Annotated in this window: 65 protein-coding genes, 1 pseudogene and 1 other annotated feature (1 of these 67 cut by a window edge); of the genes and pseudogenes, 45 read left to right on the forward strand and 21 right to left on the reverse strand. The window is 36.7% G+C overall.

All coding sequences use genetic code 11. The annotated features are described in order from the left end of the window. From acuC to acuA, 3 genes are all read right to left on the reverse strand, one after another. Positions 1-874 (reverse strand): acetoin utilization protein AcuC (gene acuC / locus BAQ46_RS12810; protein WP_071742010.1); only part of this gene is annotated, 874 nt, incomplete at its 3' end. Beyond that, positions 871-1,515: an acetoin utilization AcuB family protein gene (locus tag BAQ46_RS12815; RefSeq protein WP_000634568.1), complete on the reverse strand. Its 645-nt coding sequence runs from the start codon at positions 1,513-1,515 to the stop codon at positions 871-873. The genes BAQ46_RS12815 and acuC, both read right to left, overlap by 4 nt. Before the next feature lie 17 nt (positions 1,516-1,532). Continuing rightward, the gene (gene acuA, locus BAQ46_RS12820) at positions 1,533-2,165 is read right to left on the reverse strand and encodes an acetoin utilization protein acetyltransferase AcuA (protein WP_000581400.1); all 633 of its coding nucleotides are present in this window, start codon (positions 2,163-2,165) and stop codon (positions 1,533-1,535) included. Between the two features lie 176 nt (positions 2,166-2,341). Here acuA and acsA point away from each other — a divergent pair, with 176 nt between their 5' ends. The 5 genes from acsA (at position 2,342) to tyrS (ending at position 7,178) form a co-directional block, all read left to right on the forward strand. Next, positions 2,342-4,060 carry an acetate--CoA ligase gene (acsA, locus tag BAQ46_RS12825; protein ID WP_000862052.1) on the forward strand — a complete coding sequence of 573 codons (1,719 nt, stop codon included), beginning with the start codon at positions 2,342-2,344 and terminating at the stop codon, positions 4,058-4,060. A gap of 277 nt (positions 4,061-4,337) precedes the next feature. Further along, positions 4,338-4,793 carry a hypothetical protein gene (locus BAQ46_RS12835; protein WP_061132045.1) on the forward strand — a complete coding sequence of 152 codons (456 nt, stop codon included), beginning with the start codon at positions 4,338-4,340 and terminating at the stop codon, positions 4,791-4,793. Beyond that, on the forward strand, positions 4,774-5,319 hold the full coding sequence (locus tag BAQ46_RS12840; protein WP_048557724.1) for an RNA polymerase sigma factor: 546 nt from the start codon (positions 4,774-4,776) through the stop codon (positions 5,317-5,319). Before BAQ46_RS12835 ends, BAQ46_RS12840 begins: the two co-directional genes overlap by 20 nt. Next, positions 5,300-5,545 (forward strand): hypothetical protein, encoded by a 246-nt coding sequence (locus BAQ46_RS12845; protein WP_061132046.1) that lies wholly within the window; start codon positions 5,300-5,302, stop codon positions 5,543-5,545. The genes BAQ46_RS12840 and BAQ46_RS12845 overlap by 20 nt, the downstream gene beginning before the upstream one ends. A 77-nt stretch (positions 5,546-5,622) precedes the next feature. Next, positions 5,623-5,851, forward strand: a binding site (T-box leader). Between the two features lie 70 nt (positions 5,852-5,921). After that, positions 5,922-7,178: a tyrosine--tRNA ligase gene (gene tyrS / locus BAQ46_RS12850; RefSeq protein ID WP_000512096.1), complete on the forward strand. Its 1,257-nt coding sequence runs from the start codon at positions 5,922-5,924 to the stop codon at positions 7,176-7,178. Positions 7,179-7,255: 77 nt separating this feature from the next. Here the strand turns inward: tyrS and BAQ46_RS12855 are convergent, their stop codons facing one another. After that, entirely contained in the window at positions 7,256-7,558 is a 303-nt protein-coding gene (locus BAQ46_RS12855) for a YjdJ family protein (protein WP_000154634.1), read from the reverse strand. 150 nt (positions 7,559-7,708) lie between these two features. Here BAQ46_RS12855 and BAQ46_RS12860 point away from each other — a divergent pair, with 150 nt between their 5' ends. Beyond that, positions 7,709-7,837 carry a hypothetical protein gene (locus BAQ46_RS12860; protein WP_000050940.1) on the forward strand — a complete coding sequence of 43 codons (129 nt, stop codon included), beginning with the start codon at positions 7,709-7,711 and terminating at the stop codon, positions 7,835-7,837. 54 nt (positions 7,838-7,891) lie between these two features. Here BAQ46_RS12860 and rpsD read toward each other — a convergent pair whose 3' ends face one another. Next, complete coding sequence (gene rpsD / locus BAQ46_RS12865; RefSeq protein ID WP_000135319.1) at positions 7,892-8,494, reverse strand: 30S ribosomal protein S4; 603 nt, start codon at positions 8,492-8,494, stop codon at positions 7,892-7,894. A 397-nt stretch (positions 8,495-8,891) separates the two neighbouring features. Between rpsD and megL the strand changes: the two genes are divergently transcribed. Next, positions 8,892-10,070, forward strand: coding sequence for a methionine gamma-lyase (gene megL, locus BAQ46_RS12870; RefSeq protein WP_000726590.1), 1,179 nt, complete (start codon positions 8,892-8,894; stop codon positions 10,068-10,070). Positions 10,071-10,131: 61 nt separating this feature from the next. On the opposite strand, the gene BAQ46_RS12875 is transcribed toward megL, so the two are convergent. Beyond that, positions 10,132-10,611 (reverse strand): GAF domain-containing protein, encoded by a 480-nt coding sequence (locus BAQ46_RS12875; protein ID WP_000494346.1) that lies wholly within the window; start codon positions 10,609-10,611, stop codon positions 10,132-10,134. A gap of 147 nt (positions 10,612-10,758) precedes the next feature. Between BAQ46_RS12875 and refZ the strand changes: the two genes are divergently transcribed. Then, on the forward strand, positions 10,759-11,397 hold the full coding sequence (gene refZ / locus BAQ46_RS12880; RefSeq protein WP_000814932.1) for a forespore capture DNA-binding protein RefZ: 639 nt from the start codon (positions 10,759-10,761) through the stop codon (positions 11,395-11,397). An 11-nt stretch (positions 11,398-11,408) separates the two neighbouring features. On the opposite strand, the gene BAQ46_RS12885 is transcribed toward refZ, so the two are convergent. Further along, positions 11,409-12,353, reverse strand: coding sequence for a DMT family transporter (locus BAQ46_RS12885; protein ID WP_071742011.1), 945 nt, complete (start codon positions 12,351-12,353; stop codon positions 11,409-11,411). Positions 12,354-12,477: 124 nt separating this feature from the next. Between BAQ46_RS12885 and BAQ46_RS12890 the strand changes: the two genes are divergently transcribed. The 8 genes from BAQ46_RS12890 to BAQ46_RS12925 all read left to right on the forward strand — a co-directional run bounded on the left by BAQ46_RS12890 (position 12,478) and on the right by BAQ46_RS12925 (position 22,032). Further along, a complete protein-coding gene (locus BAQ46_RS12890) occupies positions 12,478-13,320 on the forward strand; it encodes a LysR family transcriptional regulator (RefSeq protein ID WP_071742012.1) in 843 nt (280 codons plus the stop codon). A gap of 206 nt (positions 13,321-13,526) precedes the next feature. After that, positions 13,527-15,239, forward strand: coding sequence for a septation ring formation regulator EzrA (gene ezrA / locus BAQ46_RS12895; protein WP_000377297.1), 1,713 nt, complete (start codon positions 13,527-13,529; stop codon positions 15,237-15,239). A 168-nt stretch (positions 15,240-15,407) separates the two neighbouring features. Beyond that, a complete protein-coding gene (locus BAQ46_RS12900; protein WP_000638965.1) occupies positions 15,408-16,550 on the forward strand; it encodes a cysteine desulfurase family protein in 1,143 nt (380 codons plus the stop codon). Between the two features lie 6 nt (positions 16,551-16,556). Further along, positions 16,557-17,771, forward strand: a complete 1,215-nt coding sequence (gene thiI / locus BAQ46_RS12905) for a tRNA uracil 4-sulfurtransferase ThiI (RefSeq protein ID WP_000989282.1) — start codon at positions 16,557-16,559, stop codon at positions 17,769-17,771. A gap of 80 nt (positions 17,772-17,851) precedes the next feature. Then, entirely contained in the window at positions 17,852-18,049 is a 198-nt protein-coding gene (locus BAQ46_RS12910; RefSeq protein WP_000091640.1) for an alpha/beta-type small acid-soluble spore protein, read from the forward strand. Positions 18,050-18,271: 222 nt separating this feature from the next. Then, the gene (mbcS, locus tag BAQ46_RS12915; protein ID WP_000817751.1) at positions 18,272-19,858 is read left to right on the forward strand and encodes an acyl-CoA synthetase MbcS; all 1,587 of its coding nucleotides are present in this window, start codon (positions 18,272-18,274) and stop codon (positions 19,856-19,858) included. Positions 19,859-19,960: 102 nt separating this feature from the next. Then, positions 19,961-20,392, forward strand: coding sequence for a VOC family protein (locus BAQ46_RS12920; protein ID WP_000600363.1), 432 nt, complete (start codon positions 19,961-19,963; stop codon positions 20,390-20,392). A gap of 71 nt (positions 20,393-20,463) precedes the next feature. Then, the gene (locus BAQ46_RS12925; protein ID WP_071742013.1) at positions 20,464-22,032 is read left to right on the forward strand and encodes an amidohydrolase; all 1,569 of its coding nucleotides are present in this window, start codon (positions 20,464-20,466) and stop codon (positions 22,030-22,032) included. 275 nt (positions 22,033-22,307) lie between these two features. On the opposite strand, the gene BAQ46_RS12930 is transcribed toward BAQ46_RS12925, so the two are convergent. After that, positions 22,308-23,111, reverse strand: a complete 804-nt coding sequence (locus tag BAQ46_RS12930) for an NAD kinase (RefSeq protein WP_000785168.1) — start codon at positions 23,109-23,111, stop codon at positions 22,308-22,310. Positions 23,112-23,316: 205 nt separating this feature from the next. Between BAQ46_RS12930 and BAQ46_RS12935 the strand changes: the two genes are divergently transcribed. From BAQ46_RS12935 to ackA, 5 genes are all read left to right on the forward strand, one after another. Then, on the forward strand, positions 23,317-23,955 hold the full coding sequence (locus tag BAQ46_RS12935) for a DUF2953 domain-containing protein (protein WP_000620650.1): 639 nt from the start codon (positions 23,317-23,319) through the stop codon (positions 23,953-23,955). A 12-nt stretch (positions 23,956-23,967) separates the two neighbouring features. Then, on the forward strand, positions 23,968-24,363 hold the full coding sequence (ytfJ, locus tag BAQ46_RS12940) for a GerW family sporulation protein (RefSeq protein WP_000350002.1): 396 nt from the start codon (positions 23,968-23,970) through the stop codon (positions 24,361-24,363). Positions 24,364-24,497: 134 nt separating this feature from the next. After that, a complete protein-coding gene (tpx, locus tag BAQ46_RS12945; RefSeq protein WP_000024528.1) occupies positions 24,498-24,998 on the forward strand; it encodes a thiol peroxidase in 501 nt (166 codons plus the stop codon). A 197-nt stretch (positions 24,999-25,195) separates the two neighbouring features. Beyond that, entirely contained in the window at positions 25,196-26,182 is a 987-nt protein-coding gene (locus BAQ46_RS12950; RefSeq protein WP_000084357.1) for a class I SAM-dependent methyltransferase, read from the forward strand. Between the two features lie 299 nt (positions 26,183-26,481). Next, a complete protein-coding gene (gene ackA / locus BAQ46_RS12955; RefSeq protein ID WP_000034576.1) occupies positions 26,482-27,675 on the forward strand; it encodes an acetate kinase in 1,194 nt (397 codons plus the stop codon). A gap of 23 nt (positions 27,676-27,698) precedes the next feature. Here ackA and BAQ46_RS12960 read toward each other — a convergent pair whose 3' ends face one another. Both BAQ46_RS12960 and BAQ46_RS12965 read right to left on the reverse strand, forming a co-directional pair. Further along, entirely contained in the window at positions 27,699-28,133 is a 435-nt protein-coding gene (locus tag BAQ46_RS12960) for an NUDIX hydrolase (protein WP_000283489.1), read from the reverse strand. Positions 28,134-28,355: 222 nt separating this feature from the next. After that, positions 28,356-28,991, reverse strand: coding sequence for a DUF1796 family putative cysteine peptidase (locus BAQ46_RS12965; RefSeq protein WP_001053723.1), 636 nt, complete (start codon positions 28,989-28,991; stop codon positions 28,356-28,358). A 136-nt stretch (positions 28,992-29,127) separates the two neighbouring features. Between BAQ46_RS12965 and BAQ46_RS12970 the strand changes: the two genes are divergently transcribed. Continuing rightward, on the forward strand, positions 29,128-29,961 hold the full coding sequence (locus BAQ46_RS12970; RefSeq protein ID WP_001256869.1) for an EcsC family protein: 834 nt from the start codon (positions 29,128-29,130) through the stop codon (positions 29,959-29,961). 31 nt (positions 29,962-29,992) lie between these two features. Here BAQ46_RS12970 and BAQ46_RS12975 read toward each other — a convergent pair whose 3' ends face one another. Next, a complete protein-coding gene (locus BAQ46_RS12975) occupies positions 29,993-30,655 on the reverse strand; it encodes a YitT family protein (protein ID WP_001244531.1) in 663 nt (220 codons plus the stop codon). A gap of 631 nt (positions 30,656-31,286) precedes the next feature. Then, positions 31,287-31,412 (reverse strand): hypothetical protein, encoded by a 126-nt coding sequence (locus tag BAQ46_RS31360; protein WP_002028614.1) that lies wholly within the window; start codon positions 31,410-31,412, stop codon positions 31,287-31,289. An 85-nt stretch (positions 31,413-31,497) separates the two neighbouring features. Between BAQ46_RS31360 and BAQ46_RS12980 the strand changes: the two genes are divergently transcribed. After that, entirely contained in the window at positions 31,498-31,692 is a 195-nt protein-coding gene (locus BAQ46_RS12980; RefSeq protein ID WP_000910278.1) for a hypothetical protein, read from the forward strand. 28 nt (positions 31,693-31,720) lie between these two features. Here BAQ46_RS12980 and BAQ46_RS12985 read toward each other — a convergent pair whose 3' ends face one another. After that, the gene (locus BAQ46_RS12985; RefSeq protein WP_000417212.1) at positions 31,721-32,038 is read right to left on the reverse strand and encodes a hypothetical protein; all 318 of its coding nucleotides are present in this window, start codon (positions 32,036-32,038) and stop codon (positions 31,721-31,723) included. Positions 32,039-32,204: 166 nt separating this feature from the next. Here BAQ46_RS12985 and BAQ46_RS12990 point away from each other — a divergent pair, with 166 nt between their 5' ends. Together BAQ46_RS12990 and argH are read left to right on the forward strand one after the other, a co-directional pair. Beyond that, complete coding sequence (locus BAQ46_RS12990; RefSeq protein ID WP_071742014.1) at positions 32,205-33,410, forward strand: argininosuccinate synthase; 1,206 nt, start codon at positions 32,205-32,207, stop codon at positions 33,408-33,410. After that, positions 33,407-34,795 (forward strand): argininosuccinate lyase, encoded by a 1,389-nt coding sequence (gene argH, locus BAQ46_RS12995; protein ID WP_000041273.1) that lies wholly within the window; start codon positions 33,407-33,409, stop codon positions 34,793-34,795. The genes BAQ46_RS12990 and argH overlap by 4 nt, the downstream gene beginning before the upstream one ends. A gap of 72 nt (positions 34,796-34,867) precedes the next feature. On the opposite strand, the gene BAQ46_RS13000 is transcribed toward argH, so the two are convergent. After that, positions 34,868-35,047: a ProA domain protein gene (locus BAQ46_RS13000; protein ID WP_071742015.1), complete on the reverse strand. Its 180-nt coding sequence runs from the start codon at positions 35,045-35,047 to the stop codon at positions 34,868-34,870. 95 nt (positions 35,048-35,142) lie between these two features. Between BAQ46_RS13000 and BAQ46_RS13005 the strand changes: the two genes are divergently transcribed. Both BAQ46_RS13005 and BAQ46_RS13010 read left to right on the forward strand, forming a co-directional pair. Then, complete coding sequence (locus tag BAQ46_RS13005) at positions 35,143-35,838, forward strand: hypothetical protein (protein WP_071742016.1); 696 nt, start codon at positions 35,143-35,145, stop codon at positions 35,836-35,838. 78 nt (positions 35,839-35,916) lie between these two features. Further along, positions 35,917-36,588, forward strand: coding sequence for a hypothetical protein (locus BAQ46_RS13010; RefSeq protein WP_000052602.1), 672 nt, complete (start codon positions 35,917-35,919; stop codon positions 36,586-36,588). Positions 36,589-36,643: 55 nt separating this feature from the next. On the opposite strand, the gene BAQ46_RS13015 is transcribed toward BAQ46_RS13010, so the two are convergent. Further along, a complete protein-coding gene (locus BAQ46_RS13015; protein ID WP_001066673.1) occupies positions 36,644-37,102 on the reverse strand; it encodes a universal stress protein in 459 nt (152 codons plus the stop codon). A gap of 147 nt (positions 37,103-37,249) precedes the next feature. Between BAQ46_RS13015 and BAQ46_RS13020 the strand changes: the two genes are divergently transcribed. The 8 genes and pseudogenes from BAQ46_RS13020 (at position 37,250) to BAQ46_RS13055 (ending at position 41,931) form a co-directional block, all read left to right on the forward strand. Beyond that, the gene (locus tag BAQ46_RS13020; protein WP_071742021.1) at positions 37,250-38,041 is read left to right on the forward strand and encodes an SDR family oxidoreductase; all 792 of its coding nucleotides are present in this window, start codon (positions 37,250-37,252) and stop codon (positions 38,039-38,041) included. A gap of 213 nt (positions 38,042-38,254) precedes the next feature. After that, positions 38,255-39,388, forward strand: a complete 1,134-nt coding sequence (gene ald, locus BAQ46_RS13025; protein ID WP_001219405.1) for an alanine dehydrogenase — start codon at positions 38,255-38,257, stop codon at positions 39,386-39,388. Between the two features lie 105 nt (positions 39,389-39,493). Further along, positions 39,494-39,703, forward strand: coding sequence for a hypothetical protein (locus BAQ46_RS13030; RefSeq protein ID WP_000540687.1), 210 nt, complete (start codon positions 39,494-39,496; stop codon positions 39,701-39,703). A 146-nt stretch (positions 39,704-39,849) separates the two neighbouring features. Next, on the forward strand, positions 39,850-40,182 hold the full coding sequence (locus BAQ46_RS13035) for a cupin domain-containing protein (RefSeq protein ID WP_061535705.1): 333 nt from the start codon (positions 39,850-39,852) through the stop codon (positions 40,180-40,182). Beyond that, positions 40,179-40,967 (forward strand): GNAT family N-acetyltransferase, encoded by a 789-nt coding sequence (locus BAQ46_RS13040; RefSeq protein WP_000736741.1) that lies wholly within the window; start codon positions 40,179-40,181, stop codon positions 40,965-40,967. The genes BAQ46_RS13035 and BAQ46_RS13040 overlap by 4 nt, the downstream gene beginning before the upstream one ends. Before the next feature lie 2 nt (positions 40,968-40,969). Further along, positions 40,970-41,314: a DUF6176 family protein gene (locus BAQ46_RS13045; protein WP_071742017.1), complete on the forward strand. Its 345-nt coding sequence runs from the start codon at positions 40,970-40,972 to the stop codon at positions 41,312-41,314. Positions 41,315-41,467: 153 nt separating this feature from the next. Then, positions 41,468-41,660 (forward strand): annotated as a pseudogene (locus BAQ46_RS13050) (anti sigma factor C-terminal domain-containing protein); the annotation flags it as partial. 64 nt (positions 41,661-41,724) lie between these two features. Further along, entirely contained in the window at positions 41,725-41,931 is a 207-nt protein-coding gene (locus tag BAQ46_RS13055; RefSeq protein ID WP_001248905.1) for a hypothetical protein, read from the forward strand. A 14-nt stretch (positions 41,932-41,945) separates the two neighbouring features. Here BAQ46_RS13055 and BAQ46_RS13060 read toward each other — a convergent pair whose 3' ends face one another. Then, a complete protein-coding gene (locus BAQ46_RS13060) occupies positions 41,946-42,773 on the reverse strand; it encodes a DUF2785 domain-containing protein (protein WP_000941484.1) in 828 nt (275 codons plus the stop codon). Between the two features lie 90 nt (positions 42,774-42,863). Here BAQ46_RS13060 and BAQ46_RS13065 point away from each other — a divergent pair, with 90 nt between their 5' ends. Further along, positions 42,864-43,241, forward strand: coding sequence for a hypothetical protein (locus BAQ46_RS13065; RefSeq protein ID WP_001998405.1), 378 nt, complete (start codon positions 42,864-42,866; stop codon positions 43,239-43,241). 30 nt (positions 43,242-43,271) lie between these two features. On the opposite strand, the gene pepQ is transcribed toward BAQ46_RS13065, so the two are convergent. Further along, the gene (gene pepQ, locus BAQ46_RS13070) at positions 43,272-44,369 is read right to left on the reverse strand and encodes a Xaa-Pro dipeptidase (protein ID WP_000994042.1); all 1,098 of its coding nucleotides are present in this window, start codon (positions 44,367-44,369) and stop codon (positions 43,272-43,274) included. A gap of 149 nt (positions 44,370-44,518) precedes the next feature. Here pepQ and BAQ46_RS13075 point away from each other — a divergent pair, with 149 nt between their 5' ends. Continuing rightward, complete coding sequence (locus tag BAQ46_RS13075) at positions 44,519-45,202, forward strand: metal-dependent hydrolase (protein WP_000868938.1); 684 nt, start codon at positions 44,519-44,521, stop codon at positions 45,200-45,202. A 40-nt stretch (positions 45,203-45,242) separates the two neighbouring features. Here BAQ46_RS13075 and BAQ46_RS30645 read toward each other — a convergent pair whose 3' ends face one another. Then, positions 45,243-45,401 carry a hypothetical protein gene (locus BAQ46_RS30645; protein WP_162200387.1) on the reverse strand — a complete coding sequence of 53 codons (159 nt, stop codon included), beginning with the start codon at positions 45,399-45,401 and terminating at the stop codon, positions 45,243-45,245. A 247-nt stretch (positions 45,402-45,648) separates the two neighbouring features. Here BAQ46_RS30645 and BAQ46_RS13085 point away from each other — a divergent pair, with 247 nt between their 5' ends. From BAQ46_RS13085 to BAQ46_RS13100, 4 genes are all read left to right on the forward strand, one after another. Then, positions 45,649-46,962: a CBS domain-containing protein gene (locus BAQ46_RS13085; RefSeq protein WP_000201583.1), complete on the forward strand. Its 1,314-nt coding sequence runs from the start codon at positions 45,649-45,651 to the stop codon at positions 46,960-46,962. A 197-nt stretch (positions 46,963-47,159) separates the two neighbouring features. Further along, positions 47,160-47,483 carry a hypothetical protein gene (locus tag BAQ46_RS13090; RefSeq protein ID WP_061185510.1) on the forward strand — a complete coding sequence of 108 codons (324 nt, stop codon included), beginning with the start codon at positions 47,160-47,162 and terminating at the stop codon, positions 47,481-47,483. 129 nt (positions 47,484-47,612) lie between these two features. Next, entirely contained in the window at positions 47,613-48,554 is a 942-nt protein-coding gene (locus BAQ46_RS13095; protein ID WP_071742018.1) for a phosphotransferase enzyme family protein, read from the forward strand. 89 nt (positions 48,555-48,643) lie between these two features. Then, positions 48,644-48,907 (forward strand): DUF3949 domain-containing protein, encoded by a 264-nt coding sequence (locus BAQ46_RS13100; RefSeq protein WP_000099739.1) that lies wholly within the window; start codon positions 48,644-48,646, stop codon positions 48,905-48,907. 7 nt (positions 48,908-48,914) lie between these two features. On the opposite strand, the gene BAQ46_RS13105 is transcribed toward BAQ46_RS13100, so the two are convergent. Continuing rightward, entirely contained in the window at positions 48,915-49,220 is a 306-nt protein-coding gene (locus BAQ46_RS13105; protein ID WP_001144765.1) for a YtpI family protein, read from the reverse strand. A 237-nt stretch (positions 49,221-49,457) separates the two neighbouring features. Between BAQ46_RS13105 and BAQ46_RS13110 the strand changes: the two genes are divergently transcribed. Further along, a complete protein-coding gene (locus BAQ46_RS13110; RefSeq protein WP_000545147.1) occupies positions 49,458-50,390 on the forward strand; it encodes a DHH family phosphoesterase in 933 nt (310 codons plus the stop codon). A 203-nt stretch (positions 50,391-50,593) separates the two neighbouring features. Here the strand turns inward: BAQ46_RS13110 and ytrI are convergent, their stop codons facing one another. Both ytrI and BAQ46_RS13120 read right to left on the reverse strand, forming a co-directional pair. Continuing rightward, complete coding sequence (gene ytrI, locus BAQ46_RS13115; RefSeq protein WP_001265735.1) at positions 50,594-51,097, reverse strand: sporulation membrane protein YtrI; 504 nt, start codon at positions 51,095-51,097, stop codon at positions 50,594-50,596. Further along, a complete protein-coding gene (locus BAQ46_RS13120) occupies positions 51,094-51,507 on the reverse strand; it encodes a YtrH family sporulation protein (RefSeq protein WP_001998397.1) in 414 nt (137 codons plus the stop codon). Before BAQ46_RS13120 ends, ytrI begins: the two co-directional genes overlap by 4 nt. A gap of 42 nt (positions 51,508-51,549) precedes the next feature. Between BAQ46_RS13120 and dnaE the strand changes: the two genes are divergently transcribed. From dnaE to BAQ46_RS13135, 3 genes are all read left to right on the forward strand, one after another. Next, complete coding sequence (dnaE, locus tag BAQ46_RS13125) at positions 51,550-54,876, forward strand: DNA polymerase III subunit alpha (RefSeq protein WP_000673751.1); 3,327 nt, start codon at positions 51,550-51,552, stop codon at positions 54,874-54,876. 133 nt (positions 54,877-55,009) lie between these two features. Then, positions 55,010-56,218: an NADP-dependent malic enzyme gene (gene ystJ / locus BAQ46_RS13130; RefSeq protein WP_169823863.1), complete on the forward strand. Its 1,209-nt coding sequence runs from the start codon at positions 55,010-55,012 to the stop codon at positions 56,216-56,218. A gap of 14 nt (positions 56,219-56,232) precedes the next feature. Next, a protein-coding gene (locus BAQ46_RS13135) for a FadR/GntR family transcriptional regulator (RefSeq protein WP_000204431.1) crosses the window boundary here: on the forward strand, positions 56,233-56,596 show its 5' portion. 281 nt of this gene lie beyond the right edge of the window; only the first 364 of its 645 coding nucleotides appear in the window; the start codon lies at positions 56,233-56,235; the stop codon falls past the right edge of the window.

Raw genomic sequence — 56,596 nt, forward strand, 5'->3', positions numbered from 1 at the left:
GACCTTCGCAATATTCGTTAGCGATTTCGCGAGCGAGCTTCGGTATCTCGCGGTAAATATTCATCGTTGCGCAAAGGTGTGTAAGTGGGTCGTAATAATGTGCGTCAGCACCATTTTGCGTTAAAATAATATCCGGTTTAAAGTATGCGGCCACTTCTCTTACGACAGTTCGATAGGAATCTAAAAACGATTCGTCTTCTGTAAAAGCATCGAGTGGAACGTTAAAAGAATAACTATAGCCATTACCTTGTCCTCGTTCGTTTACAGCGCCAGTTCCAGGGAATAAATATCGACCAGTTTCATGTAGTGAAATGGTGCATACGTTAGGATCGTCATAAAAGGACCACTGTACACCATCACCGTGATGAGCATCTGTATCAATATATAAAACGCGTAAACCGTATTTCTTCTGAATATATTTCATTGCGATGGAACTGTCGTTATAAATACAAAAGCCAGATGCCTTGCCGCGGAAGCCGTGATGTAAGCCGCCACCTAAATTAAGCGCGTGCTTTACTTTTCCAGAAAGAACAGCGTCAACAGCTGTTAATGTACCGCCAACGAGTAATGCGCTTGCTTCGTGCATATTTGGAAACATCGGTGTATCTTCTGTTCCGAGTCCATATGTCATTGCAATTGATTTTTCTAACTTTCCTTCTCCAGCACGTTTTACCGCATTTATGTACTCCTCTGTATGAATGTAGGCAATCTCTTCATCTGTAGCCATCCGTGGTGAGATGATTTGAGAAGGAGAGATGAAACCACCCTTTTGTAATAAATCGTACGTAAGTGTGACGCGCAGTTGGTTAAAAGGATGATCAGGGCTAAATGAATAGCCCCGAAAGTCCTCCGAATAAATAAACGCGCTACTCATGCTTGCATCCCCATGATGTTTGGCCATAATACGCGGTAGCCTTCTGCTTCAAGTGCATCAATCACTTTTAGCGGATTCATCGTTTGAATGCGGAAAACGAGTACTTTATCATTCTCATCTTTTGCTGGATAGACGAGAACGCTCACGATATTTATTTGTAACTCACTAAAAATAGCAACGACTTTTCCGAGAATGCCAGGTTCATTTTTTACTTGAATTTCAATTTGTGAACTCGGTTGATGTGCTCCTGTTAATTTCACTAACGTGTGCAGTACAGTAGATTCAGAAATAATTCCAACTAACTTTCCTGCCTTTGTAACAGGAAGACAGCCAATTTTATTTTCAAAAAATAAAGTAGCAATTTCCTCAACAAAGTCGAGAGGATGGCAAGTCATAACAGGATGTTTCATAATCAGTTCGAGCGGTTGCTTCAGCATATCGAGTGAAACTTGTTCATCTAAAATAGACGGACTTGCATCTCTTACATCCCGATCAGAAATAATGCCTACGACATGATTATTTTGATCGACAATTGGAATGTGCCGAATGCCTTTCGTGCGTATCGTTCGGATTGCTGTTTCGATTGTATCGTTTGGATGTAGTGTCACCACATCTTGATTCATAATTTCTTCTACAATCATTCCAGTTGCCCCCTTTATTAATACATAAAACGATTGTGAAAACGTAGACGATCAAATGCTTGAATAGAATCCGTATCAACGCGTTTACCGATGCGGACCATTAAACAGTTAGCAGGATGTGAACAAATTTCAGGATCATCTGTAGCCATCCATTGTAACCCGCCAGCATTCATCATCTTTTCCATTACTTTTCGGTACTCCCAAACATTTAAGCCTGTTTGTTTCAAATCCCAGTGCCAATAATATTCAGTCGTCAATATAATGTAATCTTCCATATAATCGTCCATCATAGAAACCTCTAGTAAGTTCTTTCCGACAGAACTCCCGCGGAAGGCTGGGACCACTTCAATTGCCCCAAGCTCAATTAAGTTTTCCATTTTTCCTTCTGACCATCGTTCAAGTGGATCAGGATACAAGTATGTAACATATCCAACAATCGTTTGGTCATGTCTAGCAATAATGAGACGAGCTTCTGGCAATTTAGAAATTTCGACAATTGCTTTATATTGCTGCTCGGCAGGACGAAACGCAACTAAATCTGGATGAAATTCATACATTTCTAAGTTATGTGTAGAGACAGGCCCTTCAATAATTAAAGTGCCTTTCGCTGTTTTTAAGTTTCTAGCATTATATATTTTTTTATGGATCAATGTATTGCTCACCACCTTGAGGGTTTGTGAATCTATTCATATCGTACTTTATAATATATGCGATGTGAATCGAAATTTGTCATTAAAAATTTGTCTAAAAATCAACAAATATACTGAAAATTTTAAATAATGTTATTATAATAGATAATAGAATACATAGGAGGGGGATGTAAAGTATGAAAGTAGAAACGCTTCCTGTCATTAAAGGAGAAAATAATTTGCCGAATTATGATGAGGCATACGCGAATTTTAACTGGGAAGAGGTTAATAAAAACTTTACTTGGAATGAAACAGGCCGAGTGAATATGGCGTATGAGGCAATCGATAAGCATGCGAAATCCGATCGGAAGAATAAAGTAGCCCTTTATTATCAAGATGGATCTCGAAAAGAGAAGTATACATTTAAGGAAATGAAGGATTTTTCTAATAAAGCAGGAAATGTCCTAAAAAATTATGGCGATGTAGAAAAAGGCGATCGCGTTTTTATTTTTATGCCGCGTTCCCCAGAGTTATATTTCGCACTTCTTGGTGCAGTGAAGTTGGGAGCAATTGTTGGTCCGCTATTTGAAGCATTTATGGAAGGCGCAGTTCGCGATCGTTTAGAAGATAGCGAAGCAAAAGTGTTAATTACAACACCTGAATTGTTAGAGCGTGTACCATTAAATGATTTACCTGCTTTAAAAACAGTCTTTCTTGTTGGAGATAATGTAGAAGAAGGCGGTAAAACGGTAGCATTCAATCCTTTATTCGAACAAGCTTCAAAAGAATTACATATTGAATGGTTAGGCCGTGAAGACGGTTTGATTCTACATTACACGTCTGGTTCTACTGGTAAGCCAAAAGGTGTGCTTCATGCACAAAACGCAATGGTTCAGCACTATCAAACGGCGAAGTGGGTATTAGATTTAAAAGAAGACGATGTATATTGGTGCACAGCTGACCCAGGCTGGGTAACGGGAACTGCTTACGGTATTTTTGCACCGTGGTTAGTCGGAGCATCAAATGTTATTTTAGGCGGACGCTTTAGTCCAGAAGCGTGGTATGAAGCACTGCAAGATTACGGTGTAACAGTTTGGTATAGTGCACCAACAGCATTTCGCATGTTAATGGGCGCTGGACAAGATGCAATTAAAAAATACGATTTATCACAAGTGCGCCACGTATTAAGCGTTGGTGAACCGTTAAATCCAGAAGTAATTCGCTGGGGTATGAACGCATTTGGACTTCGTATTCATGATACGTGGTGGATGACAGAAACAGGTGGACAAGTTATTTGTAACTACCCTTGTATGGAAATACGTCCAGGTTCAATGGGGAAACCAATTCCAGGTGTAAAAGCAGCGATTGTTGATAATGAAGGAAATGAAGTGCCTCCATACACAATGGGTAACTTAGCAATTGGTAAAGGTTGGCCAGCTATGATGCGTGGAATTTGGAATAACAAGCAAAAATATGAGTCTTACTTTATGCCGGGCGATTGGTACGTATCAGGTGATTCTGCCTATATGGACGAGGATGGATACTTCTGGTTCCAAGGACGTATTGACGATGTAATTATGACGTCAGGTGAGCGCGTTGGTCCGTTTGAAGTAGAAAGCAAATTAATCGAGCATGCTGCTGTTGCAGAAGCTGGTGTAATTGGTATTCCTGATCCGGTGCGCGGCGAAATCATTAAAGCATTTATCGCGCTTCGAGCGGGATACGAACCATCTGAAGAATTAAAAGAAGAAATTCGTCAATTTGTAAAGAAAGGTCTAGCAGCTCATGCAGCGCCAAGACAAATTGAATTTAGAGATAAATTACCGAAAACGAGAAGCGGTAAAATTATGCGCCGCGTATTAAAAGCGTGGGAGTTAAACTTACCAACAGGTGACTTATCAACGATGGAAGATTAAGAGAGAAAGGTCTGAACGAAATAGTGTTCAGGCCTTTCTTTTTTCTTCCCTCTTTAACCTACATATAAAGAGGGAAGAAAATGAAAACAGAAAAAGAAAAAATGATACTAGGAGAAATATATATACCGACTGATCCAGTTGTATGAAAAGATGTGCCAGATCATGTAGTAGTTGGCGGAAATCCTGCAAAGATTATAAAAAAATAAAATAATATTTGAACGAAGTGCCTTCCTCGTCTGTATACATTTATGAAAGAATAGATGAGGGAGGCTTTTTTATGTCTAATAAATTACTTCTTACTTTTGCTTTAATTGGAGTTATGGTCGTATTTTCTTGTGGTTTGCTATTACCGATGCCAATCGGATTTAAAGTATCAATGATTACAGCTGGAGTTATGATGATTGTTATGTTTTCAATCATTATTCCATTTGATAGAAAACATATAGTAAGAAAAAATGGATATAAAATTGATTTTACGAAAACAAAAGTATATTTTCGCTGGAATGTATTTGATACGATTTCGGCTTGTCTTGCAGTGTATGCATGCATATGTGTGCAAGCATTAAATATTTTAGTTTCAACTGGCCATACAATTCAAAACCCGTACGTTCAATTTTTTACGAATCAATCGCAAGTATGGATTATTGTCGCAAGCTGCTATTTAATTTCCCGTATTTCATTAACGTTAAAAGGAATAAAGGAGATCAAAAACCATGGCGCAGATTGGGATTGAGGAAGAGCTCATGCTTGCGTATCAAAGTGGAGATAAGCAGGCTGGGGAAAAACTATACGTTTTAATCAAACCAGCGCTATACACATTTTTATATCGATTTAACCGAGATGAACAATTAAGTATCGATCTCGTGCAAGATACGTTTTTGACGTTAGAACGAAAGAAACATATGTATGAACTTGAAAAAGGAAAAATAAAAACGTATTTATTTCAAATCGGTTATCGTCTTATGATTAATAAATTAAATAGGAGAAAAAAGTGGCGTACGCTTTTGCCGTTTTTAGCGCCGATTCCGGAAAAAGAATTCTCTCACGAAGATCGGCTCACAGTAAGAGAAGCAATTTTGAAAGTTCCAGAAGAGCAAAGAGCGGTCCTAATCCTTTCTTATTATCATGATATGCAACAAAAAGAGATTGCAGAGGTATTAGATATTCCAGTCGGAACGGTGAAATCAAGACTCCATAACGGGATAAAGAAATTGAAACAATTGCTGGAGGTGGATGAAATTGAGCGAAAATCCCTTTAAGAGTGAATATAAGTTAAAGCAACATTTAGATAGTGATCATGTAGAAATACCGGACTTTCCAAAAACGGTAAGTCGCTTCGATCGATTAATCGGATTTCTTGGTTCTCCGGCGAAAGACCCTGTGGAAGCGACGATTGGGAATGATTTATCAGTTGTGTTTCATGTCTCGTTGCTAGTTGGAGTTCCAATTCTTTCTCTTATTACGATACTCTGTATGACGTTGTAAAGGATTGGCAAGAAGAGAAACTCGACCTCTATTTGACACGCCTATATAAATGATGGTATAAAGAAAAGTATATGAATAATTGAGCGTGGAAAGGGAGAAGTAGTGATCATTTCCCTGTTTTAGAGAGCTGATGGCCGGTGAAAATCAGCACATAGATGATCGCGAATTACGCCCCTGGAGCATCTTTTTTCGATTGAATTGTATTCAAAAGGGAAGAGACGGTGCTAAGCCGTTATGTAAATAAGGTGGTAGGCTTTTTTGGTCTGCAACTAGGGTGGTAACGCGATAATCAAAATCGTCCCTTATTTGAAGGGGCGATTTTTTTATGTTTTTAACCTTCACGCCAGTAATGAACTTAAAGGAGAGTATGTAGGATATGGGTATTTTACAAGATCTTGAATTTCGCGGTCTAATTAATCAGCAAACAGACGCTGAGGGCCTTGAGCAATTATTAGAAAAAGAAAGCGTTAAATTATACTGTGGTTTCGACCCGACAGCGGATAGCTTACACATCGGTCATATGTTACCAGTATTAATGTTACGTCGTTTCCAATTAGCTGGTCACCAACCAATCGCACTTGTTGGCGGTGGTACTGGTATGATCGGTGATCCAAGTGGTAAAAAAGCAGAGCGTACATTAAATACGAAAGATACAGTTGCTTACTACACAGAAAGCATTAAAAACCAACTTTCAAACTTCTTAGAGTTCGAAAACGTGGAAAACCCAGCAACAATGGCTAACAACTATGACTGGCTTGGTAACTTAGATGTCATTTCATTCTTACGCGATATCGGTAAAAACTTCGGTTTAAACTATATGTTAGCAAAAGATACAGTAGCATCTCGTTTAGAGACTGGTATTTCATTTACTGAGTTTAGTTACATGATTTTACAATCATACGACTTCTTAAACTTATACCAACACCATAATTGCCGCCTACAAATCGGTGGTAGTGACCAATGGGGTAACATTACAGCTGGTCTTGAATTAATCCGTAAATCAGAAGAAGATGCGAAAGCATTCGGTTTAACAATTCCACTTGTTACTAAATCTGACGGTACGAAGTTTGGTAAAACAGAAGGCGGCGCAATTTGGTTAGACCCAGAGAAAACAACTCCTTACGAGTTCTACCAATTCTGGATTAACACAGATGACCGTGATGTTGTTAAATACTTAAAATACTTTACATTCTTATCTCATGAAGAAATTCTTGAGCTTGAAAAGCAAGTAGCTGAAGCACCAGAAAAACGTGCAGCACAAAAAGCATTAGGTGCAGAAATGACAAAACTTGTTCACGGCGAAGAAGCATTAGAACAAGCGATTAAAATTTCAGCTGCATTATTCAGCGGTTCTGTAGCAGAACTAACTGCAAGCGAAATCGAGCAAGGATTCAAAGACGTACCATCTGTAGAACGTACTGCAGAAGATACAGTATTAATCGACTTACTTGTAGAAAGCAAAATCTCTCCATCAAAACGTCAAGCACGTGAAGATGTAACAAACGGCGCAATCTACGTAAACGGTGAGCGTACACAAGCATTAGACTACGTTGTAACAGAAAAAGACCGCATCGAAGGTAAATTCACAATCATTCGCCGCGGTAAAAAGAAATATTTCTTAATTCGTTACTAATCCGAAACGAATATAAACAAATAGTACCCCGAATTGTAGGCTGAAAAGTTTATGATTCGGGGTTTTTATGTATGGATTTAAAACGCCGCATCTTTTCTTTTAAATAGAATATAAAGAATTAATATGAGCATATAAAGTAAACTCACTAGCATAACGATAAATGCTGTTGGATAAAATTTTGCTGCGTATATAAAAAAATCGATTTGATAAATATCTTCGTAATTTGAAACGGTGCCTTTGAAGTAATTCGTAAACTTAGCGCTATATTTCCATTCATCAGGATCATCTATTAAATTACTTCCCTGATACCAATTAATAAGCGCGGAAGTAATAAACAACATACATGCACTGCCTAACTGAACCATTTGGTTTATTGTCAAAATGAATCAACCTCCTATTTTATGGTTATTATAGCGTGCATTCATATACTTGTAACCATTTTGTTGTAATCTCCTTTTCGAGTTCATACGGAAATCACATGTAAGCGGTATGATAAATGTATAACAACTAGAAAGGAGTGGTAAAACAAAATGTCACTAGAAGCGCTCATTATTTTTTCTTTGCTAAATGCGGGTCAGCTTGCAGAGAATTCGAAGGTGGATATACATAAAGAGCAGAAAGATGCTTATGTATATGTTCAGAAAGAGGAAAATAAATAATTTTATTTTATATATAAACGAAAAAAGCCAATCCACAGGATTGGCTTTTTGTCATTAACGAGAGTAGAACTCTACGATTAATGCTTCGTTGATTTCAGCTGGTAACTCAGCACGCTCAGCGTGACGAGTGTAAGTAGCTTCTAATTTGTCAGCATCGAAAGTTAAGTATTCTGGTACGAAGTTGTTAACTTCGATCGCTTCTTTAACAACAACAAGGTTGCTAGATTTTTCGCGAACGCTGATAGTTTGACCAGGTTTTACACGGTAAGATGGGATATCTACGCGAGCGCCATCAACCATGATGTGACCGTGGTTTACTAATTGGCGAGCTGCACGACGAGTGCGAGCTAAGCCCATACGGTAAACTAAGTTGTCAAGACGAGCTTCAAGAAGGATCATGAAGTTTTCGCCGTGCTTACCAGGCATTTTACCTGCTTGGTCAAATGTGCGACGGAATTGACGCTCAGTCATGCCGTACATGTGACGAAGTTTTTGTTTCTCTTGTAATTGTAAACCGTATTCTGAAAGTTTCTTACGTTGGTTAGGACCGTGAGGACCTGGTGCGTAAGGGCGTTTTTCTAATTCTTTTCCTGTGCCGCTTAGAGAGATTCCAAGACGACGAGACAGTTTCCAAGCTGGACCTGTATAACGAGCCATAGTTGACTCCTCCTTTAAAATGTTTTTATTTACGTAAAATAAAAACAGACGTAATCGATATTTACGGGCATTTTGTTTTCATGTACCTTCGCTCCAGCAGCAGGGAGTTACGAGATACACCTCCGTAGAGGAACAAAATACAAACGATAAACTCACATTACAAGGCTGCCTTTTTATTTTACACAAACGCTATTATATCTTTTACCCAGAGTTTCGTCAAGCGAGTACGTTTTTGTTTTATGCATATAAATTTTGGAAATGAACAAGAAGGAATTTAAAACGATATAAAAGAAGAGATAGAAACACAAATAAAACGCTTACATAAAATGAAGTAAAACGTTCATCAAAGTTTTAATGATGAATATGCGGCAATAAAAACATAAAAGGGGATGTTTTTATGAAAAAGAAGCATATGGAGACAGCGTTAATTCATCACGGTTATACATCAGAGGAACATAAAGGAAGTTTAACACCGCCTTTATTTCAAACGTCTACATTTACATTTGAGACTGCGCAGCAAGGAGAGGCAAGTTTTGCGGGAGTGGATCCATCTTATATTTACTCAAGACTTGGAAATCCGACTGTGAAATTATTCGAAGAACGTATGGCGGTGTTAGAAGGAGGAGAAGAAGCGCTTGCTTTCGGATCCGGTATGGCAGCTATTTCCGCAACGTTAATTGGTTTTCTAAAAGCTGGAGATCATATTATTTGTTCAAATGGATTATACGGCTGCACATACGGTTTTTTAGAAGTGTTAGAAGAAAAATTTATGATTACGCATTCGTTTTGTGATATGGAGACAGAGGCTGATATGGAAAATAAAATTCGCCCGAATACAAAGCTTATTTTCGTTGAAACACCGATTAATCCGACAATGAAATTAATTGATTTAAAACAAGTGATTCGGGTTGCGAAGCGAAATGGGTTACTTGTTATTGTTGATAATACGTTTTGTTCACCTTATTTACAAAGACCGCTTGAACTTGGCTGTGACGCGGTTGTTCATAGTGCGACAAAATATATTGGTGGTCACGGTGATGTTGTGGCGGGTGTAACAATTTGTAAAACGAAAGCGTTAGCTGAAAAAATCCGCCCGATGCGAAAAGATATCGGCGGTATTATGGCACCGTTTGACGCATGGTTATTGTTACGCGGATTAAAGACACTAGCAGTAAGAATGGATCGTCATTGTGATAATGCAGAAAAAATTGTATCGTTCCTAAAAAATCATGATGCGGTAGAAGGTGTTTGGTATCCAGAAGGAGAGTTAGCATCTCGCCAAATGAAACGTGGGGGCGGTGTTATATCTTTTTCAATTAAAGGCGGGAAAGAAGAGACGCAGGCGTTTATTAATGACCTTCACTTTATTACAATTGCGGTAAGTTTAGGAGATACAGAAACGTTAATTCAGCACCCAGCAACGATGACGCACGCCGCGATTCCAGCTGCGTTAAGACAAGAAATGGGCATTTATGATAATTTAATACGTTTATCTGTCGGTTTAGAATCGTGGGAGGATATTGTTTCTGATTTAGAGCAAGCGTTAAAGAAAATATCTACTGTTAGTAATCAATAAAAAAAGAGCTAGCTATCGGTTTTGTACGTCATGTACTTAATCGATAACTAGCTCTTTTTTGTTACATATGTTTTAGGAGTGTTTCCACAAACTTTTCTAAATAGCGCTGATCTACTTCGTCGAAACGGTTTTTTTCAGGGCTATCAATATCAAGTACACCAATGACATTCCCATCCTTAATAATCGGTACGACGATTTCTGAATTTGAAGCACTGTCGCAAGCGATGTGTCCTGGGAATTGATGAACGTCTGCTACAAGCTGTGTTGTTTTCGTTTCAGCTGCAACGCCGCAAACGCCTCGTCCAAATGGAATGCGCACGCAAGCAGGCATTCCTTGGAATGGTCCAAGAACAAGCTGATTTCCTTCTGTTACGTAAAAGCCAACCCAATTAACACGATCCAAAAATTGGTTTAATAATGCGGACGCATTTGATAAGTTTGCGACTACGTTTGATTCGCCAGTTAATAATGCATCCAGTTGTTTTATTACTGTCTCATATTGCTGCACGCGAGATCCTGTATAACTTTCTTTAGTAAACATGGAAACAGCTCCTTTTTTATCGAGATGTGTAAAATATTAGCAAAATACGATGTATTTCACATGACTTTGTCGATAGAAAATTAAAGGAATTTGTCTTAAAAGTCAAGAAATTTACACTATAGCTGTTCAGTGAGAGGAAGTGAGCGCATGAAACAGACGAAACAAAAAGTAATTGATGCGGCAATATCGTTGTTTAACACGAAAGGTTATGATGGAACATCGGTGCGAGACATTGCAAAGCGAGCGGATGTGAATGTAGCGAATATTTCATATTATTTTGCTGGAAAGCAAGGCCTATTAGAGCAGCTTATTACTAATTTTTTAGAAGGGTATATTCATGTGATTGAAACGTCCTTTGAACAGAGAGAATATTTGTCGGCTAAAGATGTGATGGTGCAAATGGTGCGCGGGATTTTACGATATCAATTTGATAATAGGGAGCTGACACGTTTCTTTTACCGAGAGCTGTCGCTTGATACGACATTAATTCGCGAAGTGATGACCGTTTATTTTTCTAAAGAAAGATATTATATAGAGCAAATGATTAGACAAGGACAAATGAAACAAGAATTTAAAAAGGTATCTTTTACAATGTTTATGACGCAATTAAAAGGCATGATGAATATGCCGTTTTTATATCCGCAATATATATCAGAAGTGCTACATTCTTTTCCATCTGAGACCTTTTTCTTAGAAATGTACACGAAAGAAATTGAACAATGGATAGAACAAACATTATGTATAACGAATATGTATTATGAATGGCCAAGAGCTGTTCATATGTGAAAAATCCCCACCTAACGAACTGAGGTGGGGATTTTTGTGCTTTCTTTTCTTTGCCATAAATTGTTGCATAATAGCGCGATAATTGTTAATGAGGCGCCCACAATTTCAATTTTGTCGACTGTATAACCTCGAAAGATGGAACCGATAAGTGCAAGTATAGGAACTAAATTCATAAATAATATGCCATTAATAGATGAAATATAGCGATTTCCTGCGTTCCAGCAAAATACTGCGATAACGCCTGCAATAATAGACATATATAAGAGTTCAAAACGAACGTTCATAATTGTCGATAGTGAAGGTACAGTAACGACGTTTGTATAAGTTAAAAAAGTGACGATAGTGATGAGTGAAATTGAGCCAAATAAACAAGTTAACGTCGTATACCTAAGTGGCGACCAAGATTGAAAACTAGCACCACCGTTTGTATAAATGACCCAGCAAGTAACGCCGCACAGCATAAGTATATTTGTTGAGAGATGGCTGGCAGCTCCAAATAATAAGTGAATATTTCCTTTTGAAATGACAAGCATAACACCGAATAATGCAACAAACATACAAAGGAATGTATAGTTTTGTGGGCGTTTATTTTTTGTTATCCACTGCAATAATAAAGCGATGAGTGGCATAAGAGACTGAATCATCGCGGCATGGATGGCTCCAGACGGTCCGGCAAGTTGTTGTCCATAGAAAACGAGAAAACCATATCCTGCGAAACCGACTGTTCCGTAAAAGAGTAACGAAAGTGTTTTCTTTTCTAAGCGGAGTGACTTTGTCCCTTCGGTAAGTAATAGCAGAATAAGAAAAATAATAGCTGCTGATCCATAGCGAATCGTTGTGAAGAAGAACGGATCGATAAACTGTAAGGCGTTTGCCATGACAGGAAACATAAATCCCCAAGCCGTTACGGCAAGTAAGCATAGGAGGGACCCGAGTAGCATTTGTTTTTTGTTCAAGAGTATCTTTCCCCTTTACATTTCGTTATAGTAAGTTGATGAAATAAGTATAAAGAGTAATTGTTTATAGAAGGAAATATCGATTTTTTATGACAGTTATAACTTTTTGTTAGAGGTGTGTACGATGGATCTAGAGGCAGTACGATCGTTTATTGAAGTGAAGAATACGCGAAGTTTATCAAAGGCGAGTAAGATTTTACATATTTCTCAGCCGGCGCTTAGTAAACAAATTCAAAGGTTAGAAGCGGATTTAGAGGTTACTTTATTAAAACGTTCCGCGCAAGGAGTCGAATTAACAAGTGCTGGAGAGTTATTCATAACAAGAATGTTACCGATTTTGGGACACATACATGAAGTGAAAGCCGAAATGAAGAAATTTCAAGAGAAGCGGAACATTTCTATAGGCATATTGCCAAGTTTAGCAGCACATTACATAGCGAAATGTAAAGATATATTAGGTGACGGGTTCGAAATAGAATGGAAAATTGAGCATACGAAAGTACTGATAGGACTTTTTAAAGAACGGAAGATTGAAGCGATGTTCATCGATTCAGTAGTAGAAGGTGCTACGTGTATAAAAGAAATACGAGAAGAAAAAATTGTGTGTGTCGTTTCAAATGATCATCTTTATAAAGAGAAAACAGTAATTCAAATGGAAGATTTGCAAAATGAAAAGTTAATCGTATACCCAGAAATCTGCGATGTAAGGAAAATGATTACGAATCTGTTTCAAGGGATAGGTGCGAAACCGATTATTGCATTTGAAACTTCTTATGCAGAACCGATGCTTGCGATGGTCAGTGCTGGACTTGGCATCACGTTACTTCCAGAAATAGCAGTAGAGCAAGCGGTAAGACAAGGAAATGTGCATGCGATTTCTATTGAACCGACAATTGTACGTAAAATATATTTCGCATCTCATATGGAAGAAGGCCCTTTGCTGCATTCATTTGATGATGAGAGGTAATCCAAACGGAATATTGAGAAAGATTACAATTGCATTGAAAGAAACATGAAATTTTAAAAAAACTAGGTCAAAAACAAACCATTACATGGTATGATTAGTACATTGTTAGTTGTTAAATATAGGGGAATTCCCTTTTTATACATAATGCCTTCCATTTCATAAACGGAACGGACAAAAAAAGAGATATAACTAGGAGGCTTTTTTGCATGGATTCTATCCTGACGATCGTTATCATTGTAGTAAGCTCTATTCTAGTGCTGCTCATGATAGAGCTTGTGATAAGAAATCGTTCATATAAAGATATTGAAGCACTTGAGCAGTGGAAACAAGAGATAAAAGATAAACCTGTGGCAGATGAACTAAAACGGGTGAAAGATTTAAATATGACGGGTCAAACAGAAGAACTGTTTGGTAAATGGCGTGAAGAATGGGATGAAATTGTATCAACAACCATTCCGAAAGCTGAAAAAGATTTAGCGCAAGCGCGAAAATTCGCCTCGCAATTCTCCTTCCGAAAAGCAAAGCATGCGATGAATGAATCCATAAGTGGTTTAGATGACGCTGATAATCGTATTACAGACATTTTAAATGAATTACAGCAATTGTTAGAAAGCCATGAAAAAAACAGCTCGGAAATCGAAGGGTTACGTGATACATATCGTAGTATGAAGAAGAGTGTTCTTGCTCATAGACATATGTATGGAGCAGCAGAGCAGAAAATCGAAGAGATGCTAGACGCTGAATCTGAGAAATTTAAAACCTTTGAAGAAGCAACAAACAATGGCGACTATTTAAAAGCGAGAGAAATTGTTATTAGTTTGGAAGAAGGTTTAGCAGATTTAGAAATCATTATTCACCAAATTCCAGATTTATTGGTAGAGTGTCAAGCGACGTTACCGGTTCAGTTGGAAGATTTATTACACGGACATAATGATATGGTAAGACAAGGTTATGTATTAGAGTATTTGGAAATTCCTAAAGAAGTTCGCGATATGAAGAAACAACTACAAATATGTTTAATGGATATACAGGAGCTTCACATAACAGAAGCGGCTGAAAAAGTAGAAAACTTAAAAACAAGTTTAGATAGCTTCTATGATCAACTAGAACAAGAAGTACATGCGAGACATTATGTGGAGCAAAAAACACTTTCTGTTTATGAAGACTTAGAAGAAATTCGCATTGAAACGATTGAAACAAAAGCAGAAACACAGCTCGTGAAACAAAGCTATCAGTTACAAGATAAGGACATTGAGTCTCAAAAAGTAATTGAAAAGCAAATGCACATTTTAATGAAACGTTTTGAAATGTTGCAATTACGGGTTGCGGAACAAGATATTGCCTTCTCTATTATTCGTGAGGAACTAGAAGAGATTTATGAGCAATGTGAAACATTAAAAGTACTTCATGCAGAATATAAAGAAATGCTGCAAACGATGCGTAAAGAAGAATTTGAAGCGCGTGAGAAGTTACAAGAAATGCGAAATACTATTTTCGAAACGAAACGCTTTATGCAAAAGTCGAATTTGCCAGGTCTTCCAGAGAGTATTATGGAAGATTTAAAAAGAGGACAAATGGCAATGCAAGCTGTATATGAACAATTAGAAGTGAAGCCGTTAAATATGAATGCTGTAAATAGCAGTTTAGAAGAAGCTTACACAACTGTTAATGGTGTTGCTGAAATGACAGAAGAGTTAATTGGACAAGCGTATTTAGTTGAAAAATTAATTCAATACGGTAATCGTTACCGCAGTCATGATGAAAACCTTGCAGAGAGCTTAAATTATGCGGAGAAATTATTCCGTGAATATCAATACGATGCAGCTTTAGAACAAGCGGCTTCTGTACTAGAGCAACTTGAGCCTGGCGTTGTTCAAAAAATAGCTGAATATGTAGACAATGAACAAACCCTTTCATAAGGGTTTGTTTTTTTGTGTAATTTTGCAGGCGATGTTGCTATAATGAATAGCGGAATACAGTAAGGTTATTCGTTTTAAAATATAACGGAACCTTTGAGTAGTCTTAGCGTAATGACACGTATTTGTGATATGATTATATGATGTGACAGCGCTGAAAGGGGAAGAACGATGATCTATTTTGATAATAGTGCGACGACAAAGCCATATCCAGAAGCTCTTCAATCGTACGTAACGGTTGCGGGGAAATATTTTGGGAATCCTTCTTCTATTCATTCGCTTGGAGGAGAGGCAGAGCGTCTATTAACACAATCAAGAACAATTGCAGCGCAGCTTCTTCACGTTAAGCCTTCTGAAATTATTTTCACATCAGGTGGAACGGAAGGGAATAACCTTGCGATTAAAGGAATAGCGATGAGGAATCGTTCGCGCGGTAAACATATCATTACAACAAATATTGAACACGCGTCTGTGTTTGAAGCATATAAACAATTAGAAGATCTCGGTTTTGATGTAACATATTTACCGGTTAATGAGCATGGTGTTGTATCGGTAGAGGATGTAAAACGAGCGCTTCGTGAAGATACGATTCTTGTGTCAATTATTCACGTGAACAACGAGACTGGAGCAATTCAGCCTGTTGCTGAAATTGGAACGTTATTATCGAATTATCCGAAAATAAGATTCCATGTGGACCATGTACAAGGGATAGGAAAAGTACCGCTTAATTTATACGCTTCTCATATTGATCTTTGCTCAATATCTGGACATAAATTCCATAGTGTAAAAGGAACGGGTCTTCTTTATGTACGTGATGGCGTAAGGTTAGATCCAATTTTATCAGGTGGTCAACAAGAGCTGAAGTATCGCTCTGGTACAGAGAACTTACCTGGCATTGTAGCGATGGTGAAAGCACTTCGCATGACAATGGAGCAAGTGAAAGAAAAGGTAGCTCATTTGCAAAGTTTACAAGCAGAGCTTGTTCGTTTCTTTAAAGAGATGGAAGATGTAACGATTAATACGTCGCTTGCATATGCAGCACCGCACATTTTAAATGTATCATTTGTAGGTTTAAAACCAGAAGTGGTCGTTCATGCTTTAGAAGAGCACGGTGTATATGTATCAACGAAATCTGCTTGTTCTTCAAAAGCAAATGAAGTGAGCAGAGTGTTAGTGTCAATGGGAGTACCACATGCCGCTGCTGCAAGTGCTATTCGCATTAGTTTAGCACCAGAAAACACGATGGAAGAAGTAAAGCAATTTGAAGGTATTGTGAAAGAGACGATGCCAAAATTATATGAAGTGATGAGGTAAAGGAATATGATGACATATGAATATATTTTAGTTCGTTATGGAGAGATGACGACTAAAGGTAAGAACCGTTCTAAATTTGTAAGCACATTAAAAGATAACGTAAAGTTCAAACTGAAAAAATTCCCAAATATTAAAATCGATGCAACACATGATCGTATGTATATCCAATTAAATGGCGAAGATCATGAAGCGGTATCTGAAAGATTAAAAGATGTGTTTGGTATTCATAAGTTTAACTTAGCGATGAAAGTACCATCAGAATTAGAAGACATTAAAAAAGGTGCATTAGCAGCTTTCTTACAAGTAAAAGGCGATGTGAAAACATTTAAAATTACTGTACACCGTTCTTATAAGCATTTCCCAATGAGAACGATGGAATTATTACCTGAGATTGGTGGACATATTCTAGAAAATACAGAAGATATTACTGTAGATGTTCATAATCCAGATGTAAATGTACGCGTAGAAATTCGCAGCGGTTATAGCTACATTATGTGTGATGAGCGTATGGGAGCTGGTGGTTTACCAGTTGGCGTTGGCGGAAAAGTAATGGTACTTCTGTCTGGCGGTATTGATAGCCCAGTAGCAGCGTACTTAACGATGAAACGCGGCGTATCTGTGGAGGCAGTTCACTTCCATAGCCCACCTTTCACAAGTGAGCGCGCAAAACAAAAAGTAATCGATTTAGCACAAGAGTTAACGAAATACTGTAAACGTGTAACACTTCACCTTGTTCCATTTACAGAAGTGCAAAAAACGATTAATAAAGAAATCCCATCTAGCTATTCAATGACAGTTATGCGCCGTATGATGATGCGTATTACAGAGCGTATCGCAGAGGAGCGTAACGCACTAGCAATCACGACTGGTGAAAGTCTTGGACAAGTAGCAAGTCAAACGTTAGATAGTATGCATACGATTAACGAAGTAACAAACTATCCAATTATTCGTCCGCTTATTACGATGGATAAATTAGAGATTATTAAAATCGCTGAAGAAATCGGCACATATGATATTTCAATTCGTCCGTACGAAGATTGCTGTACAGTATTCACACCAGCAAGCCCAGCGACGAAGCCGAAGCGTGAAAAAGCGAATCGTTTTGAAGCGAAATACGATTTCACACCATTAATCGATGAAGCTGTAGCGAACAAAGAAACAATGGTATTACAAACGGTAGAAGTAGTAGCGGAAGAAGAAAAATTCGAAGAACTTTTCTAAAACCATAAATTACCATATGTAAACCGTGTATGAAGTCATGTTATTTATCACACTCTATACTCACAAGGAGGTGATATAACATGTCACGTAGCACAAATAAATTAGCGGTTCCTGGTGCTGAATCAGCATTAGACCAAATGAAATACGAAATCGCTCAAGAGTTTGGTGTTCAACTTGGAGCTGATGCAACAGCTCGCGCTAACGGTTCTGTTGGTGGTGAAATCACTAAACGTCTAGTTTCACTAGCTGAGCAACAATTAGGCGGTTACCAAAAATAATCCCATATGATGGCTTAGAAAGAGCGGGTTCTCCCGCTCTTTCTTTTTTGTGTTGTGTCGCTATTTGTCGGTAAATTGATATATTTAATTTTTTGTTAATATATTCTAAGTTGTGTTCGATATATTCGACAGAACTAAAAAATTTGTCAAAAGATGAGGGTTCAAAATTGACAGAAAATTCTTTATTATATAAGGGAGGCATAAAGAAAAAGGAGGATGTTTATGAAGAGAGAGGAATTGTTGGCACCACCGTCTTATAATTTAGTTTCTGAAATAGAGAAATATACAGGTGATAAAGAGAAGCTTGCTTTAATTTGGCAAGATGATAAAGGGAATCGCCGAGAAGTTACATACGCGGAGTTAATGAAAGGTGCAAATAAAATTGGAAACGCTTTTATAAAGAGTGGTCTGCAAAAAGGGGACAAGCTCCTCATTATGATGCCGCGTTTAATTGAAGCATACATGACGTATATCGCTGCCATTAAAGCAGGATTTGTCGTAATTCCGAGTTCGGAAATGTTACGCAAAAAGGATATCGAATACCGCATTGGACATGGGGAAGTAAAAGCAATCGTAAGTTATGAGCCGTACATTGGACAGTTTGATGATATAGAAGCGATGGAATCTCTTCAAAAATTCGTTCTGAGCGAGCAGTCAGTAGATGGATGGATGAATTTAAAAACAGCGTTAGAAACAGAAAGTGACATGTTAGAAATGGCGAAGACAGATAAAGAAGATATGGTCTTTTTATCTTACACGTCAGGAACGACGGGAAATCCAAAAGGTGTTGTTCATACACATGCGTGGGCATACGCTCATTTACGTACGAGCGCTCCAAATTGGCTCGGAATTGAAGAGAATGATGTTGTGTGGGCAACAGCTAGTCCAGGCTGGCAGAAGTGGATTTGGAGTCCGTTTTTAGCAACTCTAGGCTCGGGGGCAACAGGATTTGTATACCACGGTAAGTTTGAACCAAAAACGTATTTAAATTTATTAGACGATAATAAGGTGAATGTGCTTTGTTGTACGCCGACTGAGTATAGATTAATGGCAAAAGTAGAAAATTTAAGTGAATACAATTTAGAAGCGTTACATAGCGCTGTATCCGCAGGTGAGCCGTTAAATAGAGAAGTCATTGAAACGTTCCAAAAGCACTTTCATATTACAGTAAGAGACGGCTATGGGCAAACGGAAAATACATTGCTTGTTGGTGTAATGAAAGGGATGGATATTAGACCAGGATCAATGGGGAAACCGACGCCGGGTAACCACGTTGATATTGTAAATGAGGAAGGTATTCCAGTGAAAGTAGGCGAAGTTGGTGATATTGCAGTTCACATTGAAACGCCGGCCCTCTTTAAACAATATTACAAAGACGATGAGCGTACAGCGATGCAATTCCGCGGTGATTATTATATTACAGGTGATAAAGCGAAAAAAGATGAAGACGGCTATTTCTGGTTTGAAGGGCGCGGTGATGATATTATTATTAGCTCTGGTTATACAATCGGGCCGTTTGAAGTAGAAGATGCGCTCGTAAAGCACCCTTACGTGAGAGAATGTGCGGTTGTCGCAAGTCCTGATGAAATTCGCGGAAGTGTCGTGAAGGCATTTATCGTATTAAGAGAGAATATAGAAAAGAACGAAGAAACATTAATTCCAATACTCCAACAACACGTCAAAGAACTTACTGCACCATATAAATACCCTCGCAAAATTGAATTTGTAGATGAACTACCAAAAACGATTTCTGGAAAAATCCGCCGTATTGAGCTTAGAAAACAAGAGATGGAGATTCCGTCAAAATAAATTTGAAAACAGTGAAGGAAATAGTTGAATGAAATGGCAAACAATGATAACATAAAAACGAACACAAGTTCGATTTTATAAATTGAAAAAAGAGGTGTCCGTATGATTTTAGGTATTAATCCGTACTTAGTTTTAGATGGTAGTGGGCAAGAAGCTGTACAGTTTTATAAAGAGGCGTTAGATGCAAAAGTGGAAGTCATGCAAACTTTTGGTGATATGCCTGAAAATCCAGAATACCCGGTTCCAGCTGAAGCGAAAGAACGCGTTTTACACGCTACTTTAAAAGTTGGTAATACGGATCTTATGATTTCTGATACATTCCCAGGTCAAGGGCATGCAATTGGATCTCAAGTAACAATCGCAATTCAAATTAGTAACGCAGAAAAAGCGAAAGAAGTATTCGATAAGTTACAAGAAGGTGGCGAAGTTATTATGCCCCTTCAAGAAACGTTCTGGAGCCCAGCATACGGACAAGTAAAAGATAAATTTAATATTGAATGGCAAGTTACAACGTCTACTACTGAACAAAAGTAATGTTTAGAAAAGCACCATGTTTTGAAATGGTGCTTTTTTTTATACAATAAAAAATAAAGGAGATGAAATATATGGGGGAAATTTGGTATGGTGGCAACATTTACACAATGAGAGAAGAAAATGAAAAAGTGGACGCTATTTACGTTGAAAACGGTATGATTGTTGATGTTGGAAGTAAAAAAGAGTTAGAAAACCGATATGCTGTGGCTAAATTGCGCGATTTAAAAGGCAAAACGATGATTCCAGGTCTCGTTGATAGCCATATGCATCTTATTGGTCACGGGGAGAGGTTACTTCGTTTAGATTTATCAAACTGCACATCTTATAGAGAAGTGCTGACTCTCGTTCGGAAGCGAGTAGAAGAAGCGCCGAAAGGTTCTTGGATTATCGGAGAGGGCTGGAACGAAAATAATTTTAAGGATACGAAAGATGTTCACGCGCGTGATTTAGATGAAATTTCGAAAGAACATCCCATTTTATTAAAGAGAGTTTGTCGCCATGTTACATGGGTGAACTCATACATACTGCAAGAAGCGAACATAACAGAAAAGGCAGAAGATCCAAAAGGCGGGAAAGTTGGACGGGACTCATTCAATAAATTAACAGGACTTTTATATGAACAAGGCCAAGAGTTAATCAAACATGTCCAGCCTGAAATTGATGAAGCCTACTTACAAAGTGCTTTGCAAACAGCAATTAAAGACTGCTGGCAATATGGACTCGTTGGCGGGCATACGGAAGATTTAAATTATTACGGTGGATTTAGAAAAACGCATAATGCGTTTTCTCATGTTATAAAAGAAATGCCATTTAAAGCACATTTACTCGTTCACCATGAAGTAGCACATGAACGAAAAGAATATGAAAATGAGCATTATATTGAGTTTGGGGCAATGAAAATTTTTTCTGACGGTTCTTTTGGCGGAAGAACAGCTTTATTAAGTGAACCGTATGAAGATGCGAGAGAAACAAATGGAGTTGCCATTTTCTCACGTGAAGAACTTGCGGAATTAGTGAAGAAAGCACGAGACTTACATATGCCAGTTGCGATTCATACTATCGGTGACTTATCGCTTGAATATGTCATTGATGCGCTTGAATTGTATCCGCCAGCAAAAGGATTACGCGACCGTATTATTCATTGTCAGCTAGCTCGTGAAGAGTTGATTGAAAGAATGAAAAACTTGCAAGCCATTATTGATATACAACCAGTCTTTGTTTCATCAGATTTTCCATCAGTCATTGAAAAACTAGGCGAGCACCGTCTTCGTTATGCGTATGCTTGGAAGACGTTACTGGAAGCGGGATTACACTGTAACGGGGGATCTGATGCTCCGATCGAGCAAGTAAATCCGTTTCTAGGCATATATAGCGCTGTTACACGTAGAAGTTTTATTGACGGTTTATGTTATATGCCAGAAGAAAGATTAACGGTATATGAGGCTGTTTCTTTATTTACAACAGGAAGTGCCTATGCAATCGGAAAAGAAGCGAAGCGAGGGCAAATTACAAAAGGATATGAGGCAGACTTTACAATATTAGACCGCGATATTTTTGAAATAGAGGCAGAGGAAATAAAAGAAGTACAAGCAGAGATGACCGTAATAGATGGCAAAGTCGTCTATAGAAAAGGTGCGTAAAAATATATGAGCGATTATCGGAATATATCGACCGTAACCTGAATTATATCAGCGATTATTGAAATATATCGACCGTAACCTGAATTATATCAGCGATTATTGAAATATATCGACCGTAACTCCAAATATATCAGCGATTATTAGAATATATCGACTTACCGACAAAAACTGACAAGAATATCGGCCGGATAGCGAGAGGTTGTTGCTCGCGCCAATCGGGGTAAATAAATAACCGTAGAATTATGGGCCACCATAATTCTACGGTTATTTTAATCTTATAAAAACGTTCTCTGTACTTTTTCCCAGAAAGAGTTGTTTTTTAATTTAACTGTTTTAATTTGTTTATCGCTTAAGCGTACAACAGCTTTTTCCACTTGTTTAATGCTAAGCGCTTCATTATCCATACCGATAACTGGATAATCGTTACCGTCTGGTCTTAGTTTTAAAGTTAATGTACGTTCGTGATTTAAAATGAACGGTGAACCAAGTGTACGGTATGTGTTGTTATTTAAAGATGCTAATTCACTTACTTGGAAGCAAGGGATAAGCGGGTCAACAACTGCACCACGTAACGATTTATTGTAAGCTGTACTTCCTGTTGGGGTAGAAACAACTAAACCGTCACCTCTAAAAGTTTCGAAATATAAATCATCAACGTGAACATCTACAACGAACGTTTTAATAATGCTAGAACGTAATGAGAACTCATTTAAACAATGGAAAGATGTGCTACCATCTACATCTACCTCAATTGTTGGATATTTTCGCACTTCAATTTCATTTTTTGTAATTTCTTGAAGGGCTGTATCAACGTGATCAATATGGAAATCGCAGTAGAATGAAATTTCATCTTTCGTAGAAATCCCTGCGTATAAGCAATCTTCCCTAAAACCAGTTTTACGAACGGCTTGTAAGAAAGTTGCATCATCTCCAACACTGACGATAGCGTTTGCATTTTTTGGATGATCTAATATGGTGAATCCATTCTCTTCTAAAATACGATAGATTGGTTTCATTTTTTCAACGAGCTTTGCTTTGTCATCACCATAAAAGAAAAATAAATTGCGACGATCTGCCATTATGTATCCCTCCACTGCAGTTAAATTTTCTATGCTTCGTGCTACATATCATTAGAGTCCGTTCCCTGACGATATGTTCAAATAATATATTTCGATATAAATTGTCAAAATACCTTTTTATTTTTAGAAAAATTTTTATATTCAATCTTATGAAACGCTGTTTAATGATGAATAAAGTTGTCGATAATGGGTACGGAGTGAAAGGATGATACGTATGAAGTGGCTCGTAATTGGAATAATAATTCTTCTCCTTTTTATTTTGTTTATACTATTGTCGAAAATAAAGCTTAAAGTGACATTTTTATATTCAGAAATGGAAAAGCAATGTTTGCTTCAAGTGAAAATATGGATGATTCGATATACATTTGATGTGTTGGAAAGAATTGAGAAACAGCAGAAGAAAACAGGACAAAAAATCGAAAAAGCTGAAGAGGACGGCGGACTAGACAATAAAATTATGGCACAACTTGATAGTATGGGGGAACTGATAAAAAAGCTTCAAGAAGTTCATACTATTGTTAAAGATTTTCTCAAACGAGTGAAAATCAATGGTTGGAAATGGCATACACAAATTGGAGCAGGCGACGCAGCTAGTACTGGAATTGTCACAGGATATGCATGGGGGACAAAAGGAATGGCTGCTGGAGTTGTAGGACAATATATGCATATTGTCGACGTACCAGAATTTGAAATTACTCCTGTTTTTCAAGGGAAAGGATTTGCATCAAGATGTGAGTTAACAGCATCTTTTCGTATATTCCGTACTATAAAAACAGCGGTGAAATTACTCGTGTTTATGAGAAGACAAAGATCTGGTACGACAGAAAAATCTGTTCAAGCATAGGGGGGATATAGAATGGACCATCCAATTCAAGGTTTAATGACAACTGCAATGCAGCATTTAAAACAAATGACTGATGTAAATACAATTGTCGGCGATCCAATTAAAGCTGCTGATGGAAGTGTAATTCTTACCGTTTCAAAAGTTAGCTTCGGATTTGCGGCTGGTGGAAGTGAATTTGGTAAAATAGAACATTCAGGCCGCCATCCATTTGGCGGGGGAAGCGGTGGAGGAGTTTCTATTAATCCTGTTGCTTTTCTTGTTATAAATGGAGAAGGCGTAAAAGTGTTGCACTTAGATAAGCAAACACACGTCATCGATAAAATAATTGAATTAGCGCCACAAGCTGTTGATAAAGTGAAAGAAATGATGGATAAACGAAAAGAAGACGATCCTGAATTTCAAATTTAACGAATAAAGAAGCTGATCAATAGATTAGCTTCTTTAATTTTTTTGTAAATAAAGCGATTTTATTTGCATTATCGATAGGGACAAACTATCATTTACATTGTACATATTTTGTTTAAATAAGGGAGGATTTTCAAGTGGCAAACGTAACTTTTAAAGGTAACCCAATGACTTTAGTTGGAACAGAAGTTAAAGTTGGCGATCAAGCGCCAAACTTCCAAGTGTTAGCAAATGACTTATCTCCAGTAAGTTTAGAAACATACAAAGGTGAAGTGAAATTAATTAGTGTTGTACCTTCTATCGACACAGGTGTATGTGATGCACAAACACGTCGTTTTAACCAAGATGCAGCAGGTATTGAAAACGCGAAAGTATTAACGATTAGCGCTGACTTACCATTCGCTCAAAAACGTTGGTGTGCAGCAAACGGTTTAGAAAATGTTGTTACACTTTCTGACCACCGTGACCTTTCATTCGGTGAAGCTTACGGCTTAGTAATGAAAGAGCTTCGTTTACTTGCTCGTGCAGTATTCGTAGTAGATAGCAATGACAAAGTAGTTTACGTAGAATACGTAAGCGAAGGTACAAGCCATCCAAACTATGAAGCAGCATTAGAAGCAGCAAAAGCTGCAAAATAATGTGAACGAAGATGACCTCTTTGTAAGAGGTCGTCTTCTCTCATATATTGCTATATGGAATCGATATACGAGAGAAGACGTTACATCATACATCACTAAAAAGGGAGCTCTTAAAAAGAGGTCGCTTTTTCTTTTGGAAAAAAATCAGATTATGGTATGATATAAGTTATGTGTAAAAGAGAGAAGGAGGAATGTACGTGAGTCAGACAGTAGAAACTTTATTTTCTATTTTTGATTCTTCTGCGGTAGTTTTACGTAAAGAATTAGATGTAACATATTTAGAGGCGCTTGTAGAAACAGGGGATAACTTGTTTGAAGGAGCGATTTTACAAGAGGAATTATCAGAATCAGCAATTGAAAGGCTGAATCGTGAATATAGTACGTTTAATGAAGAAACATATAAAGGTGAAGAAATTCGTAAAGCATTTCAGTTAGCCATCTTAAAAGGAATGAAGGAAGGCGTACAAGCGAATCACGAAATGACGCCTGATGCAGTTGGTATGTTCATGAGTTACTTATTCCATAAATTTATGAAGGGTCAAAATGAAATTACTGTGTTAGACCCTGCAATTGGAACAGGTAACTTGATGACGACAGTTTTCAATAGTGCTCAAGAAAACGTTACGATGAGTGGATTTGGTGTAGAAGTGGACGAAGTGCTAATTAAACTTGCTTTAGTAAATGCGAATTTACAAAAGCATGCAATCGAATTCTTCCATCAAGATGGACTAGCACCGCTTTATATCGATCCAGTTGATGCAGTCGTTTCAGACTTACCGGTTGGTTACTATCCAAATGAAATCGGTGCAAGTGAATATAAGTTAAAAGCAGATGAAGGAATGTCATATGCCCACCACCTATTTATTGAACAAAGTGTGAAGCATACGAAAGAAGGCGGATACTTATTCTTCCTAGTACCGAACTTCATTTTTGAAAGTGATCAAGCACCGAAATTACATGCATTTATTAAAGAAACATGCTTTATTCAGGGGTTATTACAGCTACCTGTTTCCATGTTTAAAAACGAGAAAAATGCAAAAAGTATATTTGTTCTCCAAAAGAAAGGTCCTAGTGTAACGATGCCAAAACAGGCGTTATTAGTGGAGTTACCTAAATTCTCCAACATGAAGGCGATGGAGGACATTATGGACCAATTAAATACTTGGTTTGCAACGCATAAATAAGGCTAGGTATATGTAACAGGGTTAGTAATTCATGTAGTACAGTTTTATATGATATGTCATATTTTTAAATATATACAAGATTTAACTGAATTTTTTTGAAATCTGTAATATATTTTTTTTCTTGGTGTTACAATTTTTTCACTTGAAATATATGTCGTACGATGTTTAAATTAAAATCGTGAGTATAAAATTTACTAATGATGAAACGTTTTCATATTTAGTAAATTTGATCAGATAAAATCGAGCGGTTTGTGGAAACATCCACACAACTACCAAGAGAAAAAGGGGCGAAAGACTAGATGTCAAAAATCATCGCGATTAACGCAGGAAGCTCTTCCTTAAAATTCCAATTATTTGAAATGCCAAGTGAAACAGTATTAACAAAAGGTTTAGTAGAACGTATCGGTTTAGAAGATAGTATCTTCACTATTACTGTAGATGGCGAAAAACAAAAAGAAATTACAAACATTCCAGATCACGCAGTAGCAGTTAATATGCTTCTTAAAAAATTAACTGAAAACGGAATCGTTAAATCTCTAGATGAGATTGGCGGTATCGGTCACCGTGTTGTTCACGGCGGCGAAAAATTTGCTGACTCTGTTCTAATTACTGATGAAGTATTAGCTGATATCGAAGAATTAAGCGATTTAGCACCACTTCACAACCCAGCAAACGTTGTTGGTATTAAAGCATTCCAAGAAGTATTACCAAACGTACCAGCAGTAGCAGTATTCGATACAGCATTCCACCAAACAATGCCGGAATCTGCATTCCTATACAGCTTACCATATGAGTACTATGAAAAATTCGGTATCCGTAAATACGGTTTCCACGGAACTTCTCATAAATATGTAACTGAGCGTGCGGCTGAACTATTAGGTCGTCCACTTGAAAGCTTAAGCTTACTTTCTTGTCACTTAGGTAACGGTGCAAGTATCGCAGCAGTAGAAGGCGGTAAATCTATCGATACTTCTATGGGCTTCACTCCACTTGCTGGTGTAACAATGGGTACACGTTCTGGTAACATTGACCCTGCGTTAATTCCATACATCATGGAAAAAACAGGCCAAACAGTAGAAGAAGTAGTTAACGTATTAAACAAGAAGAGTGGTATGTTAGGTCTTACTGGTTACTCTAGTGACCTACGTGACATCATTGCGAAAGAAGAAGAAGGCGATCACCGTGCGAAAGTAGCACTTGATGTATTCGTAAGCCGTATCCACAAATACATCGGTTCTTACACTGCTCGTATGAAAGGTGTAGATGCAATCATCTTCACAGCTGGTGTAGGTGAAAACAGTGCGATTATTCGTGAACGCGTATTAGAAGGCCTTGAATACATGGGCGTATACTTCGATGCAAAACGCAATAACGTATTCGGTGAGGAAGCATTCATCAACTTCCCACATTCTCCAGTAAAAATTATTGTAATTCCAACTGACGAAGAAGTTATGATCGCTCGTGACGTACTACGTCTTGGAAACATCGGTTAATATATGAAAAGAAAGACGAAGTCCTATAGGATTTCGTCTTTTTTCTTTTGGATATAGTTTAAAATTCCATCTGGATATAGTGCTTTTTTCTCCTGAATGAATGCTGTAATGGGAATCCACTTCGCATACGATACTGTTTGTTCATCTTGTATATTCAGTACTTCCATTCCATATAGTGACGTGTCTAATAAGCGTAAAGAATATAACTGAATGATTTCATGAGCAATTTCTCCATCAAGATGAAAGATGTTTTCTAAGCAACCTAAATAAGCAGTGATTTCCACTTCTGTATGAAGCTCTTCTTGAAATTCACGAATAACAGTATGTGCTGATTTTTCACCAAGTTCAATTGAACCGCCAAGAGGCCGGTAATATGTTTCATCGTCTGTATGATATTCTTGTACGAGAAGCCGCTCGTGATGTAAAGCAAGACCGAAAGCTTTTGCACGTGGATACATATACAATCACTCCTTATTTATCCCGCTTTAACGGGCAGTAAGACCCTCACCTCAAAATTCAGCGGAAGCAAAGGAGTTAGGTGGGGGTCGGGCTGTCCGTAAAAGTCCGATTGGTGAGGGCTGATAATCAGTGGGGATGAACAAAACCCCCACTGATTAAAGTTTCACTTTATTTTGTATAAGGATGATTATAATGTATTGCGTAATAAAAGTGTCGTGTATTTAAGAATGTGGTCGAATTACGATGCCATTAAATAAGTCATTCCAAAATGCTTCATTGTACTGAAATACATCCATAATAGGACATTTTATAACGCAAATATTTTGCAATCCCCAATCTTCTTCCGTAACAGTTGGTACATCTTCAGGAATGAGTAATAGGACAGAGAATGTATGTGTAACGATTTGAGATAAAATGTGTTCCAAGGAACGTGCTTCTTCGTATGTTCCTCCAGTTCGAATAAATAATATGGATTGTGCTGTGTCAATTGTTGTTAGAAAACGATTAATTCGGTGCTCATAATTTAACTTAATCTCTGTATAAGAAGGCCAAGAAGTTGGTGTGTTTACATCTGTTTTAAAGTCGTGGCAGGAGTCGATTTCATATAGATTGTCCCGTAGTCTTAATTTCGCATCATCATCCCAAAATGAGATGAAGGATAAGTTTTCTAACTGTAAAAAACGGTCAAATCGATTTTGTAATAATATATTCACCTTTTCTAATGATGGGCTTAGCATAAAATCAATAACGCCAAAAAATGGTGATAATTTGAATTGATATAACGCCCAAGCAGGCCAGCAGTTTTGTCCTAAACTGAATACTGCATGATATTCTTTTTTTATATCGGATAGATTCATGTGATTTATCTCATCCTTTTTGTTAATATTTTATGTCACTAAAAGTGGTATGTGAATAAAGATAGACAAGCATATTTGCAAAGAATAAGCAGAAATATGTTACAATAGAAAAAAATCGAACGAGGTGGTTGTTACGATGCGATCGAAGCGAGAACAAGCCATTTTAGACAATATAAAAGAATGGGAATCGCAATTAGTTGAGCAAGAAGCGACTGATTTTCAAAAACTGTTTGATAAATGGGTACATAATACAATTGCGAAACTACCTGAGAAAAAACGAAAAGATTTCTTTACGAAAGCAGATGGATGGCTCTTTCATTTGCATGCATTGATTCAAAGTTCACAATCACAGTTAGAGGCGCGTAATCGTATTTTAGGAACATCGAGATTATTTGATGAATCGATTGAGCAACTAGAGGATTTAAAAGCATTATCTATCGATCAATTAACATACATAGCAGAGCAGCAAACAGCACGCCATCGCCTATATTCATTCGTACAAGGCGGAGCAACGGGTGCTGGAGGTTTATTATTATTAACAGCTGATTTTCCGGTTATGATTGCGTTAAATGTGAAGGCTGTCCAACTTATTGCAACGTCATTTGGGCATGATGTGAACAAGCCTTATGAAATGATGCTTGCGTTAAAGGTATTTCATGCGTCATTACTACCAGGAAGACTTCAGCAATACGCATGGTACAATTTACTGCAAGAGCTAGAACAAGAAGATTCCTTCTTCTACGAAGGAGATGAAGCGGTGTTACAACCAGCTTCGACTGAAATTATTTTAAAACAAATTTTGAAAACATTTTCGATTTATGCTCTTCGTCGTAAATTATTCCAAGGTATTCCGGTAATTGGAATGGCAATCGGGTCTACAGTGAATTATCGTTTAACAAGAAACGTTACTGAATTTGCAAATAGATTTTATCAAGTGCGCCACATAGTCGAGAAGGAAAAAAGAGCATAAAAAAAGCGAGAGGCCGAAGCCTTTCGCTTTTTTAATTTGTTGCATGCTTTTTGGACATTGGAATAGATACTGGCTGCTTTTCTTCTGCTTTTTCTGTTTTTGGATAATAAATTAAATCCAATGTTTTTGCCTGTACGGCAATCGAAAGAATAGTAAAAGCAATTTCTGTCCAATTTAAATAATATAATGAAAGCGCAAGAACAATCGCGTCAAAGACGAAGAAAATTTGCCCAATTGTAAAACGTGTTTTTTTACTTAATACAATTGTTAAAATATCGTCTCCACCGGTTGCACCGCCAAATCGCAATATAAAACCGAGTCCAATACCAGCTAACGCACCGCCAACTACTGCAGCTATAAATAAATTGTTTGATAAATCGACCGTAAATGGAGAATAATTTTCCATAAGAGAATAAAATACTCCGAATGAAATTGAACCTAAGAATGAATAGCCAACCATTTTTCTACCTAACAATGAAGCGCATAGTAGAATAATTGGGATATCCATCATTACAGTTGAAATAGATGGTGAAATATCATAAAAATTTTGGATGAATAGTGCGATACCTACAAAGCCACCTTCTGTTAAGTGGTTTTGGAAGTGAATGTGATATAGCGCTGCTGCTAAAATAAATGAACCGATTAAAACCATAAAAACTTCTTTAATAATTTGTCGACTTTGGATGTTCCTCATCGTTATTCCTTCTTTCCGTAGTTAGTAGTCCTTTTTGTGTTGTAAACTAACTACGAGCTCACATGTAGCTTCAGTTAGTTTACGAAAAAACTAACTACGCTATATGTCGCTGAAGAAATAACGAATAATCCTCTCGTCCATCAATTCTCCCTACTTTCGTTTTAGTTTAAGTCTTAAAACGACTAAACAAAACGTGGAGTAGGATTCTTCATTTAGCAATCCTGCTCTTCTTTGTTTTGTTTAGCTAGTAACAATTAAGCCCTAAACAAAACGCTATGTGTAAGAAGAGTCTTTTTTTTGCCAAATTATCCTTCGGGCAATCATAATTTCCCCACTCTCGTATTTTTTTCGCTAGACTAAAGTATCTGAGCTGGAAAATACGCTACGTGTATGATTCGTCAATACGATGCCACATGCTCCTTCGAGCGATCATGATATCAAAATCCCTTCCTTCAAGATTTATATTATTATATCATACTTTCAAAAAATGTATGCGGATGGAAACCGACAATAAACGGAGGAAATCTACAAAAATTGTTATGTTTAAATATTTTTGTAGAAAAGCCTAAGTTATTTTGGAGAATTGGACCGTTTTTTTTAGTTTGTCCAATAAGTAAGAAAAGAAGAGTTTCTATTCAGTTGTATTTTTATCTTTAAAAAACGCATCCCAGCTAATCACACTTAAAAAAGTTAAAGCGATAATAACGAAAGCGCGCATAAGTGTAAGGCCTCCTTTTGTACATAGTATATGAATCATTTACTTTATAATGTGTCATTTTTTTACAAGTTTTAACTATTATGAGAGTATATTAATATAGATAGATGAAGAGGAGAGTGAGAATATGCTAAAAGACATGTTTAAAAGAAAAGAGTTAATATGCGTTTCATGTCAGAAAAAGATTCAATATGAAGAAGAGCTTGTTGCTTTTGTAAAGTTGCCGAAAGAAAGAAGTATATTAGTTGGTCCATTTGATGTGTGTTTGGCAAAAACAGCACAAGAAATATATTGTAAATCGTGTTACGACAAAAAAGCATGACCCAAAGTAATTGAGGGGCATGCTTTTTTTATTGGTGTGCTTTCCCCTCAGATACATTTTGAGTGAGTCGATACCAAAGCCAAAGGTCATTAATGATGGAAGCGAGATCGGCAATTTCTGAATTCAGTTTGCAAGAAATTTCGAAGTCTTCTTCGTTATTTAAATGATGCTGTTTTGCATTAATATAATGTTCGAGTTCTTTTATACGATCAGGAATCTTTCCGCGAACTTGTTCCCATTTTAATAAAATCGCATGTTGCATTTTTTCGGGGATATCTTCCCAGTCTTCTTGTAAATGCGGAATTTCAATTCCGAGATGTTCATCGTATAAGAAATACTTTTCCATAAGTTCACCCCCGTTTTCCTGCTTATATTGTACAAAAAAACAGAAAGAAGTTCGACGAAATTGTTTGAAAAAATTTGAAAATGACTCTTGATACATTTTGTAAAAGGTGTTAAAGTGTGAATTATTATAAAAGAAAATGAATATTTATTCTTTAGGGGGATGCAAAATGGAGAAGAAAAAAGTTGTATTAGCATATTCTGGAGGCCTTGATACTTCCGTTGCAATTAAATGGTTACAAGAGAAGAATTATGATATTATTGCGCTTTGTTTAGACTTAGGGGAAGGTAAAGACTTAGCATTTGTAAAAGAAAAGGCACTTTCAGTAGGTGCAATTAAATCATATATGATTGATGTTCAAGAAGAATTTGCAAACGAATATGCATTGATGGCGATGCAAGCACACACGTTATATGAAGGGAAATATCCTCTCGTTTCGGCGTTATCTCGTCCACTTATCGCAAAGAAATTAGTAGAAATTGCGGAACAAGAAGGAGCGACTGCAGTGGCACACGGATGTACAGGGAAAGGGAATGATCAAGTTCGTTTTGAAGTTTCTATTCAAGCGTTAAATCCTTACTTAGAAGTGATTGCACCTGTACGTGAATGGAAATGGTCACGTGAAGAAGAAATTGTCTATGCAAAAGAAAACAATGTACCAATTCCGATTAATTTAGACAGCCCATTTTCAATCGATCAAAACTTATGGGGACGCAGTAATGAATGTGGCATTTTAGAAGATCCATGGGCAGCACCGCCAGAAGATGCATATGAGATGACATTAGCATTAGAAGATACACCGAATAAACCAGAGTTTGTAGAAATCGGCTTTGAAGCAGGCGTACCGACGACTTTAAATGGTACTGCATACCCACTTTCAGAACTTATTAAAACGTTAAATGCACTTGCTGGAAAACATGGCGTTGGACGTATCGATCACGTAGAAAATCGTCTTGTCGGTATTAAATCGCGTGAAGTATACGAATGCCCAGCAGCAATGACATTAATTACGGCGCATAAAGAACTTGAAGATTTAACACTCGTAAAAGAAGTAGCACATTTTAAACCGATGATTGAGCAAAAAATAACAGAGCTTATTTATAACGGTTTATGGTTCTCGCCTTTAAAACAAGCGCTGAATGCTTTCTTACAAGAAACGCAAAAGAATGTAACAGGCATGGTGCGTGTGAAATTATTTAAAGGTCATGCAATTGTAGAAGGACGTAAATCTGAGTACTCTTTATACGATGAAAAATTAGCAACGTATACTGCTCAGGATGAATTTAATCATGATGCAGCAGTTGGATTCATTTCATTATTCGGTTTACCGACGAAAGTATACAGCCAAGTGAATCAAAAGAAGGTGGAAGCGTGAGCAAACTTTGGGGCGGACGTTTTACAGAAGAAGCGGAAGCGTGGGTTGAAGAGTTCGGGGCATCCATCTCCTTCGATCAACAATTAGTAAATCAAGATATAAACGGGAGTATTGCGCACGTAACGATGCTAGCAAAGCAAGGCATCGTTACGAAAGAAGAAGCAGAGAAAATAAAGATAGGTCTTCAATATTTATTAGAAGAAGCGAAACAAAATAAATTGCATTTTTCCGTTGAAGCGGAAGACATTCATTTAAATATCGAAAAGATGTTAATTGAAAAAATCGGTGAAGTAGGCGGGAAACTTCATACTGGCCGAAGTCGTAACGATCAAGTAGCGACAGATATGCACTTATATTTAAATGAAAAAGTAGAGCATATTATAAAAGCTACAAAACAATTGCAGACGGTTCTTGTTCATCAAGCAGAAAATAATATTGAAACGATTATGCCTGGTTATACGCACTTGCAGCGTGCCCAGCCAATTTCATTTGCGCATCATATTCTCGCTTATTTTTGGATGTTAGAGCGTGATGTGAATCGTTATGAAGATTCATTAAAGCGTATTAACATTTCACCATTAGGAGCAGGAGCGTTAGCTGGGACAACATTCCCGATTGACCGAGAATATAGTGCGGGGCTTCTTGGATTTAATGGAATCTATGAAAATAGTTTAGATGCAGTAAGCGATCGCGATTTCATATTGGAGTTCCTCAGTAACTCATCTATGCTTATGATGCACTTATCACGCTTTTGCGAAGAACTTATTTTATGGAGTAGCCAAGAGTTTCAATTTATTGAAATGAGCGATCAATACGCAACGGGAAGCAGCATTATGCCGCAAAAGAAAAATCCAGATATGGCGGAACTTATTCGTGGTAAAACAGGCAGAGTGTACGGTAATTTATTTAGCTTACTTACAGTAATGAAAGGATTGCCGCTCGCTTACAATAAAGACTTGCAAGAAGATAAAGAAGGAATGTTTGATACAGTAAAAACAGTAGAAGGATGCCTTCATATTATGGCAGGCATGTTAGAGACAATGACTGTAAACAAAGAAAAAATGGGGCAAGCTGTAACGCAAGATTTCTCTAACGCAACAGAAATTGCTGACTACTTAGCAAACAAAGGACTACCATTCCGTCAAGCTCATGAAATTGTTGGAAAGCTAGTGCTGCACTGTACACAAAAAGGAATTTATTTAGTAGATGTACCACTTGAAACGTATAAAGAAATGAGCTCGTTATTTGAAGAAGATTTGTATGAAGTGCTGTCACCATATGCAGCTGTAAAGCGTCGTAACAGTGCTGGTGGGACAGGTTTTGAGCAAATTGAAAAAGCTTTGGAGAAGGCGAAGGGGTTAGTTGGAGAGTTTGTGGGAAGTTGATTGATAAGAAAGAAGGTACGCTAACCTTAGTAGAGGGAAGTGTACCTTTTTTATAATTTTTACAACCTAACATTAATCAGACTTATGTCGATCTTCCGTAATTCGAATATACTCAATATCCATCAAATCTCTAAGCAATGCACCGTTACTTAGTTCAACTCCATGTTTCTCTTTAAAATGAGTACGAATCGTATCTAACATTTCGATTTCTTTCCCATTCACATCTAAAATAATACGTTCAGAATCATCCATGTAGCACCCTCCTTTTCTAAACATATATATTTTGTCCGTTTATTTCTAAAAAATGTATGTTAATGTAATGTTAGGAAATAAGAAAGGGATGGAAAATGAGACGTATTTATTTTATAGGGTTAATTTTTTATACGCTAATTGTATTGCACGTTGTATTCCCAAATATCTTTTCATTTGAGGATGTAGAAACAGTACATATCGGGATATTTATCTTTATTCTATTTGTAGTAGACTGCTGTATTTCGATATGGCTTTCGAAAAGAAAACATGTACAAGATAAAAAAGAAATGGAACGAAAAAAGAGAAAACGTTCATTTTGGATAACGACGTATTGTTTTTCTTTAGTGATTGCCGCTGCTTGTTTTAGTGAACATATTCCATTAGAAAGAGTAAATATTGGATTTGGAGCGTTCGTATTTGCATACTATTTTTTCATGCATTTTCTTCCTTATATGAAAGAAAAGCGAGGAGAAGGGGAAGATCCGCTTGTAGAAGAAGCGAGAGAACAAGAGCATAAGAGAATAGAAGAAGATATAAAGAAACTTGGGGAACAAAAATGGTATTTGAAATCTAAAATTATATATGTTCTTTGCTTTATTACGCCGCCAATCGGTTATTTGTATGTATTCTGCCTTCGTAAAAAAATGACAGAAGATGCAAGGCAATCTTATTTAACAGTAGCTACGATTATGATGGCATTATGGTCTTTGAAGTTTCTTCCGCCTTATGTGTTGGCGATCGTTATTGTTGTTGTGGTTTGTTTTGTGTTTATAGTAAAGTATGTGAAATAAGTTGTAGTTATATAGACTACAGCTATATAATTATAATCGAGATATTTTTATATAATGATATTAAAAAGGAGATGCGGTATGAGTTTAATTAAATTAGTAACTAAAGCAGCCGCTAAAGTTACAGCCGAAGTAGTGGGCGGTGCGATAGAAGCAGTAGGAGAAGTTACGAACAGTAATTTCATAAAGGACGTTGGAAAAGGTGTTAATAAAGCTACTGTGAAAACTGGGGAAATCGTTGGGAATCTTGCTGATGGGACGTATGATGCTATAGGTGGTCTTATTACAGATGATAAACAGCAAGCGAAGCGAGGATACGAAGAAATACTTGGAACAGTTCAAGATACAGCAACGACAATTGGAAAAGGGATTGTACATGTTTCGGAAAAGGGAGTTGAAACTGTACAAGCAATAAGAGAAGGAGATACTGATAAAGCAATAGAAGCAGGGAAAGAATTAGCTAAAGTTGCAGCTGTAGGCGTCTTCTCAGTTGGAGTTATTGATATAGTTGATGGTGTGGATGGAATCGCCGATGGAGTAGAAGGTGATAGTGTAGCACAAGCATCAGCTCCAGAAGTAATGGATGCAGAATATACAGCGGAGGAAAACCCGAATACGCATCATGTAACACCCCATGAAAGAGTTTTACCTGACGGGAGAACAATATGGGTAGATGGTGATGGCGATACGAGTGTACATACACAAGGTGGCTGGGAACAGCATAATCCAGATTACAGAATTCCAAAAGTATAAATGAAAATAGGGTAAATAAGAGAAGCCTCTTATTTACCCTATTTATTTTTATAAATTAAAGCTCACCTTGCTCCTCATCACCACGAACAACAAGGACATCGCATTTCGCATAGCGAATAATATGTTCAGAGACGCTACCAATTAGGAAACGCTCAACAGCATTTAAACCAGTTGCACCACACATAATTAAATCTACTTTATGATTTGGAGCGATTTCTTTTGAAATTTTTGATTTAGGATTACCAAATTCTAATACAGTTTCAATTTTTTCAAGGCCAGCTTCAAGCGCAGTTTTTTTGTAGTCTTCTAATAAGTCTTCTGCAAATAGATTTGCACGTTCAGCAATTGCACGGCTATAAGCTTCTACTGCTGAGTATGCTTTTACATCAACGATATGAGCAATAGTTAATGTTGCATTGTTGCGTTTTGCGACTTGAATTGCTTTTTTAAAGGCTTTTTCTGCTTCTTTAGAACCATCCACCGCGATTAAAATATTTGTATATGTATTATTCATAGTAAATTCCTCCCAATCATTTTTATTACCGTTTACAACTTTATTATAAAACAAATTTTGGTAATGCGCTTGCCAGAAACGTTACAGAATTTCGAAAACTCTGTTTTGATTCATTTTAGTTGTAATTGGTGCGAGAACTTGTTACATATGAACTATAGCAATTTAAAAGGGGGCCGTTTTGTGAGACACGCGCTCATTACAGCCGGTACGAAAGGTTTAGGAAAGCAAGTAACAGAAAAATTATTGGCTAAAGGCTATTCAGTAACAGTAACATATCATAGCGATATCACGGCTATGGAAAAGATGAAAGAAACATATAAAAATATGGAAGAGCGTCTACAATTCGTGCAAGCGGATGTCACGAAAAAGGAAGATTTACATAAAATGGTAGAAGAAGCGATAAGCCGTTTTGGCAAAATCGATTTCTTAATTAATAATGCTGGTCCATATGTATTTGAACGAAAAAAGTTAGTCGATTATGAAGAAGATGAATGGAATGAAATGATTCAGGGTAATTTAACAGCGGTGTTTCATTTGTTGAAACTTGTCGTTCCGATTATGAGAAAACAGAACTTTGGCCGTATTATTAATTACGGATTTCAAGGGGCGGATAGCGCACCGGGATGGATTTATCGTTCAGCTTTTGCCGCAGCGAAAGTAGGACTTGTTTCATTAACGAAAACAGTGGCTTACGAAGAAGCTGAATATGGTATTACTGCAAACATGGTATGTCCTGGTGATATTATTGGTGAAATGAAAGAAGCGACGATTCAAGAAGCACGTCAGTTGAAAGAACGTAACACACCAGTTGGTAGATCTGGAACTGGTGAAGATATTGCAAGAACGATTTCGTTTTTATGTGAGGACGATTCCGATATGATTACCGGTACAATTATTGAAGTGACTGGTGCAGTTGATGTTATTCATAGACATCGATAGAGAAAAATAAAGAGAAGTTTCGAATAATTGGACAGTTTATCCTTTATGCAAAGAGGTGCGGATAATACTGTCCTTTAATATAAAATTAAATCTATCGGAAAACTTGTATTATTTTTTGTCAAATATTGAGATATTATGTTAAAATATAAGAGCGTAGAAAGCGCTTTAAAAAATGATTCAGGGGTCATTTCATAACTCAAGGGGGAACTAATAATGCGTATCGGTATTCCAACAGAAATTAAAAACAATGAAAACCGCGTGGCAATGACGCCAGCGGGAGCAGTACATTTAGTACAAAATGGTCATGAAGTTTTTGTTCAAAAAGGAGCAGGTTTAGGATCTGGCTTTACGGATGAAGAATACGTACAAGCTGGTGCGAAACTTGTTGAAACTGCTGAAGAAGCATGGAATCAAGATATGGTTATGAAGGTAAAAGAGCCAGTAGCAAGTGAATACGGTTATTTCCGTGAAGGTTTAATTTTATTCACATACTTACACTTAGCTCCAGAACCAGAATTAACAAAAGCATTAATTGATAACAAAGTTGTATCAATTGCATACGAAACAGTACAATTAGACAATCGTTCATTACCATTACTTGCACCTATGAGTGAAGTAGCAGGTCGTATGTCTGCACAAATCGGTGCACAATTCCTTGAGAAAAACAAGGGTGGTAAAGGTATTTTACTTGCAGGCGTTCCAGGGGTAAAACGCGGCAAAGTAACAATTATCGGCGGTGGTCAAGCTGGTACAAACGCAGCGAAGATTGCAGTAGGTTTAGGTGCAGATGTAACAATCATCGACTTAAGTGCAGAACGTCTTCGTCAACTAGATGACATTTTCGGTAACCAAGTAAAAACGTTAATGTCTAATCCATACAACATCGCAGAAGCTGTAAAAGAATCTGATCTTGTTATTGGTGCAGTATTAATTCCAGGTGCAAAAGCGCCAAAACTTGTAACAGAAGAAATGATTCAATCAATGGAACCAGGTTCTGTCGTTGTAGATATCGCGATTGACCAAGGTGGTATTTTCGAAACAACTGACCGTATTACAACTCATGACAACCCAACTTACGAAAAACATGGCGTTGTTCATTATGCAGTTGCTAATATGCCAGGTGCGGTTCCACGTACATCAACTCTTGCATTAACAAATGTAACAGTACCATATGCAGTACAAATTGCGAACAAAGGCTACAAAGATGCTTGCTTAGGCAACACTGCATTACTAAAAGGTATTAACACATTAGATGGATACGTAACATTCGAAGCAGTTGCAGAAGCTCACGGTTTACAATACGCTGATGCGAAAGAGCTTCTTGAAAAAGCTCCTGCTTTATCATAATTAAAATATATGTAGCCTTCCTTTTTTTAGGAGGGCTTTTATTTAAAATGAAAACATCTTATAATATATATAATAAGAAATTAGGATGAGAATGGGAGGCACAACATGGGGTATATTTATGATATTTTGTCATTTGTTTTGCTTATAGCAGGAATTATTACAATGATTTTAGGTAAAAAGAAGAATAATCCGAAACTAAGAGGTATTGGTATTGGAATTGTAACCGCAGTACTTATTATTGGATTGCCTGATTTTGCAAAAGGTTATATGAAAGGTGTACTTTCTGCTGGAGATAGTACATTTCCGATAAAATAAAAAAAGATCTTTAATTTTTCTTATAGTTAGGAAAGATTAGGGATCTTTTTTGATTTCAGAATATGGGATTTTTTTCTTGTTAGTAAAATACCTCTTATGTTAATTTTAAGATAAGTATATAAAGGGGTGTAAAGGGGAGAGATTCTATGGGAAAAATAAATTTAATAGAGATAACAAAAGACATTCAAGAGCAACATAAAAACTTCGTCGTTTCAAATGTAAATAGTCATTGCTTACGAATCGCTGTGTTTACTGGTGAATATGATTGGCACTATCATTCTAATTCAGATGAATTATTTATTGTGTTAGAGGGAGAATTACTTATTGATTTTGAAGATGGAGAAACAGCGGTATTAAAGCCGAATGATTCTATTTTAATTCCAGCATGTACGATTCATAGAACGAGAGCATTAAAGAGAACGGTAAATCTTTGTTTTGAACATATAGAGGCGGATACGATTAAAGTGGAGCAATTATGAAAAAATTATCTGTAGCTGAGTATAGAAAAATCCTTCCGATTTTAGAAAGCCATACAAAAACGACGACGTTTGCTTATGCGGTATGTGATCAAGTGATAGATGGTGATGTTTTTGTAAACGAGAAGTTAACAGCAGGACTAATTCGTACAGCGAATGGCATTTATTATTTATTTGGTCATACTGATGATCAAAATTACAACGAAGATTTATTTTCTTTTATAAAAAAGGCTATTGAAAAAACAGAGAAGAGATTTACATTGTTCTCTTCGAGTGACGAGTGGGAAATGATGATAGAAGAACGTTTTAGTCATGTACTTCGAAACATCCCGCGAATGAAGTTTCAAAGCGTAATCTTTGAAGAGAGAAAACGAAATTGTAACAAAAATACATATGAAGTGAAGCGTATTGATAGAAGATATATAGAACGAAGCAGTGAATTTACAGAAGAGTACTACAAAGAATATTGGGGATCAAAAGAAACATTTTTAAACGATGGTTTTGGATTTTGTATAGAACTAGAGGGAATGATTGTAGCGGAATGTGTTTCAATATTTAGTGGAAACGGATTTGCTGAAATTGATATTGTGACGCATAAAGCATATCAAGGGAAAGGGTTAGCTCAAGCTGTTGCGACGCGGTTCATTGAGCATTGCATGCAAAATGATATTACACCGTGCTGGGATTGTTATGTAGACAATACTTCTTCGCGAAAATTAGCTAGCAAATTAAGTTTTCATAATCCAATAGAATATAGATTATTTGTACGGAAGAAAACGGGGGAATAAAAATGAATGTGGAATTAACGAGATTTAAAGTGAAGCCTGGTAAAAGTCATCGTGTAGATGAATGGATGCAGCTTCTGAATGACAATATGAAAGAAGTGCTTTTGACATTAAACGACGAAAAGATGTACGTTGAGACAATTTTCCGGGAAATAAGAGATGGAGAAGAGTACTTATATTGGTATTCTGTGCAAGGAGAAGGCGGGGCTCTTGTCGAAAATTCTCATCATGAAATTGATAAAAAGCATTTGGAATTTTGGTATGAATGTATTGATGAGGAAGTCTCCTCTGTTGATATGAAAACAGAAGTCGTTATGATTCAAGATGGTGTGAAGGATGCGATGAAATAATAGATTGGTATTTTATAACCGTAAAATGGTCATCTGAGTGAGAGTTTTTGTTTCAAAAAATGATTTATATGTTACTAAAGTATATGTGAAGGGCGCATCAAAATAGATGTGCTTTTTATTATGATAAAAATGTAGAAAAGCTGTATTTGGATATCTTTAAGTGAAAATAAAAGTGGGATATTAAGAATCTTTTAGGATAAACTATAAAGAAATAAAAAACACAAAACCAAAAGACCTACCAATATACGGTGTAGTCGTAACAGGAAAAACAGAGGATTTACAAAGTTTACAAGGAGCACCATATATTAAGGCTGCTGTTAGAGGTGTAACAGTTGAGAAATATTAATTACAGTCTATTAATGTGAATAATCAGAAAATTTATGTTATAATATGGGGAAAGGAGGTTTTATATGAGGCAAATACATGGAGCGATTTATATTTACATAACAATGTTTTTCGTGGCAATATCTTATGGATTAGGGCACGTGTATTCGCATCCTATACTAACTTTTTTAAGCGGAGCATGTATGGCGTTTGCGCTTCTTGTCCACCTTTTCTCAGTTTGGATCGTGAAATTTCAATTAAATATTAGTGAAATAGAAGAAGGCACTTTTTAAGTGGCCTTCTTTTTTTAATAATATTTTGGAAGTTCTTGTAGCAATTTTTCAATTTTGCATTCGGTTTCTTCACATATAGACAGTGTGCGTAGTCGGAAAAACAAACTACGTAAGAAAGATTTTACATTTCCGTATAAGTACTCGTACGATTCAATATGTAATGTTTGTTTTTTGACGGGTAATTGAGCTACTAAGTCATGAAGGGCTAATAGGAGTACTTCTTCCTTTAGACCATTTTGTAGCATTGCCACAATCGGATAAACGAGACGCTCGTCTTCTTCATATTTGTAGTAAATAGAATGGACACAGACTTTGTTTAATAAAGTTTGTAATATTTCTTCGTAATATAAAGTTTCCAGTTTAGGACTACGAACAAGCGCTTCAAATGTATCGGAAGCATGAGCGATACTATGTGCCCAGCCGTGGTCTTGCACATATCCCCGGAAATCATGTTCGTTGTTCATATATAGAATTAGTTGATCTTTTACATTTGAAATATCAGTCCGTGATAAGAAATTATGATTTGTATCAGCATCAATAATGAGGGCAATTAATAATGTTGTAAATGCTCGCGTAAATACCGCATCTTCATCAGCCGAATGAATCTTATACAATAAATATTTTTCACTGATGCTTTCTAATAGTAGTTTCTGTAATTGCGTGTGTGAAAGGTATTCCTTTTTGATGAGATGATAAAAAGTAGAGTAAATAAGTTTGTCTCTTAAATAGCTATCAGTAACACCGATATGTTCAAGCATATTGGAACTTAAAGAATCAATGTTAACTTTGTTATCCAGCATGTAATTATTATTACGAATTTCTTCTAACTGTTGTTGTAACATATAAACCTCCCATTTTAGAAAATTCTGTATTTTAATAGTATAATAGAAGGAAGAAATAGACAATAAATAAGTGCATTTGAATGGAGGGGCATGATGAAGAGAGCATTATTCTTTTTCATTAGTATTTTCTTTTTAGGAAGCTGCTCGATTTGGTATGTTACTTTTTCTAGCGAGAGCAAAAGTTGGACGGGACAATATAAAGGCCATATTAAGGATGACAGTGAAGATGGAATGTTTACATTTCAGTATAAGGGCGGAGATGGAAATACAGAATTTAAAAATTTAGAGATTGCTATTAATGGAGCCTTTAGCACAATGACACAAACGTCAGAAAATCATAAAGGAGCAAAGATTGAAATGAAGTCTTCTTGTGTAAGTTGTGCGCCTCTATCTAAAGATGAACCGATAGAGATTGTGATTAAATGGGATGATAAGTATGAAGAGAAGATGGTGTTAAAGCGGAAATAGAAAAAGGCAGCACTCACGCTGCCTTTTTTATTATTTTACAAATTGTAATTCTTTCGGGAATTTCGTTAAAATTTCTGATCCGTCTTTTGTGATGTAAATATCATCTTCAATACGAACGCCACCTACGTTTGGTACGTAAATACCTGGCTCGATTGTGAAGACCATACCTTCTTTTAATGGAGACTCGTTACCAGCTTTTACATCTGGATATTCATGTACGCTAATTCCAAGTCCGTGACCAAGACGGTGTGGGAAGAAGTCGCCGTAACCTGCATCTGCGATAACAGAACGAGCAGCGTTGTCGATTGCACCAAGTGTAACACCTGGTTTACATGCTTCAACTGCTTGTAGTTGTCCAGCAAGTACAGTGTTGTAAATACGAGTTTGTTCTTCAGAAATGTCGCCAAATGCCACTGTACGTGTAATGTCAGAGCAATAACCGTCAATGATTACGCCTAAATCAAATAGTACGAAATCGCCGCGTTTCATTTTGTTTGCACCTGGAATACCGTGTGGAAGAGCAGAGTTTGCACCTGCTAATACCATCGTATCAAATGACATTTTATGTATGCCTTTTGTTTTTAATTCGTGTTCAATAATTGCTAATACTTCTAGTTCGCTACGATCTTCTTTAATTGCATTTACACCAACCTCAACAGCATAGTCTGCCATTTTAGCTGCTTCGCGTAAAATAGAAAGTTCTTTTTCGTCTTTAATTAAACGAAGTTCACGAACTTTTTCCTCAGCTGACGTGAAAGCTGCATTTGGGAATAATTTTGTTAATTCTTCGTAGCGCTCTACGTTTAAATGTTCTTTTTCAATTGCAACTGCATTTGCATTGATACCGCGGTCTTTAATTGCTTTTGCAATCATATCCCATGGTCTGTCAGTATCAGTAAATCCGATAATTTCATGTGCCCAGCCAGCGTTACGTGCTTGGCCTTCTTCCATTTTAGGGCAAATTAAAATAGGTTCTTTTTCTTGGAATACAAACATACCAAGAAGTCTTTCGTGTGGTTCACAGTGGAAGTTTGTCATGTAGAAGACGTTCGGTGTAGAAGTTAAGAACGCAGCTTCAACGTTTTTTTCTTTTAGCCATTGCATTAAATTTTCTAATCTAGCATTCATCGATTGGCACCCCCGAGATATTTAATTACAAATATAACTTTAACTCGGAAGAAAGCGTTATGACAAGTAAATCGATGTTAGAAAAGACAGGGAATTGAAAAATCATGTAGAATAAAAAGTGAGAATGTAATAAGGGGAGGAATGTAATAATGAAAGTATCTTATCACGGGCATTCAGTTGTAAAGATTGAAACGAATGGAAAAGTAATTTTAATTGATCCGTTTTTAACAGGAAATCCCAAAACAGATTTAAAGGCTGAAGATGTAAAAGTAGATGCGATTCTTTTATCACACGGTCATGGTGATCATGTTGGAGATACAGTAGAACTTGCGAAGAAAAATAATGCAGTTGTAGTGGCACCATTTGAACTAGCGACATTTTTAAGTTGGCAAGGTGTAAAAACACATCCGATGCATATTGGTGGTTCACATGAATTTGACTTCGGAAAAGTGAAGTTTACACAAGCATTCCACGGCTCTAGTTATATTGATGAAGAAAATAAGACGATTACATATACAGGTATGCCAGCGGGTATTTTATTTACAGCAGAAGAGAAGACTTTGTACCATGCAGGGGATACTGCTCTATTCTCTGATATGAAATTAATTGGGGAATTAAATAACATTGATGTAGCATTTTTACCAATTGGTGATAATTTCACAATGGGACCAGAAGATGCTGTTTTAGCAGCAAAATGGGTTCAGGCGAAAACTGTTGTACCGATGCATTACAATACGTTCCCGGTTATTGAACAAGATCCATATCAATTTGTAGAAAAGCTACAAAATTGTACAGGGAAAGTATTAGAAGCTGGAGAAAGTATTACACTATAGAAAAGAAACCCTTCATTTGAAAAGACAAGTGAAGGGTTTTTTACGTGTGTAGGACAGCTTGTAAAGGTTGTACTTGTTTTGATGATTCTTTTCTTTTTGGAAGTGGCTGTTCAGGTGTTTCATTCAATTCCATTGCAACTTTTTTCCCGTCTACGAAAGCTAACAATACAGCACCTACAACTTCTAATAATTTTTTCATCATGTATCCGCTCCTTTGTTTCATTTCTTGTCTTCATTGTATATGGAAGTGGCTGGACAAACTATCGAACGAGATGACAATACCATTACATTGTTGTAATAGAAGAAGTGGTGTAATGTAAGGTGTATTTTGTTATAAAAAAAATAGTACAGATATACAAAGAGAGAGTGTAACAGTTTTGAAAATATAGTATACTGAAAATACAACACATGAAGAATTTAGGGAAAAGAAAGTATGGTGAAACCATTTGGCTACCAAGCATAACCAAATTTTAGAACATATTAATAGCCTGCCAGTAGGGCATAAAATTTCTGTAAGGCAAATTGCAAAAGATTTGAGTGTAAGTGAAGGTACAGCTTATCGTGCAATTAAAGATGCAGAAAATAAAGGGTATGTTAGTACGATTGAACGTGTCGGAACAATTCGAATTGAACAAAAGAAGAAAGAAAATATTGAAAAGCTGACATATGCAGAAGTCGTTAACATTGTCGATGGTCAAGTACTTGGAGGCAGAGAAGGACTACATAAAACGTTAAATAAATTCGTAATCGGAGCAATGAAATTAGAAGCGATGATGCGCTATACAGAAGCTGGAAACTTACTTATTGTCGGTAATCGTACGAACGCACATCAATTAGCGTTAGAAACCGGAGCTGCGGTGTTAATTACGGGCGGATTTGATACGGAAGATCATGTGAAGAAATTAGCAGATGAATTAAAACTGCCGATTATTTCAAGTAGTTACGATACATTTACAGTTGCAACGTTAATTAACCGTGCGATTTACGATCAGCTTATTAAGAAAGAAATTGTACTCGTTGAAGATATTTTAACGCCAATTGAAGAAACGTTATATTTAAAGCCAGATGATACAGTGCAGCAATGGCATGCGTATAACGAAGAGACGATGCACGGAAGATATCCGATTGTTGATGAAAATAAAAAGGTGTTAGGTATTGTAACTTCAAAAGATATGATCGGTGTAGCGAAAGAAACACCAATTGATAAAGTGATGACAAAGCATCCGATTACGGTAAATGGAAAAATGTCTGTCGCAGCTGCGGCGCGTATGATGGTGTGGGAAGGTATTGAGTTACTTCCAGTTGTTGATGAAGGAAATAAGTTGCAAGGTATTATTAGCCGTCAAGATGTACTTCAGGCGTTGCAAATGATTCAGCGTCAACCGCAAGTCGGTGAAACAATCGATGATATTGTAACGAATCAATTTATGACGCCGAAAGAAGCGAAAAATGAGCATCTATATCAATTTTCAGTGACACCGCAAATGACGAATTCAATCGGAACGCTATCTTACGGTGTATTCGCAACGATTGTGACAGAAGCAACGAATCGCGTTATTCGTGCGCAAAAGAAGAGCGATTTAATTGTTGAGAACTTAACAATTTATTTCGTAAAACCAGTTCAAATTGACAATGTTGTATCGGTTCATCCGAAAGTATTAGAAATAGGACGTAAATTTGGTAAGGTTGATGTAGAAGTACATCATGAAGGTAATGTTGTTGGGAAAGCATTACTTATGGTGCAATTGATCGATAAATAAAAAGATGGAGCAAGCCGCTTTGGTTTGTTCCATTTTTTTAAGAAGGTATAGTAGAGCTTTTTAAAATTTAGTTATCAACTGAATCTATTATGTTTTGAATTGCAAAAGAAAAAGGTAAATTACGTTCTGTTTCATATTTATAAATAGAAGCGTGCAATCATTTGAAGATGCTTGAACAATAATTGTGGAGGTGTCGAATGGGAGTAATAATTCTCTTTTTAGGGGTAGTATTTGCAATAACTTTTCATGTGTTAACACATCGAAGAATGGATATAAAGAAAAAGAAATTGTATGTAGTAAGTTTGATTTTCGCTATTGTTTGTTCCTTTATCTCTACAGCTGGAGAAAATAAGGGCGATTTTCTATACTTTGGTGTACCAGCTGAAACATTTGTTTATTATGGTGGATGGGAATTTTCGTTTCATCCATTAGGTTTTTTCCTTAATTTTATTTTGTTTTATTGGATTTTGAAGCTGTTATTTAAGCTGCGTAAGAGTTTGGGTAGTGAAGTGCAAAAATAGCAGTATATGTTGGAGACTTTAGCTAATCTATATCAGGTTAGAGAATTGGTTGTTAGTCGATAGAAAAGCTTACACTACTAATTATTAAAGGGAAACTATGCTGCACTATATGTACTAGGGGGGAGAAGAATGGATTTTCACATTAAAGAGCAGTTATGTAAGCAATATAATTTAAATAGTCTTATGAAAGTTTCATTGTTGCATGGGGGAGAAAATCAAACATATATGTTCGAATCGGACAAAAATAAATTTGTAGTTAGGCAGTATAGAGAAGGACGTTATATAGCCGAGCAAATAGAAGCTGAAATACATTGGTTAATAGCGATACAAAAACAAATGTTAGTACCAGAAGTAGTTGTAAATAAAGATGGTGACTGGATCACACCTGTTATGAAAGATGAGGGAAGTATCCAGTATTTTGTTGTCTTTAGGTTTATAAATGGAAGTGAAATTATAGAACCAAAGGATAAAGATTATGAAAAACTTGGATCACTCATGCGAATGTTTCATGAAAAAGCAAATGGAGTACTTAAAAGTGTGCCGCAAACTTGGAGGGGTTATGAAAGACCTATATATAGCGAGAAAAAGATGATTCATGAGCCTTTACAATGTTTATTACATGCTTCTTTTTTATCTTATGAGGATAAAAATAAATGCTTGAGAATTGCAGAAAGAATACAAGAACTTACAAACTCAATTCAATTGGGAGAAAAACAATTTGTTCACGGAGATATGCATTTTGGAAATATTCTTGTAGACAAAGAGGATTGGTATTTACTCGATTTTGATGAATGTGGATTTGGGTATAAAGAGTTTGATATTGGTGTTCCTAGATTGCATTTAATTGCTTCTGGACAGTTAGAAGAGGCATGGGGGAACTTCATGATGGGATATGGGGGGAATATTTCGGAAGCAGCCATTCGACTTGGAACTGCTTTAAGAATCTTTTATATGGCAGGGAAAATACCATTAAGACTTGATATTGAACCTATTAAAAAGAATCCTGATTATTTCATTCGCCGATATATTCAGTATGCGGAAGAGGAGTTATACAGTAAGACAATTGTCTGATAAAAAAACAGAATATTAATTCATTTGGATTCTAGACTATGTTATAATTTAATTGTAAGAAAATGGATTTCTGAAAGGTGGTATGCATGATGTCATCGACAGTACTCTTTTTTGGTAGTATCGCACTATTTTACTTCCTTGTGATGATACCGATTCAATATTTATACTTACAAGGTTTACATGAAAAAAAGAAAAAAACAGGATTATCTCAGCGAGAGCTATATGAAAAAATGTCTTTTGGGGAAGAACAGTTACATCTCCATGTGCAAGGCAATCCATTCAATATTCCTTCTGCGTTTGTCGCATATATGATTTTGAAAGTTAGAGGACGTAAAAAAGCATCACAATGTTGATGCTTTTTTACGTTGCTTCATAGACTTCGGCTTCTTCAACTGCTAATGGTAAGAAATGTTTGTATTGGCGAAATCCATTAAATACACTTGCACTGCCAAATAGAACGAATAAGATACCAACGATAATACGAGCGGTTGAAAGTTCTAAAAAGAATTGGTTTATCCCGAAGAATAAGACGAATGAACCGAGTGCCATTGCGGATTTTCCTGAGAGCCAACCTTTCTCCATTGGGCGGTTTGTACGAAAGTATTTTGTTTTGTAGAAGAGGTACAACATAAATGAGACGATAATACAGAAGACTAATACTGGCATCATGCACACTCCCATCGCTTTATGAAAAAAATAGTAGAGAAAAAAGAAATATCTAAACTTTCTAATTTTTATTATAAAGCAATTGTTCGCATGTATGAAATACTTTCCGTTATAATGGAGGATAAAGTGAGACTTTCATTAGTGTGGGGATGTGTCCGTGCTAATGATTAGCCCACATTCATTGGGCTTTTACTGCACGTTAAAGTGAAGAAGTTGAATAAAAAGGAGATTATACATATGCATGAGCAAATTTTAGGAGCAATTAAAGAGTTTGATACAATTATTATTCATCGTCATGTGCGTCCGGATCCAGATGCGTTAGGTTCACAGGGCGGTCTTAGTACAATTCTACAAGAATCGTTTCCAGAGAAAAATATTTATACGGTTGGGTACAATGAACCGTCATTAGCATATTTACGAGTAATGGATGATATTGAAGATAGTGTATACGAAAATGCGCTCGTTATCGTTTGTGATACAGCAAACCAAGAACGTGTTGACGATCAACGCTATACAAAAGGGAAGATGTTAATCAAAATTGATCATCATCCAAATGAAGATCCATACGGAGACATTACGTGGGTAGATACGACAGCAAGTTCTACAAGTGAAATGATTTATGAGTTTTATAATTATGGAAAAGATAAAGGATTAAAAATAACAAAAGAAGCAGCTCGTCTTATTTTAGCGGGTATTGTTGGGGATACAGGTCGTTTCTTATTCCCGAATACAACAGCAAAAACACTTCGTTACGTAAGTGAGCTTGTTGACATGGGTGTGAAATTCACAGACTTATACAATGAAATGTATAAGACAAAAGAAAAAATCGCTCGTTTAAACGGTTATATTTTACAAAACTTTACGATGGTAGAAGAAGGAGCAGCTTACATTAAATTAACGAAAGAAGTATTAGAAGAATTTGATGTACTTCCTTCTGAGGCATCCGGCGTTGTTGGAGCACTTGGTAATATTGATGGATTAAAGGCATGGGTTCTATTTTTAGAGGAAGACGATGTGATTCGTGTTCGCCTTCGTTCAAAAGGACCAGTTATAAATAAATTAGCAATGCAATATAACGGCGGAGGACATCCGATGGCTTCTGGTGCAAAAGCATCTTCTTGGGAGGAAGCGGATCGTCTATTTGCTGATTTACGTGAGATTTGTAAATAAGAAATTATATGTTAGAACGAAAAGAAGGAGTGGCGCTAAACCCCTCCTTCTTTATCCCGCTTTAATGGGCAGTAAGACCCCCACCTCAAATTTCAGCGAAAGCAAAGAAGTTAGGTGGGGGATCAACTGCCCATAAAAGCCCGATTGGTTCAACTAATAATCAGTGGGGGATGAAGAAACCCCCCACTGATTAAAGTTTCACTTTATTTTTCTTTCTCTATCGTAATGCTAATTTCCAGCACGGTATCAAAAGATATTGTATCGACTTTAAAACGGTATAGCCGATCGTAATGTTTGTACGTTTTGTTTTCGATTACCTTTTTGAGTAGGTCTTTATTTTTTGCGATACTTTGTATGTTTTTCGTTAAAAGATGCTGGAGGTCATTATGGATAGAAGTAGTCATGTTTTCAATTGTAAGGTTGTCTAAATCGTATTTTTCTCGATTTATAAGTTTTATTTTAATCTCTTGAATGGTTAAGAGCCGTTTATTTTCAGTATTTAATTTTTCTTGATCTTCGAGAAGGACGTGGAGTTTTGCTTCTTGTTTTTCTATAATTTCTCTTTGTTCTGCTATTTTACTAGCTTGTTCTTCTTGAAAAACACCGTATATGTACAAAAAAATAAACCAGCTCAACACGCCCCCAACAGCAGCACCAGCTAAAACTAAATACCATCTTTTTGCTGTATTGGCACTTGGTACTCTCATACATGCTCCTGCGTTAGCCATTTAATAATAATAAGACCAGTTTGCATACCACCTGTTGCGAAAAAAATAAGGAGAATTTGTTTTACGATATCTTTCATATCCCCGCCAAAGAAACTTCTTTCAAAACTATAAAAAGTATCAAATGTTCCGCCGATCGCTGCAACGAGTGCCCAAATTCTTAAATTTTGGGCGAATTGATTAATGTAAGTGAGAGTTGGTTTTCCGATAAGAAATGCACCAAATCCACCAATTAATGAACCACCAAGTATAACCCCAAAGGCAATAAAGTAACTAATAATAAGCAGAGAGAAAAAAGTGTGTTCTCTTACATCCATCGTCATTCCCCTTTCTTCTTCATATATATGGACAAAGTATAAGAAGTATGTTTTGATTTCCTCTTTCCTCTTCACCTATAATAAAAGTAGTCAAATAGGTAAAGAGAGGGTACAACAGTGAAGTTTGTGCATTTACAATGTCAAACCGTTTTTAGTTTATTAAAAAGTGCTTGTAAAATTGATGAACTTGTAGTTAGGGCGAAAGAGCTCGGTTATTCATCGCTAGCTATTACGGATGAAAATGTTATGTATGGCGTTATTCCATTTTATAAAGCATGTAAGAAACATGGTATACATCCTATTATCGGCTTAACAGCTTCTATTTTTAGTGAAGAAGAAGAAAAGTCTTATCCGCTTGTCTTACTTGCTGAAAATGAAATAGGTTATCAAAATTTATTAAAGATCTCTAGTAGCATTATGACAAAGTCAAAAGAAGGTATTCCTAAGAAATGGCTTGCACATTATGCGAAAGGATTAATTGCTATTTCACCAGGTAAAGATGGGGAAATCGAACAATTATTATTAGAAGACAAAGAGAGTCAAGCTGAAGAAGTAGCTCGTATGTATCAAAATATGTTCGGCAGTTTTTATATGAGTTTACAGCATCATGCGATTCAAGATGAACTGCTTCTGCAAGAAAAATTACCTGCATTTATGAATAGGATAAATATTCCGGTTGTAGCGACGAACGATGTACGCTACATCAATCAAAGTGACGCACTTGTTCATGAATGTTTATTATCTGTTGAAAGTGGAACGAAAATGACGGATCCTGATAGGCCGAGGCTGAAAACAGATCAATATTATTTAAAATCATCAGATGAAATGGAAGCCCTATTTTCTCACGTAGAAGAAGCGATTTATAACACAGTAGAAATTGCAGAACGTTGTAGAGTAGAAATACCGTTTCATGTAAATCAATTACCTAAATTCCCTGTTCCATCTAACGAGACGAATGATATGTATTTGCGCCGCGTTTGTGAAGAAGGGTTACAGAAACGTTATGGTACGCCGAAAGAAGTACATATAAATCGTTTGAATCATGAATTAAACGTGATTTCTAGCATGGGATTTAGTGATTATTTCCTTATCGTATGGGACTTTATGAAATATGCGCATGAGAATCATATTTTAACAGGGCCAGGTCGTGGATCAGCGGCTGGCTCACTCGTTTCTTACGTATTAGAAATTACAGATATTGATCCAATTGAATACGATCTATTATTTGAAAGGTTTTTAAACCCAGAGCGTGTGACACTTCCAGATATTGATATTGATTTTCCGGATATAAGACGTGATGAGATGATTCGATATGTGAAGGATAAATATGGTCAGCTTCGTGTTGCGCAAATTGTAACGTTTGGGACGCTTGCAGCGAAAGCGGCAATTAGAGATATTGCGCGTGTAATGGGTCTTCCGCCGCGAGATATCGACATATTCTCAAAACTTATCCCATCAAAGCTTGGTATAACGTTAAAAGATGCATATGAGGAATCGCAATCACTCCGTGAATTTATACAAGGGAATCTTCTGCATGAACGTGTGTTTGAAATTGCAAAACGTGTAGAAGGCTTGCCGCGTCATACGTCTATTCACGCAGCTGGCGTTATTATGAGCCAAGAGCCATTAACCGGAAGTGTTGCAATTCAAGAAGGGCATAACGATGTGTATGTTACGCAATACCCAGCTGATGCATTAGAAGAACTTGGGTTGCTCAAGATGGACTTTTTAGGATTACGTAATTTAACGTTACTTGAAAATATTATAAAGTTTATCGTGCAAAAAACAGGAAAAGAAATCGATATAAGAAATTTACCACTTCAAGATGAAAAGACATTCCAATTGTTAGGTAGAGGGGATACAACAGGTGTATTCCAGCTTGAATCAGGTGGTATGCGAAATGTGCTTCGCGGGTTAAAGCCGAATGAATTTGAAGATATTGTTGCTGTTAACTCGTTATATAGACCAGGACCGATGGAACAAATTCCAACCTTTATTGAATCAAAACACGGAAAAAGACAAATTGAATATTTACATCCGGACTTAAAGCCGATTTTAGAAAGAACATACGGTGTAATTGTATACCAAGAACAAATTATGCAAATCGCGTCGAAGTTGGCGGGCTTCTCGCTCGGAGAAGCCGATTTATTACGCCGTGCAGTGAGTAAAAAAAATCGTGATATTTTAGATCAGGAACGTAAGCATTTTGTGCAAGGGTGTTTACAAAATGGTTATGACGAGACATCTGCAGAGAAAATTTATGATTTAATTGTAAGATTTGCAAATTACGGCTTTAACCGAAGTCACGCTGTAGCCTACAGTATGATTGGATATCAGCTTGCTTACTTAAAAGCGAATTATACGCTGGAATTTATGACGGCACTATTATCGAGTGCAATTGGAAATGAAGATAAGATTGTGCAGTATATACGCGAAACGAAGCGAAAAGGTTTTCATGTTTTGCCGCCGTCTCTTCAGAGAAGTGGTTACAATTTCCAAATAGAAGGAAATGCAATACGTTACAGCTTACTTTCCATTCGAAACATCGGAATGGCTACAGTGACAGCATTAATCGAAGAACGAGAGAAAAAAATGTTTGAAGATTTATTTGAATTTTGTCTGCGCATGCCATCAAAGTTTGTAACAGAGCGAAATTTAGAGGCGTTCGTCTGGTCTGGGTGTTTTGACGATTTCGGTGTTTCGAGAACGAATTTATGGAAAAGTCTTAAAGGAGCGTTAGAGTATGCCAATCTTGCACGTGATTTAGGAGATGCTGTTCCGAAATCAAAATACGTACAAGGAGAAGAGCTCTCTTTTATTGAACAGTTAAATAAAGAGAAGGAAGTACTAGGTTTTTATTTATCAAGCTATCCGACAGCGCAGTATGTGAAGTTAGCGAAAGAATTAGAAATTCCAACTCTCGCTCAGGCGATGCGACATAAGAAAAAAGTACAAAGAGCTATCGTGTACATAACAAGCGTGAGAGTGATTCGTACGAAAAAGTTGCAAAAGATGGCATTTATTACATTTTGTGATCAAAATGATGAAATGGAAGCAGTTCTTTTCCCCGAAACGTATATACATTTCTCAGATAAGTTACAAGAAGGAGCAATTGTTTTAGTTGACGGCATGATTGAGCTTAGAAATCATAAGCTGCAATGGATTGTAAATGGACTATATCCGTTAGAAGAAATGGATGTGTATGAAGAAAAGAAAGATGCGTCTGTTTACGTGAAATTGCCATCTCAATATGAGAAAAAGCTTTTAAATCAGGTTACTAAAATATTGTTTGACTATTCGGGTTTTGCGAAAGTACTAATTTATTATGAAAAGGAACATAAAATGGTACAATTATCACGAAGTTTATCGATTCATCCAAGTGAAGAATGTTTAGGAGCACTTCGTGAAATTGTCGGGGAAGAAAATGTGGTTGTGAAAATATAATGGACAATTTCCCTACACTTCGATTATTATAGTAGTAGTGTTCGTGGTCAGACCACTTGGAGAAATTGATATCAGCAAGAATAATTTGAGGAGAGTGGATAGTTTGTCAACACTTCGTGAAGAAGCACTTCACATGCATAAAGTGCATCAAGGAAAATTAGAAACTGTATCAAAAGTAAAAGTAGAAAATGCAAAAGATTTAAGTCTTGCATATTCTCCAGGGGTTGCAGAACCTTGTAAAGAAATTTATGACGATAAAAGTAAGGTATATGAATATACAATGAAGGGAAATATGGTAGCAGTTGTGACAGATGGAACGGCTGTACTTGGTCTTGGTAACATCGGACCTGAAGCATCTCTTCCAGTAATGGAAGGTAAAGCTGTATTATTCAAGAGCTTTGCTGGTGTAGATGCATTCCCAATTGCCTTAAATACAAACGATGTAGATAAAATTGTTGAAACTGTAAAATTAATGGAGCCAACTTTTGGCGGCGTTAACTTAGAGGATATCGCAGCACCAAACTGCTTCATTATTGAAGAACGTTTGAAAAAAGAAACAAATATTCCTATCTTCCATGATGATCAACACGGAACAGCTATCGTAACAGTAGCGGGTCTTGTGAACGCGCTAAAACTAGTTGGAAAGAAAATGTCTGACATTAAAGTTGTCGCAAATGGCGCAGGTGCAGCAGGTATTGCAATTATTAAACTTTTATATCGCTATGGCGTACGCGACATTATTATGTGTGACCGTAAAGGGGCAATCTATGATGGTCGTCCTACAGGTATGAATCAGGTGAAGGATGAAGTGGCAAAATATACAAATAAGAATCGTATCGAAGGTTCTTTAGCTGATGTTGTACAAGGTGCGGACGTATTCATTGGTGTATCTGCAGAAGGTGCATTAACAGAAGAGATGGTTCGTACAATGAATGACGATGCAATTATTTTTGCAATGGCGAATCCAGTTCCAGAAATTATGCCAGAATTGGCAAAAGCAGCGGGCGCAGCTGTTGTTGGAACGGGTCGTTCTGACTTCGCAAACCAAGTAAATAATGTACTAGCGTTCCCTGGTATTTTCCGCGGTGCACTTGACGTACATGCGACACAAATTAACGAAGAAATGAAGATGGCAGCTGTACAAGCTATTGCTGAGCTTGTAGCAGAAGATGAGTTAAATGCAGACTATATCATTCCAGCACCGTTTGACGCGCGTGTAGCGCCTCAAGTAGCAGCTTACGTTGCAAAAGCTGCAATGGAGACAGGAGTAGCTCGCCGTCAAGTAGATCCAAATGAAGTTGCTGAGAAAACAAAACAATTAGCGCTGATTGGTAAAGAATAAGCGAGGAATTTCCATTGACATCATCAAATACAAAAGTATATCTCGAAATTGTAAAAAAAATCCGTTCCATTATGGAAGAGGATGGATTGGTAGCAGGGGATCGTTTGCCGTCTGAGCGTGAGTTAAGTTCACGTTTAAACGTAGGACGTTCCTCTGTAAGAGAAGCGTTGCGTGCTTTAGAACTTGTAGGATTAATTGAAACGAGACGTGGTGAAGGGACGTTTATTCGAAACTTTTACGATAACGGTCTTGTACAATTGATTGCTCCGTTCTTGCTGCAAGATGAGAAAACAATTCGTGATTTATTACAAACAAAACGATTGCTTGAGAAAGATATGATTCGAATTGTATGTAATTTACCGAAAGAAATGTTTTCTA

Origin of the sequence: Bacillus paranthracis, assembly GCF_001883995.1 — a bacterium.
Lineage (GTDB): Bacteria > Bacillota > Bacilli > Bacillales > Bacillaceae_G > Bacillus_A > Bacillus_A paranthracis.

Excerpts from the sequence above, each read along its gene's own strand:
- ald (WP_001219405.1), top strand. The coding sequence starts at position 38,255 with ATGCGTATCGGTATTCCAACAGAAATTAAAAACAATGAAAACCGCGTG.
- BAQ46_RS12935 (WP_000620650.1), top strand. The coding sequence starts at position 23,317 with ATGATACGTATGAAGTGGCTCGTAATTGGAATAATAATTCTTCTCCTT.
- megL (WP_000726590.1), top strand. The coding sequence starts at position 8,892 with ATGAAAAAGAAGCATATGGAGACAGCGTTAATTCATCACGGTTATACA.
- ystJ (WP_169823863.1), top strand. The coding sequence starts at position 55,010 with ATGCATAAAGTGCATCAAGGAAAATTAGAAACTGTATCAAAAGTAAAA.
- BAQ46_RS12910 (WP_000091640.1), top strand. The coding sequence starts at position 17,852 with ATGTCACGTAGCACAAATAAATTAGCGGTTCCTGGTGCTGAATCAGCA.
- refZ (WP_000814932.1), top strand. The coding sequence starts at position 10,759 with ATGAAACAGACGAAACAAAAAGTAATTGATGCGGCAATATCGTTGTTT.
- BAQ46_RS12875 (WP_000494346.1), bottom strand. The coding sequence starts at position 10,611 with ATGTTTACTAAAGAAAGTTATACAGGATCTCGCGTGCAGCAATATGAG.
- BAQ46_RS13090 (WP_061185510.1), top strand. The coding sequence starts at position 47,160 with ATGGGAGTAATAATTCTCTTTTTAGGGGTAGTATTTGCAATAACTTTT.
- BAQ46_RS12985 (WP_000417212.1), bottom strand. The coding sequence starts at position 32,038 with ATGGAAAAGTATTTCTTATACGATGAACATCTCGGAATTGAAATTCCG.
- BAQ46_RS13005 (WP_071742016.1), top strand. The coding sequence starts at position 35,143 with ATGAGACGTATTTATTTTATAGGGTTAATTTTTTATACGCTAATTGTA.
- BAQ46_RS13075 (WP_000868938.1), top strand. The coding sequence starts at position 44,519 with ATGAAAGTATCTTATCACGGGCATTCAGTTGTAAAGATTGAAACGAAT.
- pepQ (WP_000994042.1), bottom strand. The coding sequence starts at position 44,369 with ATGAATGCTAGATTAGAAAATTTAATGCAATGGCTAAAAGAAAAAAAC.
- BAQ46_RS13015 (WP_001066673.1), bottom strand. The coding sequence starts at position 37,102 with ATGAATAATACATATACAAATATTTTAATCGCGGTGGATGGTTCTAAA.
- BAQ46_RS12920 (WP_000600363.1), top strand. The coding sequence starts at position 19,961 with ATGATTTTAGGTATTAATCCGTACTTAGTTTTAGATGGTAGTGGGCAA.
- BAQ46_RS12990 (WP_071742014.1), top strand. The coding sequence starts at position 32,205 with ATGGAGAAGAAAAAAGTTGTATTAGCATATTCTGGAGGCCTTGATACT.
- BAQ46_RS12965 (WP_001053723.1), bottom strand. The coding sequence starts at position 28,991 with ATGAATCTATCCGATATAAAAAAAGAATATCATGCAGTATTCAGTTTA.
- tyrS (WP_000512096.1), top strand. The coding sequence starts at position 5,922 with ATGGGTATTTTACAAGATCTTGAATTTCGCGGTCTAATTAATCAGCAA.
- BAQ46_RS13035 (WP_061535705.1), top strand. The coding sequence starts at position 39,850 with ATGGGAAAAATAAATTTAATAGAGATAACAAAAGACATTCAAGAGCAA.
- BAQ46_RS12890 (WP_071742012.1), top strand. The coding sequence starts at position 12,478 with ATGGATCTAGAGGCAGTACGATCGTTTATTGAAGTGAAGAATACGCGA.
- BAQ46_RS13045 (WP_071742017.1), top strand. The coding sequence starts at position 40,970 with ATGAATGTGGAATTAACGAGATTTAAAGTGAAGCCTGGTAAAAGTCAT.
- BAQ46_RS12860 (WP_000050940.1), top strand. The coding sequence starts at position 7,709 with ATGTCACTAGAAGCGCTCATTATTTTTTCTTTGCTAAATGCGGGTCAG.
- BAQ46_RS13095 (WP_071742018.1), top strand. The coding sequence starts at position 47,613 with ATGGATTTTCACATTAAAGAGCAGTTATGTAAGCAATATAATTTAAAT.
- BAQ46_RS12970 (WP_001256869.1), top strand. The coding sequence starts at position 29,128 with ATGCGATCGAAGCGAGAACAAGCCATTTTAGACAATATAAAAGAATGG.
- BAQ46_RS13030 (WP_000540687.1), top strand. The coding sequence starts at position 39,494 with ATGGGGTATATTTATGATATTTTGTCATTTGTTTTGCTTATAGCAGGA.
- BAQ46_RS12980 (WP_000910278.1), top strand. The coding sequence starts at position 31,498 with ATGCTAAAAGACATGTTTAAAAGAAAAGAGTTAATATGCGTTTCATGT.
- BAQ46_RS31360 (WP_002028614.1), bottom strand. The coding sequence starts at position 31,412 with ATGATTCATATACTATGTACAAAAGGAGGCCTTACACTTATGCGCGCT.
- BAQ46_RS13020 (WP_071742021.1), top strand. The coding sequence starts at position 37,250 with ATGAACTATAGCAATTTAAAAGGGGGCCGTTTTGTGAGACACGCGCTC.
- BAQ46_RS12840 (WP_048557724.1), top strand. The coding sequence starts at position 4,774 with ATGGCGCAGATTGGGATTGAGGAAGAGCTCATGCTTGCGTATCAAAGT.
- acsA (WP_000862052.1), top strand. The coding sequence starts at position 2,342 with ATGAAAGTAGAAACGCTTCCTGTCATTAAAGGAGAAAATAATTTGCCG.
- rpsD (WP_000135319.1), bottom strand. The coding sequence starts at position 8,494 with ATGGCTCGTTATACAGGTCCAGCTTGGAAACTGTCTCGTCGTCTTGGA.
- BAQ46_RS13110 (WP_000545147.1), top strand. The coding sequence starts at position 49,458 with ATGCATGAGCAAATTTTAGGAGCAATTAAAGAGTTTGATACAATTATT.
- BAQ46_RS12815 (WP_000634568.1), bottom strand. The coding sequence starts at position 1,515 with ATGATTGTAGAAGAAATTATGAATCAAGATGTGGTGACACTACATCCA.
- BAQ46_RS13000 (WP_071742015.1), bottom strand. The coding sequence starts at position 35,047 with ATGGATGATTCTGAACGTATTATTTTAGATGTGAATGGGAAAGAAATC.
- BAQ46_RS13105 (WP_001144765.1), bottom strand. The coding sequence starts at position 49,220 with ATGCCAGTATTAGTCTTCTGTATTATCGTCTCATTTATGTTGTACCTC.
- BAQ46_RS12900 (WP_000638965.1), top strand. The coding sequence starts at position 15,408 with ATGATCTATTTTGATAATAGTGCGACGACAAAGCCATATCCAGAAGCT.
- BAQ46_RS12975 (WP_001244531.1), bottom strand. The coding sequence starts at position 30,655 with ATGAGGAACATCCAAAGTCGACAAATTATTAAAGAAGTTTTTATGGTT.
- BAQ46_RS13060 (WP_000941484.1), bottom strand. The coding sequence starts at position 42,773 with ATGTTACAACAACAGTTAGAAGAAATTCGTAATAATAATTACATGCTG.
- BAQ46_RS12960 (WP_000283489.1), bottom strand. The coding sequence starts at position 28,133 with ATGTATCCACGTGCAAAAGCTTTCGGTCTTGCTTTACATCACGAGCGG.
- BAQ46_RS12835 (WP_061132045.1), top strand. The coding sequence starts at position 4,338 with ATGTCTAATAAATTACTTCTTACTTTTGCTTTAATTGGAGTTATGGTC.
- BAQ46_RS30645 (WP_162200387.1), bottom strand. The coding sequence starts at position 45,401 with ATGAAAAAATTATTAGAAGTTGTAGGTGCTGTATTGTTAGCTTTCGTA.
- ytrI (WP_001265735.1), bottom strand. The coding sequence starts at position 51,097 with ATGAGAGTACCAAGTGCCAATACAGCAAAAAGATGGTATTTAGTTTTA.
- BAQ46_RS13100 (WP_000099739.1), top strand. The coding sequence starts at position 48,644 with ATGTCATCGACAGTACTCTTTTTTGGTAGTATCGCACTATTTTACTTC.
- BAQ46_RS12925 (WP_071742013.1), top strand. The coding sequence starts at position 20,464 with ATGGGGGAAATTTGGTATGGTGGCAACATTTACACAATGAGAGAAGAA.
- thiI (WP_000989282.1), top strand. The coding sequence starts at position 16,557 with ATGATGACATATGAATATATTTTAGTTCGTTATGGAGAGATGACGACT.
- BAQ46_RS13010 (WP_000052602.1), top strand. The coding sequence starts at position 35,917 with ATGAGTTTAATTAAATTAGTAACTAAAGCAGCCGCTAAAGTTACAGCC.
- BAQ46_RS13055 (WP_001248905.1), top strand. The coding sequence starts at position 41,725 with ATGAGGCAAATACATGGAGCGATTTATATTTACATAACAATGTTTTTC.
- ackA (WP_000034576.1), top strand. The coding sequence starts at position 26,482 with ATGTCAAAAATCATCGCGATTAACGCAGGAAGCTCTTCCTTAAAATTC.
- ezrA (WP_000377297.1), top strand. The coding sequence starts at position 13,527 with ATGGATTCTATCCTGACGATCGTTATCATTGTAGTAAGCTCTATTCTA.
- BAQ46_RS12930 (WP_000785168.1), bottom strand. The coding sequence starts at position 23,111 with ATGGCAGATCGTCGCAATTTATTTTTCTTTTATGGTGATGACAAAGCA.
- BAQ46_RS13040 (WP_000736741.1), top strand. The coding sequence starts at position 40,179 with ATGAAAAAATTATCTGTAGCTGAGTATAGAAAAATCCTTCCGATTTTA.
- mbcS (WP_000817751.1), top strand. The coding sequence starts at position 18,272 with ATGAAGAGAGAGGAATTGTTGGCACCACCGTCTTATAATTTAGTTTCT.
- BAQ46_RS13065 (WP_001998405.1), top strand. The coding sequence starts at position 42,864 with ATGATGAAGAGAGCATTATTCTTTTTCATTAGTATTTTCTTTTTAGGA.
- ytfJ (WP_000350002.1), top strand. The coding sequence starts at position 23,968 with ATGGACCATCCAATTCAAGGTTTAATGACAACTGCAATGCAGCATTTA.